This is a genomic window from Gracilibacillus sp. Marseille-QA3620, assembly GCF_054950035.1.
On the sequence record NZ_CM143102.1, the window covers coordinates 795,172 to 852,842 of the forward strand.

Annotated in this window: 57 protein-coding genes (2 of these 57 only partly in view); 47 read left to right on the top strand and 10 right to left on the bottom strand. The window is 39.8% G+C overall.

Annotation, left to right across the window (positions count from 1 at the left end; translation table 11 throughout):
- On the top strand, positions 1 to 163 hold the 3' portion of the coding sequence (locus tag ACY8DX_RS04020) for a GlsB/YeaQ/YmgE family stress response membrane protein (RefSeq protein ID WP_049672017.1). The gene continues 92 nt to the left of window position 1, outside the view; only the last 163 of its 255 coding nucleotides appear in the window; the start codon falls outside the window, past its left edge; it ends in the stop codon at positions 161 to 163.
- A gap of 81 nt (positions 164 to 244) precedes the next feature.
- Here ACY8DX_RS04020 and ACY8DX_RS04025 read toward each other — a convergent pair whose 3' ends face one another.
- Entirely contained in the window at positions 245 to 1,135 is an 891-nt protein-coding gene (locus tag ACY8DX_RS04025; protein ID WP_462406231.1) for an RluA family pseudouridine synthase, read from the bottom strand.
- Positions 1,136 to 1,243: 108 nt separating this feature from the next.
- On the opposite strand from ACY8DX_RS04025, the gene ACY8DX_RS04030 reads away from it, so the two are divergent.
- Positions 1,244 to 1,636 carry a DUF5365 family protein gene (locus ACY8DX_RS04030; RefSeq protein ID WP_462406232.1) on the top strand — a complete coding sequence of 131 codons (393 nt, stop codon included), beginning with the start codon at positions 1,244 to 1,246 and terminating at the stop codon, positions 1,634 to 1,636.
- Between the two features lie 368 nt (positions 1,637 to 2,004).
- On the top strand, positions 2,005 to 3,069 hold the full coding sequence (locus tag ACY8DX_RS04035; protein WP_462406233.1) for a sulfite oxidase: 1,065 nt from the start codon (positions 2,005 to 2,007) through the stop codon (positions 3,067 to 3,069).
- Between the two features lie 41 nt (positions 3,070 to 3,110).
- Here the strand turns inward: ACY8DX_RS04035 and ACY8DX_RS04040 are convergent, their stop codons facing one another.
- Both ACY8DX_RS04040 and ACY8DX_RS04045 read right to left on the bottom strand, forming a co-directional pair.
- On the bottom strand, positions 3,111 to 3,575 hold the full coding sequence (locus tag ACY8DX_RS04040) for a thioredoxin family protein (RefSeq protein WP_462406234.1): 465 nt from the start codon (positions 3,573 to 3,575) through the stop codon (positions 3,111 to 3,113).
- On the bottom strand, positions 3,572 to 4,006 hold the full coding sequence (locus tag ACY8DX_RS04045; RefSeq protein WP_049672012.1) for a disulfide oxidoreductase: 435 nt from the start codon (positions 4,004 to 4,006) through the stop codon (positions 3,572 to 3,574). Before ACY8DX_RS04045 ends, ACY8DX_RS04040 begins: the two co-directional genes overlap by 4 nt.
- A gap of 201 nt (positions 4,007 to 4,207) precedes the next feature.
- Between ACY8DX_RS04045 and ACY8DX_RS04050 the strand changes: the two genes are divergently transcribed.
- From ACY8DX_RS04050 to ACY8DX_RS04060, 3 genes are all read left to right on the top strand, one after another.
- Positions 4,208 to 5,893 carry a glycoside hydrolase family 13 protein gene (locus ACY8DX_RS04050; RefSeq protein WP_462406235.1) on the top strand — a complete coding sequence of 562 codons (1,686 nt, stop codon included), beginning with the start codon at positions 4,208 to 4,210 and terminating at the stop codon, positions 5,891 to 5,893.
- Between the two features lie 334 nt (positions 5,894 to 6,227).
- Positions 6,228 to 7,769 carry a carbon-nitrogen hydrolase family protein gene (locus tag ACY8DX_RS04055; RefSeq protein WP_049672010.1) on the top strand — a complete coding sequence of 514 codons (1,542 nt, stop codon included), beginning with the start codon at positions 6,228 to 6,230 and terminating at the stop codon, positions 7,767 to 7,769.
- 117 nt (positions 7,770 to 7,886) lie between these two features.
- Positions 7,887 to 9,614: a phospho-sugar mutase gene (locus tag ACY8DX_RS04060; RefSeq protein ID WP_439803450.1), complete on the top strand. Its 1,728-nt coding sequence runs from the start codon at positions 7,887 to 7,889 to the stop codon at positions 9,612 to 9,614.
- 111 nt (positions 9,615 to 9,725) lie between these two features.
- Here ACY8DX_RS04060 and ACY8DX_RS04065 read toward each other — a convergent pair whose 3' ends face one another.
- Entirely contained in the window at positions 9,726 to 9,971 is a 246-nt protein-coding gene (locus tag ACY8DX_RS04065; RefSeq protein WP_049672008.1) for a YhdB family protein, read from the bottom strand.
- Positions 9,972 to 10,061: 90 nt separating this feature from the next.
- Here ACY8DX_RS04065 and ACY8DX_RS04070 point away from each other — a divergent pair, with 90 nt between their 5' ends.
- Complete coding sequence (locus tag ACY8DX_RS04070) at positions 10,062 to 11,051, top strand: M14 family zinc carboxypeptidase (RefSeq protein WP_082197181.1); 990 nt, start codon at positions 10,062 to 10,064, stop codon at positions 11,049 to 11,051.
- 79 nt (positions 11,052 to 11,130) lie between these two features.
- On the top strand, positions 11,131 to 12,540 hold the full coding sequence (locus ACY8DX_RS04075; protein WP_049672007.1) for a SpoVR family protein: 1,410 nt from the start codon (positions 11,131 to 11,133) through the stop codon (positions 12,538 to 12,540).
- 282 nt (positions 12,541 to 12,822) lie between these two features.
- Here the strand turns inward: ACY8DX_RS04075 and ACY8DX_RS04080 are convergent, their stop codons facing one another.
- Positions 12,823 to 13,296, bottom strand: coding sequence for a YhfM domain-containing protein (locus tag ACY8DX_RS04080; protein WP_049672006.1), 474 nt, complete (start codon positions 13,294 to 13,296; stop codon positions 12,823 to 12,825).
- 254 nt (positions 13,297 to 13,550) lie between these two features.
- Here ACY8DX_RS04080 and ACY8DX_RS04085 point away from each other — a divergent pair, with 254 nt between their 5' ends.
- The 4 genes from ACY8DX_RS04085 to ACY8DX_RS04100 all read left to right on the top strand — a co-directional run bounded on the left by ACY8DX_RS04085 (position 13,551) and on the right by ACY8DX_RS04100 (position 18,229).
- On the top strand, positions 13,551 to 14,042 hold the full coding sequence (locus ACY8DX_RS04085; RefSeq protein ID WP_049672005.1) for a DUF5662 family protein: 492 nt from the start codon (positions 13,551 to 13,553) through the stop codon (positions 14,040 to 14,042).
- 198 nt (positions 14,043 to 14,240) lie between these two features.
- Positions 14,241 to 14,645, top strand: a complete 405-nt coding sequence (locus ACY8DX_RS04090) for a hypothetical protein (protein ID WP_049672004.1) — start codon at positions 14,241 to 14,243, stop codon at positions 14,643 to 14,645.
- 829 nt (positions 14,646 to 15,474) lie between these two features.
- Positions 15,475 to 17,238 (top strand): group II intron reverse transcriptase/maturase, encoded by a 1,764-nt coding sequence (gene ltrA / locus ACY8DX_RS04095; protein WP_225231404.1) that lies wholly within the window; start codon positions 15,475 to 15,477, stop codon positions 17,236 to 17,238.
- A gap of 229 nt (positions 17,239 to 17,467) precedes the next feature.
- Positions 17,468 to 18,229, top strand: a complete 762-nt coding sequence (locus tag ACY8DX_RS04100; protein ID WP_462406236.1) for a GNAT family N-acetyltransferase — start codon at positions 17,468 to 17,470, stop codon at positions 18,227 to 18,229.
- A 251-nt stretch (positions 18,230 to 18,480) separates the two neighbouring features.
- On the opposite strand, the gene ACY8DX_RS04105 is transcribed toward ACY8DX_RS04100, so the two are convergent.
- The 3 genes from ACY8DX_RS04105 to istA (ACY8DX_RS04115) all read right to left on the bottom strand — a co-directional run bounded on the left by ACY8DX_RS04105 (position 18,481) and on the right by istA (ACY8DX_RS04115) (position 22,368).
- Positions 18,481 to 19,932 (bottom strand): IS1182 family transposase, encoded by a 1,452-nt coding sequence (locus tag ACY8DX_RS04105; protein WP_049669787.1) that lies wholly within the window; start codon positions 19,930 to 19,932, stop codon positions 18,481 to 18,483.
- Between the two features lie 424 nt (positions 19,933 to 20,356).
- Positions 20,357 to 21,118 (bottom strand): IS21-like element helper ATPase IstB, encoded by a 762-nt coding sequence (istB, locus tag ACY8DX_RS04110; protein ID WP_049669381.1) that lies wholly within the window; start codon positions 21,116 to 21,118, stop codon positions 20,357 to 20,359.
- Positions 21,115 to 22,368 (bottom strand): IS21 family transposase, encoded by a 1,254-nt coding sequence (gene istA / locus ACY8DX_RS04115; RefSeq protein WP_049669382.1) that lies wholly within the window; start codon positions 22,366 to 22,368, stop codon positions 21,115 to 21,117. Before istA (ACY8DX_RS04115) ends, istB (ACY8DX_RS04110) begins: the two co-directional genes overlap by 4 nt.
- Before the next feature lie 424 nt (positions 22,369 to 22,792).
- Between istA (ACY8DX_RS04115) and ACY8DX_RS04120 the strand changes: the two genes are divergently transcribed.
- The 30 genes from ACY8DX_RS04120 to ACY8DX_RS04265 all read left to right on the top strand — a co-directional run bounded on the left by ACY8DX_RS04120 (position 22,793) and on the right by ACY8DX_RS04265 (position 51,999).
- The gene (locus ACY8DX_RS04120; protein WP_049672003.1) at positions 22,793 to 23,176 is read left to right on the top strand and encodes a hypothetical protein; all 384 of its coding nucleotides are present in this window, start codon (positions 22,793 to 22,795) and stop codon (positions 23,174 to 23,176) included.
- Positions 23,177 to 23,232: 56 nt separating this feature from the next.
- A complete protein-coding gene (locus ACY8DX_RS04125) occupies positions 23,233 to 23,928 on the top strand; it encodes an ABC transporter ATP-binding protein (RefSeq protein WP_462406237.1) in 696 nt (231 codons plus the stop codon).
- Positions 23,925 to 26,351, top strand: a complete 2,427-nt coding sequence (locus ACY8DX_RS04130; protein WP_104850994.1) for an ABC transporter permease — start codon at positions 23,925 to 23,927, stop codon at positions 26,349 to 26,351. Before ACY8DX_RS04125 ends, ACY8DX_RS04130 begins: the two co-directional genes overlap by 4 nt.
- Positions 26,352 to 27,404: 1,053 nt before the next feature.
- Positions 27,405 to 27,983 carry a kinase gene (locus ACY8DX_RS04135; RefSeq protein ID WP_462406889.1) on the top strand — a complete coding sequence of 193 codons (579 nt, stop codon included), beginning with the start codon at positions 27,405 to 27,407 and terminating at the stop codon, positions 27,981 to 27,983.
- Positions 27,984 to 28,381: 398 nt separating this feature from the next.
- The gene (locus ACY8DX_RS04140; RefSeq protein WP_462406890.1) at positions 28,382 to 29,584 is read left to right on the top strand and encodes an IS110 family RNA-guided transposase; all 1,203 of its coding nucleotides are present in this window, start codon (positions 28,382 to 28,384) and stop codon (positions 29,582 to 29,584) included.
- Between the two features lie 563 nt (positions 29,585 to 30,147).
- Positions 30,148 to 30,726: an ArsR/SmtB family transcription factor gene (locus ACY8DX_RS04145; protein ID WP_049671999.1), complete on the top strand. Its 579-nt coding sequence runs from the start codon at positions 30,148 to 30,150 to the stop codon at positions 30,724 to 30,726.
- The gene (locus ACY8DX_RS04150; protein ID WP_049671998.1) at positions 30,723 to 31,970 is read left to right on the top strand and encodes an MFS transporter; all 1,248 of its coding nucleotides are present in this window, start codon (positions 30,723 to 30,725) and stop codon (positions 31,968 to 31,970) included. The genes ACY8DX_RS04145 and ACY8DX_RS04150 overlap by 4 nt, the downstream gene beginning before the upstream one ends.
- A gap of 552 nt (positions 31,971 to 32,522) precedes the next feature.
- A complete protein-coding gene (locus tag ACY8DX_RS04155) occupies positions 32,523 to 33,317 on the top strand; it encodes a YwqG family protein (protein WP_462406238.1) in 795 nt (264 codons plus the stop codon).
- Between the two features lie 105 nt (positions 33,318 to 33,422).
- Positions 33,423 to 34,469, top strand: coding sequence for a DUF2332 domain-containing protein (locus tag ACY8DX_RS04160; protein ID WP_462406239.1), 1,047 nt, complete (start codon positions 33,423 to 33,425; stop codon positions 34,467 to 34,469).
- Positions 34,470 to 34,734: 265 nt separating this feature from the next.
- Positions 34,735 to 35,463, top strand: a complete 729-nt coding sequence (locus ACY8DX_RS04165) for a hypothetical protein (RefSeq protein WP_462406240.1) — start codon at positions 34,735 to 34,737, stop codon at positions 35,461 to 35,463.
- A 170-nt stretch (positions 35,464 to 35,633) separates the two neighbouring features.
- Positions 35,634 to 35,975, top strand: a complete 342-nt coding sequence (locus ACY8DX_RS04170; protein ID WP_462406241.1) for a hypothetical protein — start codon at positions 35,634 to 35,636, stop codon at positions 35,973 to 35,975.
- Positions 35,976 to 36,174: 199 nt separating this feature from the next.
- Entirely contained in the window at positions 36,175 to 36,540 is a 366-nt protein-coding gene (locus tag ACY8DX_RS04175) for a YybH family protein (RefSeq protein WP_462406242.1), read from the top strand.
- A 155-nt stretch (positions 36,541 to 36,695) separates the two neighbouring features.
- Positions 36,696 to 36,926 (top strand): hypothetical protein, encoded by a 231-nt coding sequence (locus tag ACY8DX_RS04180; protein WP_462405659.1) that lies wholly within the window; start codon positions 36,696 to 36,698, stop codon positions 36,924 to 36,926.
- A gap of 278 nt (positions 36,927 to 37,204) precedes the next feature.
- On the top strand, positions 37,205 to 38,713 hold the full coding sequence (gene istA / locus ACY8DX_RS04185; RefSeq protein ID WP_439803018.1) for an IS21 family transposase: 1,509 nt from the start codon (positions 37,205 to 37,207) through the stop codon (positions 38,711 to 38,713).
- Between the two features lie 17 nt (positions 38,714 to 38,730).
- Positions 38,731 to 39,453 carry an IS21-like element helper ATPase IstB gene (istB, locus tag ACY8DX_RS04190; RefSeq protein WP_462405992.1) on the top strand — a complete coding sequence of 241 codons (723 nt, stop codon included), beginning with the start codon at positions 38,731 to 38,733 and terminating at the stop codon, positions 39,451 to 39,453.
- Between the two features lie 47 nt (positions 39,454 to 39,500).
- Complete coding sequence (locus tag ACY8DX_RS04195) at positions 39,501 to 39,977, top strand: hypothetical protein (protein WP_462406243.1); 477 nt, start codon at positions 39,501 to 39,503, stop codon at positions 39,975 to 39,977.
- 236 nt (positions 39,978 to 40,213) lie between these two features.
- Entirely contained in the window at positions 40,214 to 40,435 is a 222-nt protein-coding gene (locus tag ACY8DX_RS04200; RefSeq protein ID WP_462406244.1) for a hypothetical protein, read from the top strand.
- Between the two features lie 735 nt (positions 40,436 to 41,170).
- On the top strand, positions 41,171 to 41,629 hold the full coding sequence (locus ACY8DX_RS04205) for a GNAT family N-acetyltransferase (protein ID WP_462406245.1): 459 nt from the start codon (positions 41,171 to 41,173) through the stop codon (positions 41,627 to 41,629).
- Positions 41,630 to 41,852: 223 nt separating this feature from the next.
- Positions 41,853 to 42,209 (top strand): DUF4181 domain-containing protein, encoded by a 357-nt coding sequence (locus ACY8DX_RS04210; protein WP_462406246.1) that lies wholly within the window; start codon positions 41,853 to 41,855, stop codon positions 42,207 to 42,209.
- A gap of 107 nt (positions 42,210 to 42,316) precedes the next feature.
- Positions 42,317 to 42,922, top strand: a complete 606-nt coding sequence (locus ACY8DX_RS04215) for a uridine kinase family protein (protein ID WP_462406247.1) — start codon at positions 42,317 to 42,319, stop codon at positions 42,920 to 42,922.
- A 253-nt stretch (positions 42,923 to 43,175) separates the two neighbouring features.
- A complete protein-coding gene (locus tag ACY8DX_RS04220) occupies positions 43,176 to 43,625 on the top strand; it encodes a MarR family winged helix-turn-helix transcriptional regulator (RefSeq protein ID WP_049671993.1) in 450 nt (149 codons plus the stop codon).
- Between the two features lie 149 nt (positions 43,626 to 43,774).
- Positions 43,775 to 45,097 (top strand): MATE family efflux transporter, encoded by a 1,323-nt coding sequence (locus tag ACY8DX_RS04225; protein ID WP_049671992.1) that lies wholly within the window; start codon positions 43,775 to 43,777, stop codon positions 45,095 to 45,097.
- A complete protein-coding gene (gene gshAB, locus ACY8DX_RS04230; protein WP_462406248.1) occupies positions 45,087 to 47,384 on the top strand; it encodes a bifunctional glutamate--cysteine ligase GshA/glutathione synthetase GshB in 2,298 nt (765 codons plus the stop codon). Before ACY8DX_RS04225 ends, gshAB begins: the two co-directional genes overlap by 11 nt.
- Positions 47,385 to 47,862: 478 nt before the next feature.
- Positions 47,863 to 48,063: a cold-shock protein gene (locus ACY8DX_RS04235; RefSeq protein WP_049671990.1), complete on the top strand. Its 201-nt coding sequence runs from the start codon at positions 47,863 to 47,865 to the stop codon at positions 48,061 to 48,063.
- Positions 48,064 to 48,579: 516 nt separating this feature from the next.
- Positions 48,580 to 48,780 (top strand): cold-shock protein, encoded by a 201-nt coding sequence (locus ACY8DX_RS04240; protein WP_049671990.1) that lies wholly within the window; start codon positions 48,580 to 48,582, stop codon positions 48,778 to 48,780.
- Between the two features lie 266 nt (positions 48,781 to 49,046).
- Positions 49,047 to 49,940, top strand: a complete 894-nt coding sequence (locus ACY8DX_RS04245; RefSeq protein WP_462406249.1) for an aminoglycoside 6-adenylyltransferase — start codon at positions 49,047 to 49,049, stop codon at positions 49,938 to 49,940.
- Between the two features lie 299 nt (positions 49,941 to 50,239).
- Entirely contained in the window at positions 50,240 to 51,157 is a 918-nt protein-coding gene (locus tag ACY8DX_RS04250; protein WP_462406250.1) for an alpha/beta fold hydrolase, read from the top strand.
- Positions 51,150 to 51,392: a hypothetical protein gene (locus ACY8DX_RS04255; protein WP_462406251.1), complete on the top strand. Its 243-nt coding sequence runs from the start codon at positions 51,150 to 51,152 to the stop codon at positions 51,390 to 51,392. Before ACY8DX_RS04250 ends, ACY8DX_RS04255 begins: the two co-directional genes overlap by 8 nt.
- A gap of 139 nt (positions 51,393 to 51,531) precedes the next feature.
- Complete coding sequence (locus ACY8DX_RS04260) at positions 51,532 to 51,675, top strand: hypothetical protein (protein WP_462406252.1); 144 nt, start codon at positions 51,532 to 51,534, stop codon at positions 51,673 to 51,675.
- A gap of 48 nt (positions 51,676 to 51,723) precedes the next feature.
- Positions 51,724 to 51,999: a hypothetical protein gene (locus ACY8DX_RS04265; protein ID WP_462406253.1), complete on the top strand. Its 276-nt coding sequence runs from the start codon at positions 51,724 to 51,726 to the stop codon at positions 51,997 to 51,999.
- A gap of 96 nt (positions 52,000 to 52,095) precedes the next feature.
- On the opposite strand, the gene ACY8DX_RS04270 is transcribed toward ACY8DX_RS04265, so the two are convergent.
- Entirely contained in the window at positions 52,096 to 53,271 is a 1,176-nt protein-coding gene (locus ACY8DX_RS04270) for a M28 family peptidase (RefSeq protein ID WP_462406254.1), read from the bottom strand.
- 363 nt (positions 53,272 to 53,634) lie between these two features.
- Here ACY8DX_RS04270 and ACY8DX_RS04275 point away from each other — a divergent pair, with 363 nt between their 5' ends.
- The 5 genes from ACY8DX_RS04275 (at position 53,635) to ACY8DX_RS04295 (ending at position 56,738) form a co-directional block, all read left to right on the top strand.
- Positions 53,635 to 53,937 (top strand): ArsR/SmtB family transcription factor, encoded by a 303-nt coding sequence (locus ACY8DX_RS04275; RefSeq protein ID WP_439803095.1) that lies wholly within the window; start codon positions 53,635 to 53,637, stop codon positions 53,935 to 53,937.
- A gap of 18 nt (positions 53,938 to 53,955) precedes the next feature.
- Positions 53,956 to 55,023: an ACR3 family arsenite efflux transporter gene (gene arsB, locus ACY8DX_RS04280; RefSeq protein ID WP_462406255.1), complete on the top strand. Its 1,068-nt coding sequence runs from the start codon at positions 53,956 to 53,958 to the stop codon at positions 55,021 to 55,023.
- Between the two features lie 13 nt (positions 55,024 to 55,036).
- A complete protein-coding gene (arsC, locus tag ACY8DX_RS04285) occupies positions 55,037 to 55,456 on the top strand; it encodes an arsenate reductase (thioredoxin) (RefSeq protein WP_462406256.1) in 420 nt (139 codons plus the stop codon).
- Between the two features lie 491 nt (positions 55,457 to 55,947).
- Positions 55,948 to 56,205, top strand: a complete 258-nt coding sequence (locus ACY8DX_RS04290) for a hypothetical protein (protein WP_462406257.1) — start codon at positions 55,948 to 55,950, stop codon at positions 56,203 to 56,205.
- An 11-nt stretch (positions 56,206 to 56,216) separates the two neighbouring features.
- Entirely contained in the window at positions 56,217 to 56,738 is a 522-nt protein-coding gene (locus tag ACY8DX_RS04295) for a cysteine hydrolase family protein (RefSeq protein ID WP_462406258.1), read from the top strand.
- 447 nt (positions 56,739 to 57,185) lie between these two features.
- Here the strand turns inward: ACY8DX_RS04295 and ACY8DX_RS04300 are convergent, their stop codons facing one another.
- Positions 57,186 to 57,671, bottom strand: partial view of a glucose 1-dehydrogenase gene (locus ACY8DX_RS04300; protein ID WP_049671981.1) — the 3' portion only. Its footprint extends 249 nt past the window's final position; only the last 486 of its 735 coding nucleotides appear in the window; its start codon lies beyond the right edge, outside the window — the gene reads right to left on this strand; the stop codon is at positions 57,186 to 57,188.

Genomic DNA, 57,671 nt, shown 5'->3' on the forward strand with positions numbered 1-57,671 from the left:
TAATATCATCGCGGGTGTCGTTGGTTCTTGGTTGGGTACAGCAATCTTTGGTGAAATGGGACCAACTCTTGCAGGCTATGCGATTATCCCAGCGTTAATCGGTGCGATTATCTTGATTTTCATCGTCAGCATGATTATGAAAGCTGTTAGCAAAACAGCTTAACAAATACATGAATAAAGGTTCTTATCGGAAATGCTTGAAGCGCTCGAGGGAGAAATTCCTTGAGCGCTTTTTATTGTATGGCTATGACCAAGGAAACGGACTTTCTACCTGAAGCTTCTGCCTTGTTAATGGCTGCAGGAAATTAAGCCTGTACGCATGAAGGGCCTGGCCGTTCATATGGGCGTATTTTCTTCCTCCATAGAGCACATCACCAGCAAGAGGATGTCCAATATGGCTCATATGAACACGTATTTGATGGGTGCGTCCAGTTTCCAAGCGGCAAGAAATGAGTGTCAGGTGTTCCTGCTTCATTCGTTTTATTACCTTATAATGGGTAACAGCTTGTTTGCCGGAAGGGGAGACGCGCATTTTCCCTGCATGATGGCGATCCCGGCCGATAGGTGCGTCCACTGTCCCAGCTTCTTTTTGGACGATTCCGCAAACGAGTGCCGCATATGTCCGCTTAATAAGGCCTTCTGCCAATGCTGCATCCAGAAGAGCGCCTGCATAGGCGTGCTTAGCAAAAAGAATAGCCCCTGATGTATCCTTATCCAAGCGATGAATATGCCGAGGCTTTGTTTGGATGCCTTTGACCAAGAAATAATGAGATACAGCATTTAGGAGTGTTTTTGTATCTTTCTCATTAACCGGGTGAGTATTAAGGCCTGCTGGCTTGTTGATGACGAGAATATCCTCATCCTCATAAAGGATGGAGAGGGGGAGGTCAAAAGGCGGGATAGGATTTTCCTCCTCTTCATAAATCGGGATGGAGAGAGTCTCTCCAGCTGTTGTTTTTACACTCCAAGGATGAGTTTCTTCCTTATAATATAGGCTCTTGTTCATACGCCATTGATGGAGCATTTTTTTCGGCACATGAAGCTCTTCCTTCAACAGATTTTCAATGGTTCTGCCGTTCCATTTATCGGGTATAGCAATATTAGCAAATTTGTCAGTTTTATTTATTTCGAGCATAAGTTTCCCTCATTTTCGCAAGCTTTATCATTATTAGTCTTCTGTTAATCTATGGTATCTTAAAGGTGAGGGGCTGGTTCGCCTGCACCATAGAAAGGTTGATGCATCATGAAAATTGTACAAGGTTCATTCCAATTGCAGGAAGAAGAAATGCGTCATGCCGTTAACAGATTGTATAAGGAAGTATTCCCTTGTTTTTTCTCTGATGCCGATATTGAAGTATTTAAGAAGAACAGCGTTTTAGCCTTGCCGGGTGCCAATTCCCATGCAGGCACATTAAAGGGTGCCTTTGAGATAATGGCTTGCCTGCAAACAATCCTGATTATTCTAGAGGGACATCAGACAACCGATAAAGCGGTTGAGTTATTCAACCGTAATTCACGGATACTGAACGAACTTGGGGTGTTTTTCCCATTCAATCATGAGCAGTTTTTTGGGAATGAACGAGATTTAGACTTACCCGATCACCCGACAAAGGCTGCCAATACGTATTTAATTTAATAGACCTTGCATTGAGTCCGCTTCTATCGTTTGGGAGGCGGATTTCTTTATTTGGCCGCTGGCAATACATTTATACTAACACTATTAAGGCATAAGGTGAAATGCCTTAATCCATGAATACTAAGGCTTAATTCCTTTTTATGCCCATTCTTCAAGTTTTATTTCGAACGATTCTTATCCTCAGTTTCGAAATACATTTCACAATTCTTTTTTCGTTCAATTATTGGAGAGGACAGACCACTGACTTTTAAATGAATAAACGAAGGCTGCCAACATGTATTTAATTAAATTCTTGGAGAGGCAGTCTATGTCTAAAAGAAGGGGATTGCACATATATCTATAGTAATCATGACAAGCTGGAGGAAGGTATGCCTGAGAGAAAATTTACCGTTAAGCCATCATTGACGACTAGAGGATTATTACCGGAGAATCAGGAGACACCCCTTGAATTCCTGCGGGGAGATACAATGAATAACTATCAGTTCTTCCGGCGAAACCACTTTACATACCCAGCATTGAATCAGGCTAATTACCGTCTTCTTGTCGGAGGTCTAGTCAAGCGACCATGGAGCATATCTTTACCTGATTTATATCGTTTTCCTGCCAAGACGTTAAAAGTCACCCTTGAGTGTGCAGGCAATAAAAGAGGGCTGTTTGAACCGAAAACCTATGGAGAGCAGTGGGGAAAGGGAGCCATTAGTCAAGGATATTGGAGGGGAGTGCCCTTAGTTTATATTCTTGAACAGGCAGGAATCAGCAGCCAGGCATCAGAAGTTGTGGTGAAAGGATATGACCACGGTTTCCGCAAGGATTCGGAGAAGGATTATCCATATGCTCGGAGCTTACCCTTGGCTAAGGCTATCCATCCAGATACGCTGATTGCTTATGAATACAATGGCCAGCCGCTTTCTTATAAGCATGGATATCCATTAAGGCTGATTGTGCCAGGGTGGTATGCGATGGCCTCAGTCAAATGGATTCGTCAAATCAGCGTAATAGAAACGGCATTCAAAGGCCCATTTCAAGCGAATGATTATATGTATTATCCCAGCAAGGACACAGATGAGGGCTCTTATCCTGTGACAGTACAGAATATCAATTCCACAATCCAAAGTCCGCTTGATATGGAGATACTGAGCAGTGGAAGGGTGACCATCAGGGGGATAGCCTGGACGGGAGAGGGAATGATTACGAGCGTTCAAATTAGTGTGAATGATGGGCAGAGCTGGAATGAAGCCCGAATTCATTCAACTGGTTTGCCATATGAATGGGTCTCCTGGCAATATGAATGGATTCCTCCAGGTAAGGGGGAATATTCGATTCTATCAAAGGCAGCAGATTCCAGAGGCAGAAGCCAAGAACGGAAGGCATTTTGGAATCGAAAGGGTTATGGGTATAATGCAATAGACCACGTGAAGGTGGAAGTACAGTAACGTGAAAAGAGGCAGGGATTCCCTGCCTCTTTGTTTTTAGATTATTTATTAGCCTGGAACCATTCCTCAAATTCTTCTTTTGAATGCTCACCGACGATTCGGCTTGTCTCCTTGCCGTTTTCAAATTTCACAAGTGTTGGTGTCGATTGGATGTTAAATTCATTCCAGCCATTCTGGTATTCAAGCAGATTATATTGGTCTACTTGCTCGTCCATTTCATCTGCTACAGGCATGAGGACTGGTGTCGTATTCATGCAATGGATACATTCGGGACTGAAGAAGTAAACAATGGCTGATCCCTCTTCTTCTAATTTCTGGTCTAACTCATCTGGAGTGATGATATTTTGATAGTTCTCATCATCGAGCAGGTCAACGGTGGATGATTTGAGATTGTCGGTGCCATACGGATTGCCAGCTGTTTTTTCTGCCTTCTGCTGGTTCGTTAGGATGGCAATGACAGCGAAAATTAAAATGACTACAGCAGAGAAGATGAATACTTTTTTCATTTAGACTCCCCTTTATTTGTTTTCAAAACATAGATACTGCAGATAAAGATAATGAGAAAGGCTGTGAGTGCGAGTACAGGGATGGTCACAAAACCAAACCAGTTAATATAGTCGCCTGTACAAGGAATCCGCCCGCATGATGCTGCTTTTTCGGTGAAATATGGAACCTTTTGAATTAATACATGGTAGGTGGATATACATGCGCCGATGAATGACAGTACACTCGTATAAAGCGCAATTTCATAATCCTTCTTGATGATGGCAATGGCGAGGATAATCGTGAACGGATACATTAAAATCCGTTGATACCAACACAGTGTGCATGGCTCATATCCTTTAATTTCTGAAAAATATAAGCTTCCCAACGTTGCGATTAATCCTGCAGCAAAGGCGAGGAATAACGCGTTTTCACGATTGATTAATTTTTTCATCTAATACCGCCTTCTAGTCTCTTTCTCAAATTATAGTATGATATCATAGTATTGTAAAAAGAAACACTCTTACATAAAATGCTGAACAACATGAGAGATTGGTATGAATCGTTTGTGAGATTCAAAGCAGAAGGTTTTTTTGTAAGCGCTTCATATGCTTGGGAGGCATAGGCTATCTTTTATATAGAAAGGAGCAGGCAATTGGAAAAGCAATGGTGGAAAGATGCAGTTGTTTATCAAATTTATCCGAGAAGTTTCATGGATTCAAATGGAGACGGCATTGGAGACATTCCTGGGATTACCGCAAAATTAGATTACTTAACAGCATTAGGGGTGGAGGTTGTATGGCTTTCACCGGTCTACCAGTCTCCTAATGATGATAATGGATATGATATTAGTGATTATCGTGCAATCATGGACGAGTTTGGGACGATGGAGGATTGGGAGCGGATGCTTGATGAAATGCATAAACGCGGCATCAGGCTCGTGATGGACCTTGTGGTTAACCATAGCTCTGATGAACATCCATGGTTTGTGGAGGCACGGAAATCAAAGGATAATCCGTACCGTGATTATTATGTATGGCGTGATGGAAAGAATGGGAGGGAGCCGAATAACTGGGAGTCCTTCTTCAGCGGCTCTGTATGGGAGTACAATGAACCTACTGGTGATTATTATCTGCACCTATTCTCCAAAAAGCAGCCCGATTTAAACTGGGAGAATGAAAAAGTCCGTTCTGAAGTTTATGAGTTAATGAAATTCTGGCTTGATAAAGGAGTAGACGGATTCCGGATGGATGTCATCAATATGATCTCCAAGGTTCCAGGTCTGCCGGATGGAAACGTGGAGCCAGGATCCGAATATGCCTCTGGTGCACAGTATTATATGAATGGTCCGAGAGTACATGAATTCCTTCAAGAGATGAATGAGCAGGTTCTCTCTCGCTATGACATCATGACAGTAGGAGAGACAGGCGGTGTAACTCCGGAGCATGGTGTTCTCTATACAAACCCTGAACGCAAGGAGCTTAATATGATATTCCAATTTGAACATATGGATGTCGATTCAGGTCCTCTTGGAAAATGGGATGTAGCGCCGCTTGATTTGGTACGCTTAAAGAAAATTCTTGCTAAATGGCAAACGGACCTCCATGGACGCGGATGGAATAGCCTGTATTGGGATAACCATGACCAGCCAAGGGTCGTTTCCCGTTTTGGAGATGATGGGAAGTACAGGGTTGAATCTGCGAAAATGCTTGCTACCTGCCTTCATTTCATGCAGGGTACACCATATATTTATCAGGGTGAAGAAATTGGGATGACAAACGTCCAATTCCCTTCTATAGAAGATTATCGAGATATTGAAACAATCAATATGTACAATGAACGGATAGCCAAAGGCTTTGACCAAGTCGAATTAATGAAGGGGATTCATGCGAAGAGCCGTGATAACGCCCGCACCCCTATGCAGTGGGATGAAACTGAAAATGCCGGATTTACCGATGGAACCCCATGGATTGGGGTAAACCCGAATTACCATGAGATTAATGCGAAGCAAGCGATGGAAGATAAGAATTCCATTTTCTATTATTACAAGGAATTGATTGCGATGCGCAAGCGCCTTCCTATCATGGTAGAGGGAAGCTTTGAATTGATCCACGAGGATAGTACATCTCTATTTGCCTATTTGAGGCATTATGAGAATGAAACCCTGCTAGTGCTAAATAACTTCACTGCAGATGAGCTGACTGTGGAATGGCCGGGAAGCTTAAGGGGACTTAAGGGTGAACGATTAATTGGCAACTATGAGGATATAGAGTCACGATCAGCCGATGGCGAGACAAACCTGCGCCCCTGGGAGTCGATTGTCTATCATTTTAGGAAATAAAGAAGGAAGCGAAGTAGACGCTAAAAATGCGTATGCTTCGCTTTTTTGATGGAGGAATGGATGCATTGGCTGCTTTTTTAGCTGGGGAGCAGCTTGACTAGAGAAAGACTCGGAGGAGCTCTGGATAGCCTGTAAAATCAAAATAGAGTATCTGAGGAGTCGTTATTTAAGGGCGATTTATTCCATCATACAAGGCAGGAGGAGGAAATCCTCTCAGCTAAATGGAATAAACCGAGCAATACTTATACCACCTGGTTTACAGAAAATCTGAAAAGGGAAAATGTATGGGAATAAAAAGAGGCATTGGTTAAGGTAGAAGAAGGAGTGAAGGTTCATGACTGAAGAGCTGGATTTAACGAAATTTGAGCATAGGCTAGAGATCAGGCAGACACAGCGGAAGGATATTGATGCAATCATTAAACTGCAAGCGATATGTTTTCCGGGGATGGAGCCTTGGAAGAGAGAGCATTTAGAAAGCCATTTGGAGATTTTCCCAGAGGGACAATTCTGTGCGGAGCTGAATGGTGAGATTATTGGCTCCTGTTCAAGCTTGATTATCAATTTCGATGAATATGATGACCGTCATACTTGGTCCGATATTACAGATGACGGATATATCACCAATCATAATCCGGATGGATACAATTTATATGGAATCGAAGTAATGGTTCACCCAAAATACCGCAAGATGAAGGTCGGCTATCGCTTATATGAGGAAAGGAAGGAGCTTGCCCGGAGACTGAACTTAAAGAGCATCATTATCGGCGGTCGCATTCCGAATTATCATAAATATTCAAGCGAAATGAGTCCAAGAGAATATGTGGAGCAAGTGCGTTTACATAAAATTTATGACCCCGTTTTATCATTTCAGCTGTTAAATGAATTTACTTTAATGCGTATTAATCCCAATTACTTAGAGGATGACCTGGCCTCCCAGAAGTATGCGACATTAATGGAATGGAACAATGTCGATTACCATCCTCAAACAAAAAGGTTCTATAAGACTGCCCTTCCGGTGCGTATCTGTGTCGTGCAATATATGATGAGGAAAATTACATCCTTTGAGGATTTTGCCAGTCAGGTGGAATACTTTGTGGATGTAGCAGCTGATGCGGAATCTGATTTTGCCGTCTTTCCAGAAATCATGACCACACAGCTGATGTCCTTTTTGGATGAGAAATCACCAAGCCAGGCAGTACGTAAGGTGACAGACTTTACAGAGCCGTATATCGAGCTGTTCACAACACTTGCAGTACGCTATAACATCAATATTATCGGCGGTTCTCACTTTGTGAAGGAAAAGGATGAAAATATCTATAATATCGCTTATCTATTCAGAAGAGATGGAACAATTGAGAAGCAGTACAAGCTTCATATTACACCAAATGAACGCAAGTGGTGGGGAATCAGCGCCGGTGATGAAGTGAATGTATTTGATACAGACTGCGGGAAGATCTCCATGCTCATATGCTATGACATAGAATTCCCAGAGCTTGCCCGGATTGCGACAGATAAGGGAGCAAATATCATCTTTACTCCGTTTTGTACCGAGGACCGGCAAGGGTTTTTACGCGTTAAATACTGTGCGCAGGCGAGAGCGGTAGAGAATCAAGTTTACACAGTCATTTCTGGTACGGTAGGCAATCTCCCGCAGACGGAGAATATGGATATTCAATATGCACAATCAGGCATATTTGCCCCGTCTGATTTTGAATTTGCCCGAGATGGTGTAGTCGGGGAGACGAATGCCAATATTGAAATGGTCTTAATTGGCGATGTCGATTTGGAAATCTTAAGAAGGCAGCGTCTTTCCGGGACAGTTCGTCAGCTGAAGGACAGACGGAAGGATTTGTATGAAGTCAAGTATAAAAGATGATGTAAAATTGCCATATTTTTAAATAATTGATATTTCTAAATAATATTCATTTTGTGCGTAATTTTTAGTAATATTAAGGTATATTACAAGTTGTCTTATTTGGGAGGAGTTACCAAAATGGATTGGAAAGCAACCTATAAAAAATGGAATGATTATCTGGATTTAGATAAAGAATTGCAAGAGAAATTGACGGCTCTTGCAGATGATGAGAAAGCTCTTGAGGATGCTTTCTATAAGAACCTGGAATTCGGCACAGGCGGTATGCGCGGAGAAATCGGCGTCGGTACAAACCGCATGAACATTTACACAATCCGTAAGGCGACTCAAGGCTTTGCCTCCTATATCGGAGAGCATGGTGAGGAAGCAAAGAAACGCGGTGTCGTTATCGCGTATGATTCTAGACACAAATCTCCTGAGTTCGCAATGGAAGCTGCAAAGACATTAGCGACGAATGGCATTCAAGCATTTGTATTTGACAGCCTTCGCCCGACTCCGGAGCTATCCTTTGCCGTTCGCCATCTAAAAGCAGCCGGCGGAATTGTCATTACAGCGAGTCATAATCCTCCTGAATACAATGGTTACAAAGTATACAATGAAGATGGCGGTCAGCTTCCACCGCTTGATGCTGACCATTTAATCGAGCTGGTTAATGCGATTGAAAATGAATTAGCCATTAAGGTAGAAGACGAGAAATCCCTGCAGGATAAAGGGTTGATTAAAATCATCGGACCAGAAGTGGATGATGCCTACAATGAGAAGGTATTAACCATTTCTGAACAGCCTAATTTGTCTAAGGAAGTTGATGTGCATGTGGTCTTCACCCCGCTTCATGGTACAGCGAATTTATCTGTACGCCGCGCCCTTGCTGACCTCGGCTATGAGAATGTAGCGGTTGTTAAGGAGCAGGAGCTTCCAGACCCTGAATTCTCTACTGTATCTTCTCCAAACCCTGAAGAACATGCAGCATTTAAGCTTGCCATTCAAAAAGGTAAGGAAACAAATGCGGATATTCTTGTGGGAACAGACCCGGATGCAGACCGTGTTGGTGTGGCGGTTAAAGATGAGAGCGGTGAATACACCGTATTGACTGGAAACCAGACAGGTGCATTATTCCTTGACTATATTCTTTCCCAAAAGAAAGAAAAAGGCGAGCTTCCATCTAATGGGATTGTCTTCAAAACCATCGTTACATCTGAATTTGGCCGTAAAATCGCCTCCAGCTATGGCATGAAGACGGAGGATGTTTTAACCGGCTTCAAATTTATCGGGGAGAAAATTAAGCAATACGAGGAATCCGGCGAATATGCCTTCCTCTTCGGATATGAGGAAAGCTACGGCTCCTTAATTAAAGATTTTGCACGCGATAAAGATGCTGTCCAAGCTGCCGTAATGGCCGTTGAGATTTGTGCACACTACAAACGCCAAGGCAAGACCGTTTATGAAGCCCTTCAAGATCTATATGAGAAACATGGTTACTATTTAGAAGGCATGCGTTCCTTAACACTGAAAGGAAAAGAAGGCGCTGAGAAGATTCAGCACATACTTTCCCAATTCCGAAGCACTCCGCTTGCATCACTGTCCGGTGTAAAAGTAACAGCTGTGGAGGATTACAAAGAGAGTGTAAGAACAGAAATCGCCACAGGCAATACATCTGAAATCCATCTTCCAAAGTCCAATGTCATCAAATATTTCTTTGAGGATGAATCATGGGTTTGCTTGCGTCCATCCGGTACAGAGCCTAAAATCAAGTTCTACTTTGCCGTAAAGGATGACAGCAAACAAGCAAGTGAACAAAAACTTCAACAATTCATGAATGAAATGATGGAAAAGGTTGAACAAATCTAATCCTATGTAATGCAAAGGAGAGTTGGCTACTGCCAACTCTCCTTTTTGCCTTGTTCGCATTGTTCGCATTTAGCCGTATAATTTTCCCACCACAGAAAAAAATAACGATAACTAGAATGTTTGATTTGCCCACTCTTCCTCATAAGGAAGGAAGGTGGCGTGGTCAATATATTGCAAAAGGTCAGTCAGCGTCTTTTCGATGGAGCGATAATCCTTCGAAAAGTGATAGGCATGCAAGAAATGTTCAATTTTCTTGGACAAAAAGTGGTCATGTGTCCGCACCATCAGAATGAGGAGATTATCCCATTCTGAGCGGTGTGTATAGTACAGTGCCCGGTCGTAATCAACCTTGTTCAATGTAATCACTCTCCTTCATGTCGAGGAGTTAACAATAGTTTGTTCAAAGGGTCTTTTTTATCACCCTGTAAAAGTTGGGCGGTTTGTTAAATGAGAAACTTGACGTACGGAAGGTATAGAAGCGCCATACTGCCAATGGTCTTGTTGCTTAGCTTGTTCATGTATTTTCTGCTTGGGGAATCGACAATCGCTTTGGCAGATTCTCCTTATACATATAATGATTTGGAGCATGACTTGGTGTTACTTCAGAGTCGATATCCGGATAAAATCTTTTTATGCTCGATTGGCAAATCTGTCTATGGCCGTGAGCTGTATGCCGTAAGAATCGGAACAGGCAAGAAGGTTATCCTGCTAAGCGGTGCCCATCATGCGAGGGAATGGATGACCTCAATGCTGTTGATGAAGATGGCAGCTCTTTATGCCGCTGATAGTAATGAGGCGCCGTTACTGGATGCAGGGACCATCTGGATTGTACCAATGGTCAATCCGGACGGGGTGGCAATCCAGCAAGGGGATTTCACAGACATTCCATGGAAGGAACGAATAGGTTTGTGGAAAATGAATCACCTTTCTTTTTCATTTACCAAGTGGAAGGCCAATGGAAGGGGAGTGGATTTAAACCGCCAATATCCGGCTGGGTGGATGGAAATCAATACGGGAATCCAGCGCCCCTCTTATCAATTCTATAAAGGGAAATCACCTTTAAGTGAGCCAGAAACAGAGGCACTTGCCGAATTTACGAAAATAATTCGGCCGGCCATCTCCGCAGCCTATCACAGTACAGGTCAGGAAATCTTCTGGCATTATCGAACGCACGGCTTGCAGAAGGACCGGGATTACCGAATTGCCAAGATTGTTGCGGAAAGAACGGGCTATCGACTCTCTAAGCCGGATAAACATGCTGTAGGGTCTGGATTTACGGATTGGCTAATTGAAGAATATAAAATCCCAGCGATGACAATTGAAATCGGGACTGAACGAGAAAATACGGAGGTCCCTTTGCGGGAGTTTGAAGCAGAGTGGAAGGCAAACCGTGATATCGGCTGGATTCTCCTTAAGGAAGCACTTCGTTTGCGGTAGAAATAACGAAGGCTTGCGTCATTTTCGGGCTACTTCCTCATACATTGATATAAGGACTTATAGTGGAGGTGTAACGAAAATGATAGCAGATGAACACAAGAATTTAGAGTATGCCATCAAAGAGATAACCGAGATTGCGCAAGGATTTGGACTCGACTTTTATCCGATGCGCTATGAAATTTGTCCACCTGAAATCATTTATACCTTTGGTGCCTACGGCATGCCGACTCGATATTCCCATTGGAGCTTTGGTAAACAATTTTTCAAGATGAAGCTGCATTATGATGTCGGTTTAAGCAAAATATATGAACTAGTCATTAACTCGAACCCGTGCTATGCCTTCCTGCTCGACAGCAATTCCTTGATTCAAAATAAACTGATTGTTGCCCACGTGTTGGCGCATTGCGATTTCTTTAAGAATAATATCCGTTTCACAAACACGAAACGGGATATGGTCGAAAGCATGGCCGCAACTGCAGAAAGGGTCAGGCAATATGAAATTGAATACGGCAAGCTTGAAGTGGAAAAATTCCTCGACTCCGTACTCTCTATTGAAGAGCATATAGATCCATCCTTATTACGGCCAAAGCTGAGCTGGACGATGGATGAAGAGGATACAGAGGATGAATCGCCTCATATTGTCACGCCCTATGATGATCTATGGAGCATGGATACGAACAAGAAGCCAGAGAAGAAGAAAAAGACAAAGAAATTCCCGCCAAGACCTGAAAAGGATATCCTTTTGTTCATTGAACAATACAGCCGCACACTCGAAAATTGGCAGCGTGATATCCTGACGATGATGCGTGAGGAAATGCTCTATTTCTGGCCGCAGCTGGAGACAAAGATTATGAACGAAGGCTGGGCAAGCTATTGGCATCAGCGCATCCTCCGCGAGCTTGATCTCACGAGCGGGGAATCCATCGAATTCGCAAAGCTTAATGCAGGAGTCGTGCAGCCGTCAAAGACAGGAATCAACCCGTATTACCTCGGCATCAAAATTTTTGAGGACATCGAGGAGCGGTACAATAACCCGACAGAAGAAATGAAGAAGCGCGGCGTCAAGCCAAACTCTGGCCGCGAGAAAATGTTTGAAGTCCGCGAAATTGAATCAGATATTTCCTTCCTCCGCAATTACCTCACGAAGGACCTGGTCATGCGCGAGGATATGTATCTCTTCCAGAAGAAAGGCCGCGATTACAAGATCGTCGATAAGGACTGGAAATCTGTGCGCGACCAGCTCGTCAGCATGCGTGTTAACGGCGGCTTCCCGTATATTACGGTTAATGACGGGGATTACCTCAAGAACGGCGAGCTGTACTTGAAGCATTGGTTTGAGGATATTGAGCTGGATGTGAAGTATTTGGAGAAGGTATTGCCGCATCTTCATTATTTATGGGGGCGGACGGTTCATATTGAGACGGTGTTGGAGGGCAAGGAGATTGTGTTCAGCTATGATGGGAAGAATGTGAATCGGAAGTATTTATGAGTGAAAAGTCATAAATACTGTTGATTAATTAGATTTAAATAAGGAAAATGCTTGAAGAGACCATCAAAACCCTACGGTTATTTGATGGTCTTTTCAATTGCCAGTGTATTGTTTTTGATACATAAGTTACTTTCTACTTGAAAAGAAATAGCATAAAACCTCACTCCGATCCAATGGATAAATGATGAAGATAGAAGATGCGGTAAGGGCTAAGAGAAAAATCTTCAAAGAGCAGTAATCCTTTTTCCTCGGTTTCAAGCCGTAATTCTTCGAGCGCGTCTTCTACAACCTCTGGATACTCCATAAAGGCCGATTGGAAGTCTCATATGTCGTATCGAAGAGGGAAACGAACAATTGGTGAAGGATGGCCGTATCCTCTTCACTGACTGTGTAGATGACGGAGGAGTTCCCTTTGACCGCCAAGGCGCTTTTTTCGCCTTCTTCTCCCACCCAAAGCATGATAGTTTGGTTTCGTCCACGGTTGTCTTCGATTTTTACTTCATATTCAGGATCGCCTAATTCAACCGTGCCTTCCATTTTCTCGGCTCGGTCGATGACCCCTTGAAAGGCCTCGAGCGTTGATAAATCGATCGGCTCAAACTCATTCGGATTACCAAACTCAGTAAAATCTCCTGGCTTTGAAACGATGATTCCCTCCAGTGTTCGTTCTTTCATCAGGTCCTTTTGGGCTAAGCACCCTTCTAAGCCCATCGAGAACAACGAGCCTAAAATGATGGCCAATAAACCAGTTTTCATCGTACATCGTCCTTTCTATGAAGAGGAGGTTAATGGTTTTATTAATTATATTGTTAAGTTTATTGAGAAATGAATGGCCTCTTTTTAAAAGGCTGTTTGTAAAGATTGTTGCTTTTGAATAAAAAGGGAAGCTGCTATCCGTTTTACTGTACAATTGGATTGGGAGTGTCTTCGTGAACAAGCGGGCAGTTTAGCTTTAGAAGGATTTTATGATTACTCCGATTGATATTACATTGGATTAAGGGGGAATTTAGATGTTGAGGGGATACTGGAAGAATATTTTATACATACTGAACCATAAAATTAATGTTCTTGTTGAATGCTGGAAAGAGGGTTTATACCTCCAAGGAATTACCCACGATTTATCAAAACTATCCCCAAAAGAATTTTCTCCGTATGCAAAGAAATTTTTCTCAAGTAAACAACTAAGTGAAGACGATGAATTAAGATGGAGATACGCATGGCTGAATCATCAACACAAAAACAAACATCATTGGGAATATTGGGTTGTTGATCCGAACAAGAAACTAGCTTTACCAATGCCAAAAAAGTATTTACTTGAAATGGTTTGTGACTGGCGTTCTTTTTCAAGAAATTGGGGCAGGAGGGTAAAACCAGCAACTTTAAACCTGACTGATAGGATAATACTGCATCCTGACACGAAGAAAGAGCTAGAATACATTTTGAATAACAGAAGGAAGGGTGACTCTAAGGAAACTTCCTTATTATCAAAGAAGGTAACATGATTTTGGAAAAATGTACTTAAACAGGTGGAGTGTGTATTAATTAATTGTTCGATTAAGAGTGCATAATTCCCAGGAAGAATTAACGCACTTTTATGTTGAGCTCGTTTTGGTACAAAAGGGGCAGGATGGCGGAAGAAGGAATAATTTGGGAGTTGTAGAGTGTAATAAACAAACATAATTGAAAGAGAGGTTTTTAAAGTGGCTGAAGTAAAAAAATTATTAAATGAATTTACTAAAGTTCACGATGAATTTATCGCTGATTGGAATGAAGCAATGATTTCAGGCGACACATCTTTATTAGATAGAATGACTGAAGATTATTATGTTGCATTTTTTAAAAGTATAAATGACAAACCAATTATGTTTGATAAAGAAGAAGCAGTCACTGGAATGAAGCAATCAGTTATGCATTTTTTAGAGGCTGAAAAGAAGTTTGAAAATAGAGTTATTCGTCTTAGAAATAATGAAAATGCAGTGGTATTTTATGAACAGATAATTGCGAAAAACGAGGTTATATTAGCAAGACTATTTACCATAGAAAATTGGGGATTTATTAAAAATAAATGGGTAATTGTAAGGGAAACGGAAGAATCTATTAATTAGTTGAGTCACGCTTCTTCAACTATAAGGGACATTGGTCCAAGAAGATTAATGCCCTTTTCTGTTGAACTCCTTATGGAAGAAAAGGGGCAGCGCGACAAGTTTTGTTATAAGCACTCCGGTGCGAAAGACGAGGAATTTCCACAGAAATTCTAACTTTATAACCGAGGATAGGAATGATAAAACCATGTATTTTGAAACTATCCCATTGATACTCCTGCATGCGTCATAATGGACAGATTATGGGGTATGAAGCTCAGGTGAAGTCGGCAGAACAAAGGCTAAAGCCATTCCTTTCAGGATAAAGGTATGCCAATGGATATGCCGGATGGCTGAAAAACTAAATAAGGTGAGAATTTTCTTACACAAAGAACGGACGAACTTCCGAATGTACAGGTCTAGAGTTTCGAACAATAGGAAACTATTGTACCACCCTTACGGTGGTGTGAGTGATGTGGAGTAAAAATTGCCCCTCTGAAACACGTTATATCGAACAATGGCGGTATCCAGCTCACAGGCTTACAGGAAGCACCTACGTTTAGATAGATAGCTAAGTTATAAGGGACTTGGAAAGTAAGGAACGTTGATTCGAGGGCTGTCACCCAAAACGGTTGCTATAAGTAATTGAACGAAATGCACTTGTCCTTATGAGGGTAGGGGTACGACTGATGAAGCTTCTGTAACGGAGGTAGAGGAACAGCCCCAAGTCTAGTGATTGGCAACGATTATTTTTCAATTGTGCATTGCACCGGTCGGGTAAGAACGTGGGAACATCACCTCACAAAGGAATGATGCCACAGTGCAAGCTCTACGATACTGGGATTACTATGATATGACCGACACTTTTACTGACTTGTACCACCGAGCTAAAAATAAAGAAACATTCCATCACTTATATGACGTCATCACGTCGAGGAATAACATTTTATTAGCTTATCGGACTATCAAGTCAAATAAGGGGTCTAAGACCCCCGGTACAGATGGAAAAACCATCATCGACATAGAGAGACTAACAGAAAATGATTTAGTAGAAAAGATACAAAAACAGCTCAAGAATTATCGCCCGAAGAAAGTCAGACGAAAATTAATTGAAAAAGATAATGGTAAAATGCGACCTCTAGGCATTCCATGTATCCTCGATAGAATCATTCAACAGTGTTTCAAGCAAGTATTGGAGCCAATTACGGAAGCGCACTTTTATAATCATAGTTACGGTTTTAGACCTTTACGGTCTACACATCATGCGATGGCAAGAGTTCAATTCCTTGTTAACCATTCTAAACTTCACTATGTTGTTGATGTTGATATCAAAGGCTTCTTTGACAATATCAATCATACATTGCTCATTAAACAGCTGTGGAATTTAGGTATTTATGATAGAAAAGTTTTAGCTTGCATTTCAAAAATGTTAAAAGCTGAAGTTGATGGTGAAGGCATTCCGGAAAAGGGTTCACCGCAAGGTGGACTACTATCCCCGTTATTATCTAATGTGGTTTTGAATGAATTAGATCAATGGATAGCGAATCAGTGGGAACTCTTCCCTCTTGATAAGCCATATACGACACGCGAAGGTGAACGCTATGCAAAGATTCACACAAAGTTAAAAGAAGGTTATATAGTTCGCTATGCCGACGACTTTAAAATCTTATGTCGGGACTGGAAGACAGCCGAAAAATGGTATCATGCCGTTAAGCTTTTTCTGAAAGAGCGTTTAAAACTTGACATTTCACCGGAAAAATCAAAAGTAATTAATCTGCGGAAACATGAATCAGCCTTTCTTGGATTTACGATACGTGCCATTCGCAAAGGTGAAAAACGTGTGGCCCATACTTTTGTGAAAGCCGAAAAGATACAGAAAATAAAAGATGAAGCGAGGAAACGAATTGAGGCACTTCGAGCCTCACCAACGACTCAAAATGCTTTGCGATTTAATAGCTTTGTCTTAGGGCTGCATAATTACTTTAATCGAGCTACACATGTCAACTTAGCCTTCTCACGTCTTGCTTATGATATAGGTGCATCTATGTACAATCGTCTTAAACCAGTCGGGAAATACGCCCATCCAGCGAATCCGCCGCCAACCTATAAGAAGTTATACAGTTTGAGGTTCAAGACATTTGAAATTGCTGGTATTCATCTCTTCCCTCTTGCGAATGTTCAGACAAAGAACACTATTTGTTTCACACAAAGTCTGACACTATTCACAGTTGAAGGCCGAGCGCTAATTCATAAGAATTTGCATAAGAATATCAAGCAAGAAATTGCCTTGCTAATGGAGTCAAATATCCCGACACGAAGTGTCGAATATATGGACAATCGAATCAGTCGATATAGTATGAAACAAGGAAAATGTGAAATTACAGGACAATTTCTACAAGCACGGGATGTACACTGTCATCACTACGTGCCAGTACATCTCGGCGGAAATGACAAGTTCAATAACTTACGCATTCTCTACAAAGAGGTACACAAACTAATCCATATGACAGATACAACTAAGATGAATATACTCATAAAAAGTTTGGATATCACGCCACCGATATTAGAGAAAATCAATAAATATCGGGAAAAGTGCGAGTTAGAACCTATCATATAATCCAAATCAATAAGAGTAACTTGAAACTTATAATCAAAACCATCGCCAGATGGAACGCGGAATGCTTGGAAACTGGCACGTTCCGTGTGGAGCAGGGGAAAAGCCGGAGATAACTTCAAACGCTTACCTATTGCTACGGATAGCTCTATAAGAAGTAACCAATAAAGGGAAAATAATACAACGAATAGAAGTAGTTATAGTAGTTATATATAAAGAGGAGGGAGGTTTTTTGACGGATATCCAAATTGTTGAACTAGATACCAAAATCCTTGAAGGAATAGGGAGTTATTGTCTCAGAAGTAAAAAAAACTCGCTTGGATACATTAACAAAAATAAGTGGCTAAACGAAAGATTTGAGGAAGGCTTAAAGTATATTCAATTATTTGATAACAATAAACAAGTAGGTTTTATTGAATTTACTGACGCAGAGTGTTCCTCAAGAGTAGTTCACGCTGATAATTATTTGGTAATCCATTGTCTTTGGGTAAGTGAAACTGGAAAAGGGTATGGAACTAAACTAATTAACAATTGTCTTGAAGATGCAAAAAGACGCTCTAAGCAAGGCGTAGTAGTGGTAACAAATTCTGAAACCTCTTGGACACCAAGCAAGGATATCTTTTTAAAGAAACACTTTAAATTGGTAGATACAGCACCTTATAATTTTGAGTTACTCGTTTATCAATTTGAAGATAGTACATCACTACCTTTTTTTCCTACTAATTGGGATGAAAGAGTTAAAAAATTTAGCGAACTTACTATACTACGTTCGTTTCAATGTCCTTATGTAGAAGTTGCGACAGAAAATATAATCGAGGGTGCAAATAAATTAGGTATTGATGTTAAGATAATTGATTTCAAAGGCAGAGAAGAATTAATGGAGCTATCTCCAACCCCTTATGGTATATTTTCAGTCATTTTTAGGGGTAGACTTATTTCATTTCACAGATTGACAGTTCATTCAGTAATTAAACGCTTAAAAGATCTTATGTAAAGATTAGTATGTGAAGGAATTTTCTTAAACTATCGGGGCAGTTTAGTCAAAGAAGAATGTTCTCTTTTATTGGTGATTGTATAATTTCGATGTGTGAAAAACATAAAAAAGCATCTGAATTCACTGAGGGCACTGAAAAACTTCGTTTTTTTCATAAGTTAAGTCGACAAACATAAAAAAGACGGCTCAAGTTCAGAATATGAATTTTTGAGCCGTCTTTTATTATTTTTAAGGGATATATTCCATCCCTTTTAGTTCAATAGGGTCAATATCCGTTTCACATTTACGGCGAAAATAGCCATAGCCCCTTGTAATTGCATACCAATCAGACCCGAGGAATTGGCTACATCATACCCGTGTCTGTGTTTTAATTCACTATTCTTTGCCTCAATTTTATACCGTTCTTTCGATTTCTCTTTAAAATACTCACTTTCTTGGAATTGTATCTGTTCCGTGTGTACATTTGATTTGATGCTTACGGAATAACTCTTGGTTTTGGCTCCTTCCTTATAGCACCCGTCTCTAAAAGGACAGACTTTACATTTTTCCACATCAAAATAATAGGTATCAACTTGATTTTTGCTGCCCCCTTTTTTTCCTTGCCGAGCCTTTCGTATGGCCATATGACCAGCTTTACAGACATACATTCCAGCGTCTTTATTAAAATCAAAAACATCTTCGCTTTTACGCGTCCCTTGCGTTACCGCTGGATTTAACTTAGCCACAAGCATCATTTCACTTTTATTCGCATACTCGATATTTCCCTTTTCAGAATAGGCGGCATCACCAATGACGGTTTGAATGTCCATGCCGGCTTTTTGACTCTTCTCAATAAGCGATTTCAATTGCTTTCCATCGTTCTTTTCGCCAGTTGTAATAACGGCGGCCGTAATAATACGTTCTTCGCTCATGGCAAGATGTGTTTTGTAACCGAAAAAGGAAGAGTCAGCTGATTTATGCCCAACTCGTGCGTCTGGATCCTTGGATAATTGGAGCTGGTCATTTATATCCTCAATGGTTTCCTTCAGTACATTTATTTTTTCCTTGACTTTAGGATACTCTTGTAGGACTTCATTCTTTTCAATCACCTCGATAAGCTTTTGGCTATAGCTCACCTCATCCTCTAAGACCTCTGTCTTGGACTTGGCTGGCAGTTGATTTTTTATCTGTTCATCCACTTGATAAACGGCTTTTCGAAGCAGCTTTGATTTCTCTGCCAACAGCTCTTTAGGCGTCTTTTGGTTATATCTAGCCTTGGAATGGGTGGAATCAACGATGATAGAATGGCTTTTAATGATTTCCTTTTCAATGGCGATTTCGACCGTTTTATTGATAAGCAAGTCCAAAAGATTAAGATCTTTTAAACGGAGCTTACGGAATTTCGTTAAAGAACTAGGATCTATGACATCATCCTCAGGAGACAGGTCTAAAAAATATTTGAACGACATATCGTACCGTGAGCGTTCCACGATGTCCACATCTGATAAGTCATAAATGGCTTTTAGCAATAGATACTTAAACATTCGGATGGGGTGAACGGCATTCCGTCCATTGTCATGACAATAATGGTCTTTCAGTTCATCATATACGAAGGAAAAATCAATAAGCTCATTGATTCTTCGAAGAATATTATCGTTAGGAACTATTAAATCGTAAAGAGCCGAATAAGGACTTAAGTTCATAGACAGTTGACGTTGAATCATCGTTACACCCACTTTTTTGTGATAAGGTAAGAATTCGACAAAAAAGCCCCTGTTCCTTCCATAGATTGAAGGAACAGGGGCTTTAGTAAGATTTAAGGACTTTTTCAGTGCCCTCGAATTCACTCAGGTGCTTCTTTTGTTAAACTTAATAAATGTTTATTGTTAGCCAGATGAAGAAAAGGACTCCGAAGCAGGTAAGTCCGAAAAACAACGAACGAAGTACAATGTTACAGTTATAAATAAATCCAACCTCTAATAAGCTATCGTCACTACCATAGGAGTATTATGTTTGTCTGTTTTTTTTGCGTTACTTTTGTCTCGTTTTCAACGATATCTCATATGTTGTAAACAATTTCTGGTTGTACTGTCAATACCGTTTTAGTTTTCCCCACTATCACCGGAATAAAATTCCCCACTGATGCCGTTACTTCGATAACGCTGCTGGATAAATCCCAGCCTTTTTCTTTTCCTTCAAACGATACGAATCTCCTTTGATATTGAAGGTAACCGCATGATGAAGGAGTCGATCTAAGATGGCAGTCGCTAAGACATCATCCCCAAACACTTTGCCCCATTCTATATATGATTTGTTCGAGGTCAAAATCATCGCTCCATGTTCATATCGCTTGGATACCACTTGAAAAAAGACATTTGCCGTCAACTCGTCAAAAGGAAAGTATCCCACCTCATCAATAATCAATAAATCTGGACGGCTCCATTTTTGTGCCAATTTAGGAATGCTTCCTTTTGTTTCTGCCTTACGGCATTCTGCCACCATTTGGTCAGCCGTCAAAAACAAGGCGGTATGTCCCTTTGCCAGAGCTTCTAAGGCAAAAGAGAGGGCGAGATGGGTTTTCCCTACACCAGGTGGCCCTAAAAGAAGACGATTCTCTCCATTGGCAATAAACCGGCAGGTAAGGGTTTCCTTTACACGTTGCTCATTGATGCTTGGCTGAAACGTAAAATCAAAGTCATGAATGGTTTTGGTATAAGGAAGTTTGGCGCGCTTGATTCGATTTTCTAATTTAGCTGATTCTCGACGTTCCCATTCCTGTAAAACAACCGTGTGCAGAAAATCAAAATATGATACATTATGGGTAGAAGCATTCTCTACCAGATCATCCAATTGACTGGCTGTGTCATGCCAGCCCAACTGGATGAGTCGTTCTTCAAGGCTGGATTTCATTCTGATTCATTCCCCTCGAGTGCGGCGTAGGTGGCTAGAGATCGAGCTTCCACCTGTGGAGTAGAAGGACAGAAATCCGGGGTCGGCAAACCAGGGGAGTTCTGTTGTTTCTGCTCTTTTTGTTGTTCTTCTGACTTCTCATAGTGCTCCAACTGAATATGCATATGTGCTTTTCCTGTCATAATGGGATGTTGGGCAATGCGGTCTTGTGCATCGTATATTTCCAACTGTTTGTCCAATGTCACTTTCAACTTAACTTTCTGACCGGCATACCGAAAAGGGACAGAGTATTTCTTTCCTAAGTAAGAGACAAAGCAATCTCTGCTTACCTCCCGCACTTCCCAATGGCTTGTTGGGAATAACGGCTTTATTCCCCAGGCTTGAAGCTGTGGCTGTTCCGTTTGCCAACGCTGAACCGGCGGTTCTTGTGTCGTTTCATTTTTCTTTTTATTAGCTGTTTTGTCCAACCATATCTGTATGTCATGATTCCATGCTTCCAGCGTAGGTTCATGTTTTCGTTGAAAGAAATTTTTCTTTAGGTAATCCACCGTTCTTTCTACTTTTCCTTTCGTCTGTGGGCGGTAGGGTTTACAAGCTTTCGGGACGACCCCATAGTAGGCTAAAAAATCTTCAAACGTACGATTAAAACGAATCTCTGTTGGACTGTGCTTTGTCACGACGGTTTTCATATTATCATAGAGAATCTGATTCGGAATGCCGTTAAAATAGGAGAAGGCATTCATGTGACATTTCATCAATGTTTCGAGCTTCATATCTGTCGTAAACTCAATATACTTCATCCTGGAATACCCCAGAATCATGAGAAAGGCATAAACCTTTTGTGGATGACCATCCATCACTACTTCACCGACTTCCGCCCAATCCATTTGAGCTTGCTTCCCAGGAGGTGTCTCAAATCGCCTAGTGGCCTGTTTCTTTGGTTGTGCCCGGAAGGGCTGCACAAAATCTCGTAAAATTGTACTCTTCCCCTCATACCCCATTGCTGTAATTTCTTCAAGCAAGACCACGCAATTTGTGGTTCCTTCCTGAATTCTTTGTAAGAGATACGCCTTATAGGGATCTAACTTGCTTTTCCGTTTCATTCTCGATTTTGAAGAAGGTGTTTCTTCAGAATGAATATATTTTCGAATGGTTTTTCGGTCGAATCCTGTTTCCTCTGAAATAGCTGATAATGTCCATCCTTTTTGATAAAGTTCTCGAATCATTATAAAATCCCCCATTTTCAACATCGACGATCCCTCTCTTTTGTAGTGATACGTCGATTATCCGTGATTAGTGAGGAATTTTAAATCGGTGTTATTGAGTATTTTAACTCCGGCAGTGACATGTACAATTGTTCGTTCATTTCCGATGTTCAAAAAGCATCTAAATACAGCAAACAGAGCGTATTTCTTTTCCCCACCGAACCGTTTTATGGCAATATCGATTGCTTCTTTCTCTATTTTCCTAGATTTTTTTAACGCATTCACAGTTTCCGAAAGATAACTTTTCGTGATTTTTATGGAATTATTATTACCTTTTGATAGATTTGACCTTATTTTTGATGTGACTTATATACTTATTTACAGAAAATTTGCAATTTTATATATACAAGGATAATTCATCTGTGTTACCTTCTAATTGTAATATAATAACAATTTTGGATGTTTGAGGATGATTAAGAAGTTGGCTTTGGGAGTTGTAGCAAGTAGCATGTTGTTAGGGTTCGGAGTGGGAGATCTTGGTGGGGCATCAAAGGCAGAAGCGGCAGTGCCAGTTGAGGCTAGCATTTCACCAAAAAATGTTTCACGAACTGGCAGTTCTACATCTGTCACTAAGACATTGAGTTGGGGTGGCGGTACTGGCTCCTCTTACCATGTATATTACAACGATGGAAAATATGCCGCTATTGATGACCGGTATTCAAGTTACCGAACTACCAATACTTCCAGTTATTCTATCTCATCAAGCACTACTTCAAAGACTTGGAACGATTTTTTGAGAGTAACGGGAAGTAAAGTCGCTACTGACTCAGGTACTATCAAATTATCTAGGTAATGGTCGAATCATGCACATAGACTGCTCTGGCGGTCTATGTGTGTTATAACAATGTAATGAATTGGGGTATCGAGATGTTATATGTACATAATCTTATGAAGAAGTATGGGAACAATGAAACACTGAATATATTAGACGGAGTGAACTTAGAGGTTAAAGAGGCTGTATGGTGCAGCATAGTCGGTCCATCTGGGACAGGTAAATCTACTTTATTGAAGTGTATCGCCGGGCTTCTGAAACCCGATGACGGTTCGGTACGCATGCTTAATCATGATATATATTCGATGACAGAAGATGCACGGAGTAATTTTCGAAGAACGAATATCGGATTTATCTTTCAGGATTTTAAGCTCTTATCCCATTATTCGGTTCTAGAAAATGTCATTATGCCGTTGCTCTATGACAAGGATCGCAAATGGCTTATGGAAAAGGCGAAAGATTTATTAAAGTTGGTCGGAATTCCTGAATCCCTGCACAATCGGCTGCCCGATAGTCTGTCAGGAGGAGAAAAGCAAAGGGTTGCTATTGCAAGGTCAATAATTGGCGATCCTGAGATTATATTATGTGATGAACCTACAGGGAATTTGGATACAAAGAATCGAGATCGAATCATCGAATTGCTATTAAACATACAAAAGCGTGGAACCACAATCATTTGTGTCACCCATGACCTTGAGGTCGCCGAAAAAGGGGATTGTGTATATCGTCTAAATGAGGGGCTGTTAACGAAAGAAGAGATGATTCATCTATGATTAGACTCATCATCAGCCGAATACTAAACAGGAAAATCATTTCGCTCATCATGGTTATTGCCTTTTTGAGCATATTCTTCCTCATTCCGCTTGGTTCCCAGTACACCCTTCAGTCACAAGTTTCAGTAAAAAATACACTAGAAAAGCACGGCAGAGGAAGCTATGACATTTTGCTGCGACCATCTGACTCACGAACCGAGATTGAAAAGACAATCGGGATTGTGGAAGAAAATTATGTTGGAGACGGCAAAGGTGGAATCTCCATATCCGAATGGGAGGAAATCAAGGATAATCCTGATATTGAAGTGGCCGCCCCTGTTGCCTCTCTTGGATACTTCACCGGAAGGCAAGCGTCCATTATATTGCCTCCTTTGGAACATCCAGCTCGATTCAAATGGCAATTCTACACATCGGATGGGCTAAATAAATACCCATTAGGAGAGAAACAAATCCTAACCTATTTCGATAATTCCAAGCCAGATAACCTCGAATATGTCTGGTATCCACAAGGACAGGATATGTTGGCGGGCAAAAGCATGTATGTTGTCCTGCCCCCTAGCTATCATTTATTGACAGCTATTGACCCAGAAAGCGAGAAACAATTAACCGGGATAGATTTTTCAGATTTATATGCTGACCTAGATGACCCTAAATTTTCTTTGTTCAGCCAAATGAGACAGAATTACAATAATCCACCTGTTATCAAGGTTTTACAGAGAAGTGAAATTGACAATCAAATTCATATGGAACTTTCGGTAGAGAAATTGGATGTTAGCCTTGCAGATTATAAGAAAAAACTAGGCTTAACGGATGAGCAGATACTATTGAATGCGTATGAAAAAAAAGATGAATTGGGGAAGGTCGTAGAAGAGTTAAATAAGGAGCCTGGTTCAGACAGAAAGGATTTTGACTTTGACCTTTCTATATTCCAAAGACCTTTTGAGAGTGTAGCCATGAAGATTAGAGATGATTTTAAGGTGGAGACGTCCAATGGGTCTATGTATAGCTTTAACACCTCTCAATACTATACAGCCCAGAAAATTGATTACAAGTTCAAAGGCGAACAAATTCAGGTTGAAAAGGTTCAAGAAGGGAATCCCCCTTCCTATAAAGAAGTGGTACAAAAAGGGGCTGGTCTAGAAGAATCTGATGAAGTTCCATTCATGATCTTGCAAACGGGTGAATTCACGGCAAGCGAGAAGAAAGGACAATTAGCTTCCAGTCCTTTGGGTATTTATTCAACTAGCACGACGACCACATCCAAGGGAGAGTCATTGACTCCGACATCAGTCCCAGGCAGCTTTGTTCCTGCACCTAGCAGCGGAGTCACAACATTGGATTCTGCTGAACTCGTTAAGGGAGATAAACCAATTGACGCCATTCGGATTCGTATTGATGAAATCACGAAATATGATGCCTCCGCACAAGCAAAAATAGAGAATGTAGCGAAAGATTTGTTGGAGGCAGGCTATGAAGTGGATATTGTCGCAGGTTCATCATTCAAGGAGCAACAATTGGAGGTTGAAGGTATCGGACAAGTGACAGAGCCGTGGACAACCCTGGGTGTAGCTCAAGCAATAGAAACCAGTTGGAATAAGACCATTAATGTCGCCTTATCACTATTCTTTCTATTTGGCCTATCTTGGCTGATGGCTCGTTTAGTCTTTGAAAAAAATATTTTAAAGGCAGAGAACCAAACATTGTTCCTCATAGGTTGGTCTCCAAAGAAAATACTCCAACGGAACTATTCAGAGCAAGTAATTTTGCAAAGTCTTGCTTTCTTAACAGCTTTTATATTGTTGTTCTTCGTTTTTGAAAAAAGCTATGCGTTTCTATACGCAATGGGACTCTTCCTGTTTTCGTTAGTCATCACATATGGAGTGTTGGCAAGAGAGGAGAAATCTCGAGTACGATTGGAAGCGTATAAAAACTTTTCAAGCATTAGGCATTATCTATCCATCATTGCACCGACCATGTTGACCTTATTTACTTCTACTTTCCTCTTAATTGTACAGATGGCTATCATCGGGGAAACAATATCTGAAATGGATAACACGACCATGGGCCAATTCATCAACAATCAAACATTGACCATACAAATGACTATCGTTGCTATGACCATTCTATTAACCGTTGTGAGTATGATAGAAGGTGTTCATTCATTGATTTTAAAAAGAAAAGATGAATTCAATATGTATCACACGATTGGGTGGACTAAATCCACTATTTTAAAACATTTCTTAAAGGAAGTATTACTGTGGGTCATGATAGCAATCTTTGCTGGTGTAATTGGCGGATATTCACTACTCGTTATACTAAAAGTACCGTTACTCTGGTGTATGATTGGGCTACTGTTTTCATTGATTAATATCATCATTCCAATCTTAACGGTGGTGCTAGCGAAAAAGTATGAAAATGACTGAAACCCATCGTCGATAATATTTAGGGGATTTATCCCTAATCTCCATGTTCGCATCGATTGCTCTGGTTGAGAAATATAGGATGTTCCCAACTCGAACCTTGCCATGGCTGGATTGTTCCAGGAGCTCATTGATTTCGTGCAGGTATTTCCTGTTGATTTGTGAATTGGTCATATTCAGTTACTCCTCTCCGTTACATTAGTCGGTTTTTCCTCAGTATAACCGCATAAGCGAAAAAAAGACCGACATCCCTTTTCGGGATGTCGGTCCGGTTATCCATATGTTATCGGTATGAGGCCGTTTTCGATTTCTTTTTCCAAGATGCCATGACAAGCATTTATCCGGGTTGGGTACCAATACGTCTTACTGTCATACACGACTACAATGAGGTTTAGCCTTCCCAATTCGCAAGCGACATGACTGCATTGTTGCTCCAAACGAATATAAGTTGGGATAGTAATGCGTAATCATCTAATGAGGCGTTGATCTAAGAAGGATTCATGTTCTTTTATGTTGAACTCCTTATGGAAGAAAAGGGCAGTTTAGCGGAAGAAGAACAGCAGGTGAAGACTGAAAGGTTAAGCAATATATACTATGTGAATTCCAGAATCGATTGGATAATTATGTTAAAATTGATGTAGGATTTTTAGGATTATCACAATCTTGGAGGTGAGAGATTATCGATGAAATAATTGTCATCTTAATTGGGCTATTTTTAATATTTACAGGGTATTTGGTACTCAAGAAAAAAGCTCTCTTCTTAGTGAATCTTGTTTTGTGGAATGGGGTTTCAGGTGACGAAAAATTACTATCTCGGATTTTCGGTACTATCATAATAGCGGCTGGAATTTTGGCTATCCTATTGCCATTTTTAATGTCTGATTAGTTATCCGAAGATCATAGTTAAGTGGAATTAACTATTCTTAAATTCTTAAAACATCAGGGTATTGATTTAAAGAGGATTAATGCCTTTTTGTGTTGAATTGCTTTATAGAAGTGAAGAGTAAGATTAGCTCAAAAAGAATGGTTAGGAGAAATGGTTTGGAAGATAAAATAATGAAATTGTTGAAAAGAATACCCAAAGTGGAACGAGGTCAAAAGATTATTCTTGCAATAGACGGATTAAGTCGTTCAGGTAAAACAACATTCGTTAGAAATATTGAGCAACATATGAGAGAAAAAAATAATTCAGTGTACATTTTTCATATAGACGATTACATTGTAGAAAGAAAAAGGCGGTACAACACTGGATATGAAGAGTGGTATGAGTATTACAATCTACAGTGGGATGTAGAAATGTTGAAAGATAGTTTATTTAAAAAACTTAAGGAGTCCAATGAGTTACGCTTACTAACGTATGACTGTTGTTCTGATACTCAAAGATTCCATACAGTAAAAATACCTGATACTTGTCTAATTATCATTGAAGGAGTATTTTTACAAAGAAAAGAGTGGAGAAACTTCTACGATTTTGTGGTTTATTTGGATTGTTCAAGAGAAAAGAGACTTAATCGTGAAAGTGACGAAACACAAAAAAACATAGAAAAATTTGAAAAGAGATATTGGAAAGCTGAAGATTATTACTTAAAATCTATTTCCCCAATGAGACAAGCCGATTTAGTAATTAGGAATTAAACGATATATCACCAAATTTATACTTCATCTTACGGAGCGATTCTTTATTACTAGGGAATCGCTTTTTATGCAACTAAGGTCAAATACCTATATTAAAAGAACTGTAAAAAAATGCTAGTTTGTGAATGAATGCACTTAAACAAACGGGGGCGTTCGTATTATAGAGTTCAGCCAGATCTTTCTGGTTGAACTTTTTTTATATGGATTTATTCTATCAGTAGCCAGGGTAGAACGTACGGGGGCGTGGGACATTGATCCCGTCGACTAAACTGTTCACCCCCTACTAGTAGAAATATGTTTGAGGCTGGTTGGGACTTAGATCTCGTATAACAAGCGAAGATATAATACTACTTGAGGTATTAGGGGTTACTGGTGAATACGCAATAGGAGGAGAAAGAATGAACCCGGTTGTGGGTATAGACGTAGCTAAAGAAGTAAGTGAAGTACAGGCTTTTTTAGATAAAGGAAAGCCTTATGGAAAGAGCTTTTCAATTAAGCATAATCGTGAAGAATTAGATGGTTTTATAGGTTTTTTAGAGGAAATTAAATCAATGACAGGTCACAGGCCGGTGGTTATATTGGAATCAACGGGGCATTATCATACTCCTGTTATTCAATGCTTAGAAGAGAATGATGTACTTTATATTCTGTTGAACCCTATCATTTCTCACCAAGCAAAGAAATCCAGTTTAAGAAAAGTAAAAACAGATGCATTTGATGCCTATCAGTTATGTGTCCTTTATTACAAAGAGGATTTTGAACCTTATAAATTGAGGGGAATTCAACTGATGAACCTGCGTAACCTTTCTAGGCAACAGGAGATCGTGACGAATATGTATGTGGAAGCAAAACTGCAATTTCACACGATTTTAGATCAGACTTTTCCTGAATACAGAAAGGTATTTGGAGATCTTTTTTCAAAAGTATCCTTATCAATATTAAGAGAATATCCAACTTCGGAGAAGATTCTAGAGGCGGATGAAGAGGACCTGGCGGAACGAATAAAAGGGTATTGTCCAACTCGTTCTATTCAGTGGGCAAGAGAGAAAGCAAGGAAATTGATCCATTCAGCTACTCAAAATCCTTTTCAAAAGGTGATGTATCAAAGCCATCTCATCAATCTTAATATGTATATAGACATCTTATTTCATTACCAAGGACATCTGTCGGAATTGGAGAACCAAATGATATCCCTGGCAAATGAAATAGAAGAATATAAGATTATCCAATCAATACCTGGGATTGGAGAAAAAATCGCTGCCACGATTATTTCTGAAATCGGTGAAATTGATCGGTTTAATCATCCTAAGAAACTAGTTGCCTACGCTGGAATTGATCCCAGTGTACATTCCTCTGGGAAGTTTACAGCTACGACGAATCATATAACGAAACGGGGTTCCAGCAGGCTAAGACACAGCTTATATCTAGCTGTATTATGTGGAATAAGGAGTTCCAGAAATAAAAAGCTCAAAGAGTTCTACGACAAGAAACGCTCAGAAGGAAAGCCTTTGAAAGTGGCAATTGTCGCTTGTATTAATAAACTTCTTCACTGGATTTATGCTTTATTAAAAGGCAAAGAACATTTCCTGGATATAGCTTAAAAAGGTTATCCAACCACATAAAGAAAAACCTTCCATTTGGTATGCCTAAAAACAGTATAGCATATAAAAAAATGAATTTTACAGAGAGATATTGACATCCTATTAGCTGGTTTAGTCAAATAACAAGTACAGCCACTTCCTATCTGGAGGTGGCTGTTTTGGCGTAAAAGAAACGTAACGTAGATACATTCATTTTGCAATTGGGAGTCGTCCTTAAAGATGAAATTTAACAAAAAAAGTAAATTTAAATTGAATTTACAGAAAATGGGGATTATAATTGAATTAGATAAATTATAATTTATCGATAAGAAAATATTAATTAATAAATTAATTTTTACCTGAAGTTCTCATTTTATATTCGTATAAGGAGGTCTGAGTATATAAAGCTTTAAGACGTAGTACATTCAAAGCTGAATGATATATGTTAGTTTGCAGTCCTGTAGATTTTACTGGTATTTAATTTGGCCATGTAAAGATGAGTATGGTTATATCACTACTCAGTTTGATGATTTAGTTCATCACCGGTTCACAACAATTAAAACAATAGGGAGAGCATAAATAGTATGAAATACGAAATGATTATCGAAACAGCAGAGCAGCTACATGCACTATCACATCCATTAAGGCAGCGCATTCTGAATGTTTTAACATCTAGAGAGCTAAGTAATAAACAAATTGCCGATGAGCTAGGTGAATCGGCACCAAAAGTACATTTTCATGTAAAAGAGCTTTTAAATGCCGGAATTATTCAACTTACAAAGGAAGAAGTTAAGGGTTCGATAATCGAGAAAAAATATATGGCAGCAGCACGTTCTTTTCGATTATCACCTGCTTTAGAATTATCTAAAGCAGATCAACATATGCTCTATGAATCTACTTTTCATGCAACGTATCAAGATCTCCTTGAAAGTATTGATTATTATGAGGGTGTCATTCCTTTTGCGCAAATCTTCCAGCAACAGGCTTGGTTGAATAAAGAAGAAATAGATTTAATCAATGAACATTTTGCTTCAATCAATGAAATTGTAGAGGCATCACGAACGAATGATGAAAAGGATGAGGCTACTTCGCTTTATTCACTTAGTTACTTTTTTCATCTAGCGTCTCAAAGGAAATCTACTTCTGATGGTCATGAAAAATGAACATTTTAAAGAATTCCTTGCTTTTAAACAAAAACTTTTCCTTGTTTTTCTTCGGGCAATCGTTATCAACAGTTGGTGATGGATTTAAACAGATGGCGATTATTTATCTGATATTTGAAATGGGCGGCGGGGGAATGGAAGTAGCCCTGTCTCAGTTTTGTTTAATGGTACCCCGGATTCTTGTTTTATTATGGGGTGGAGTAGTGGTTGATCGTTTAAACGCTAAAACCGTTATCTGGACGACAGATTTATTTCGGTTTATCATAACGGCAATATTAGTCGTATGTATGATGATCGATTCCTTAACTTTTCCATTTCTCTATTTCTTGCTTTCTTTATCAGGAGTGATAAGCGGATTTTTTTACCCGGCCTTCAGTTCAATTGTCCCTTCAATTGTGGAAGAGAAGGATTTGGAAAGAGCGAATGCTGGGGTGCAGTCAATCTCGCAGATAGCTATGTTTATAGGTCCACCTCTAGCCGGTCTGTTAATCGCGTATTCAGGTGTCACTATTGTCTTCATTGCCAATGCGCTATCCTATCTTATAGCTTCGTTGACAGGCATGTTTATAAAAATTAATAAACAAACACTTCCTAAAATGAAGAAGTCAACCATTCTTAAAGATGTTTCAGAAGGGTTTCAGCAGGTGTGGAGCGTTAAATGGCTTAGAACCTTATTATTAGTTGATTTAATAGGGGGGCTAGCAGTTGTCGGACCCTTGCAGGTTATATTACCCGTCTATTCAAAGGAGAGTTTAGGTCTAGGCAGCTCTCAGGTGGGAATCGTTATGGCGGCTTTCGGTATAGGATCCCTTATAGGAATGGTCATTGTTTCAAAAGTAAAAAGGAAATATAAGACCATTCGTTCCTATTATTTTCTTGAAATATTTCAAGGTGCTGTCTTATTTCTAATCGCTATTCCTTCTCTTTGGGTAGTGTTAACTATCTTATGTATCGTAGGTATATTAAATGGTATCTCAGGTGTCATCATGACTACACAAATACAAGCTCATGTTCCAATGAATAAGCTCGGCAGGACAATGAGTATAGTTGCGCTCGCATCTTTTGGGGCAGTGCCTATCTCTCAGTTGTTTTCAGGTTGGATTACCGAACATGCACCATTAGCAGTTGGGTTTATTCTAGCATCGATCTTATTATCCATAAGCGGCTTATTTGGAGTGGTTGTTACAAAGAAACAGGGAAAAGTAACATTTCAAACACCCGCCGGTACGAGTGATTCTAAATGAATAGTGAGAGATAAATTTCTTTCCCATGTCAGACAATGGTCTTTGTCTAAGTTATTCAGAGAATCTACATTCATCGCAGAAAATCTTCTCGTTATATCCTTCAACGACCAGGCCATTCATCAATAGCAGTCATGACAACTCTCTTCCTTTGGAGCCATCCTTAAAAAATTTCATAAAATTGCGTTCACATGACGGGTATTGATCCAATAAGGATTAATACCCGTTAGTATTCTTACGAGAGAAACGGATTCTATAGTTATGTACTAATTGCATATAATGAAAGGCTGATTACATAAATGTATAGTTTAGATAGCGGAAGAAGGATAAAACATCCTGAAAGTTGAAATAAAGATGTGTAGTGATACTTGTCACTATGGAGGGTAACCAATGGAATACGATAAATATCTGAGAACTATGCCGAGCCATCATCTGAATCTCGGCAGGTTCAGAATATTTTCGTTCCTCTCTTTCTCCTCCTTTTCGTTTGGTATAATATGGGTAAAAATAATCCTCTCCCTATCAAAGGAAAGAGAACCAATGGAGGAATGCCCTTTGACTCAGCTCATTCAACTCCCGCCTGCCCTAGAACCTTTTCGCGAGGCTATTGAACAATCCCGCACACCATTCATTCGCATCCAGACTCAAAGAGGAACACCCGCTTTATTTGAAAGCAAATTCGGGGGATACCCCTACATTCCAAAAGACTTCCCTCACCCTGTGGATGAAAAAGGGAATCCCCTTCGCTTTTTGGCACAATATCGATTGGATCATCTCCCGCCTCTTTCTGACTTATCGACAGAAGGGATGCTTCAGTTTTTCATCTCCACCCCTGATGACGGCAGTTTGGGTTCCAATTGGGATAACTTAAGCGATTCGCGGAATTTTCGTGTAATCTTTCATCCTACAGTCACCGAAGACGTGTCTCTTCTCTGTACCGATTTTAGCCATCTTTCGGTGGACGACGATGATGAGTATTTTCCTGTGGATAGAGAATATGCCCTTGCTTTTACCTTGTCTGAAGAAATTGTTGGGTTATCCGACTATCGGTTTGAGCGTCTGGATATTTCGTTCTCAGAGGACGAGGAAGAAACCGTTTGGGATAGTTGGCATGAACAGTTTTCAAACGGGCGACATAAAATCGGTGGATATGCCGCATTCGCGCAATTTGATCCACGTGATTCGGCTGAGCATGAAGACTATTCGGTTCTTTTGCTTCAAATTGACAGCGAGGAAGAAACTGATGACATCATGTGGGGAGATGTTGGGGTAGCCAATTTCTTTATCCGTCCAGAGGATTTGAAAAAGCGGGATTTCTCCCGTGTATTGTATACGTGGGATTGCGGCTGACGGCATTCGTGGGAACTGTTAGACAAACAAAAGGCTTTTTAAAAGGGTTTATTTTAGTAATTGCGGAATGAATTTATGAGATTGTTATGGAAGGGGGAAGTTTCTTTGGTTGATAACAAAGTTTTATCACAATCTTTTTTTGCTTTTGCCGAAAGGGAATGTAAAGGATCTAGCCCATTATACGAATGGCTATCCATATATATTTCTAAGGATTATGAACTTCTAGAAATTTGTAGTAATGCAGGAGAGGGGCAACCCATTCCAAACCTGTTATTCGGTGCAGTACATTATCTTTTACTAAAAGGTAAGGACCACCCATTGAAAGAATTTTACCCAAGTATAGTTAATAATCCAAAGTCATATAGAGAATCGTATAAATTCTTTAAGGATTTTTGCTTTAAACATCGGAGTGAAATTGAGTCAATTCTCAAGACTAGACTTGTCCAAACGAATGAAGTACGAAGATGTGCATATCTTTATCCTGTTTTTTGTACTATTTATGAGATAGTGAAGAAACCACTAACACTTATTGAAATTGGAACGAGTGCAGGATTACAGCTTCTTTGGGACCAATATTCATACTCATACGGGCAAAATGACATATATGGCAGGTTTGATTCCAGACTTAATATTACTGCACAAATAAAAGGAGAAAATACTCCGATTCTCCATTCGACGCCGCCGCCAGTATCGGCAAGGATTGGTATAGATTTAAATACAATTCATTTAAATGATGAAGATGAGAAATTGTGGCTTAAATCCTTAATATGGACAGAACATAAAGAGAGATTATGTATGTTTGAAGAAGCTACAAGTTATATTAAAGAAGTTCCAGTGAGTTTATATGATGGTGATGGGGTTAGTATGTTACCTAAATTTGTTGATAACACTTCAGAAGACAGCGTGATTTGTATTTTTCATACTCACGTTGCTAACCAGATACCCGTAGAAAAGAAAAAACAACTGTTGCAAATTGTTGAAGGTATTGGTAGGAATAGGGACGTATTTCATATATACAATAATATTCAAGATAGGTACTTGCATCTTGATTATTATTTGGATGGTGTTGAGAGTAAAAATACTATAGCTACAACAGATGGACACGGTAGATGGTTTGAATGGTTTTTGAAAAGCCAAATGCCAATTCAGTAAATGGTGAAGCTGCTACTCTATGGGTGGCTTTTTCACTGTCTGAATTTGTGGAAAAATGCACTTAAACTATAGGGAGCGTTGATCCAAGGAGGATAAATGCTCTTTTTTGTTGAATTCCTTATTGTTATATGGGACAGGTTAGCTCAATAATGCGAAGAATTGACACTTTCCTTATGTAGAATAATGAATGTTAAAAAAGGAATTAGAGGTATTTGGTATTGAAGAAATTCAAAGGTTTTCTAAATCACGTCATATGGAGGGTTTTATGAAGCGTTTAAAAAAGATGCTTGGTATCCTAGTCTTCACAATCTTGTTATCCTCTTGCAGCAATTCCTTTTTAGGCAGTTGTCCTGATGGTGAAATTGAATGGATGGATGTCTTGAAGATTGGCGGTATCAAATACCAACACCAGTTTCCAGACTCTGCGGATGAGTCGGGTCCCATTTCAATTGAAAAGGGCAGGAAGCTTGGGGAAGTTGCCTATAGAATGGCTGATAATGCTTGTAGCGATCACCAGATGGAAAATGGGGATGCCACGTTTTTGGAAGAGGGGACACCCATCTATGAGGTGAAAGGCTATCCGTCAGATTTGCTGGTGATGGCCAACGATAAAACTTATGTGGTGGATACCCATATCGAGGCCAAAACGGCTGCTGACCTAGTACCAATGAGAAAGTTCGTGAAAAATATTTACATTGAAAGTACAGAAGATGGAGAACGAATACACACATTCTCACAACCTTCAAAAACGAAATTCCTAGATGCTTGGGATCAATTGAAATTGGAGGATATTGAGACTTTGTATAAGGATGATAAAATGGACGGAAAACGATTATTTTTAGAAATTGAACTGAAGAATGGTGTAGCATTTAGGCTGATCTATGTAACAGATTCGAATATGTTTAATAATGGGGCAATCGGAAACGAAAAAATAAAAGACGTGATTGAATCTGAAATAACAGATATACAAGAAGAATCATTATTCGACCAATAGAGACTAACCAGTTACCAATAACCTGGGCGTTGGTCCAAAGGAGGGTTAATGCTCTTTTGTTGAATTCTTTATTGAGGGAGTTTAGTCGAATAAATAAAATTATAAAAAATCGAACCTTTAGTTTATTTTTCTTCATATAATTATTATGACACTTGAAAGGTGGGGTTTTTATGTACAAAGAGAACGGTATAGAAGCTTATGAAGCACATAATCGAACTGAGTTATTAGCAGGTTTAGAGGTAAAATCTGAATATATCCTTATTAAAGGAGACTATTATAAAGACATAAGAAAGATTATGGATACTCATCCTCCAGAAAACGAAAGTATAGGAGTCGCCTTAGGAAGTGCAGGTGTGCTATCAATTCTTATTTATGCAATAAATGCAGTAAGAATTTCCTTCAGTAAAGAAGATAAAACGGATAAAATAATTGACAGAAAGTTAAATTTATACAAAATTAAAAAGATTACAGATGACGGTTTATTATTGAGTTTAAAGCAGTTAGATTATTAGAAATGGCATATAGAGAACTATTTTGGATAGTTCTATGCGAATAAATACACTTAAACTCTCGGGGGCATTTATCTAAGAAGGATTAATGCCTTTTTGTGTGGAATTCCTTATTGGAGAAACGGGCAGGTTAGCGGAAGAAGAAACTTGAATAACTAATATAGAAATATATAACTCAAACAAGATGACAAGGGGAAAAACAATGAATTATGAGAATGTATTGCAACAATATATTAATGCTACAAACACTCATAACTTTGATAATGTTAAGCAATTATTGCATCCTAAAGCTGTTTACTGGTTTACAGATAGAACCTGTACTTCTATAAAAGAGATTCAAAGTTATTTTGAAAATTCCTGGAACACTATTAAAGATGAAGTTTATTCAATCTCAGATGTAAATTGGCTAGCTGTTGAGCAGAAGACTGCAACTTGTATTTATACATATCATTATGAGGGCGTATATAACGGTCGATTTGTATCTGGAAGTGGTAGGGCGACCAATGTTTTTATCAAAGAAAATGAAGAAGAATGGAAACTTATTCACGAACATCTAAGTAGTCTTTAATGTATATGTCCAGTCTCGCATAGAAAGTGTTTAGCTTGTGATTTTCACTAATATGCTTCTCAAAAGATGGCGAACATTTCTTGCTGCTAAAGGGCAGTTTAGCTCAATAAGTGTTACTGTTTTTATAAAGACATTTATTGAAGAAGGGGAATGCTTTGAATAGAAAAATCGGTGTTTTTTTATTGGTTTTCTTCTGTTATTTAATATGGCTATACTTCGCTATATATGAATCTTCAATTGATAACTGGTGGACAGTAAATGAGATTAAACAGACAACTGGTGATACTGATCAAATAGGTGTCTCATTAGGAGAAGTGTTTGCTGGTACGTTTATATTTACTCTTAGTGGTTTTGTTTTCTATTTATTGTTGAGAAAGAGAGATTAGTTCTTGTTGAACTACGGGGACTTTACTCTAATATCCAGAAATGTTATAGAAAAAAGCCAAGAAAACCACGCGAGGGACAGGTTAGTTGAACAAGGAAATATGATTTAGATAAAAGGGGTGTTAAATATTAATAAAGCAGAAAGAACTGCTGGTGTAAACGCTAAAATAAAAGTTGACCACTTTAGTACAATTCGCTAATCAAAAAGTTGACCACCCTTAACACCCAATCCCTTATCATTGAGTTTGTCGAGAACTTTATGATTTGGGAGGAAAAAAGGATGTTAAAGATGGCTAATATAGAGCTTATCAGAAAATTGCACTTTAAAGAAGGTCGATCTATTCGGCAATTATCAAAAGATCTCAATCTCTCCAGGCAAACGATACGAAAAGCCATACAACAGAATGAAATTCCAACCTATCAACGATCAAAGCCGGTTGCCAATCCGGTCATCGACTCCGTTAAATCTACCATTATCCGATGGCTAACGGAGGATGAAACAGCCCCAGTAAAACAGCGTCATAGTGCTGCTCAAATCCACAGACGCTTGGTAAAAGAATACGGCTTTAAAGGCGGAGAATCCACCGTACGCCGTTTTGTACGCCAATACAAGCAGCTCAAAGAAACCCCAAATTCCTCTATACCGTTGGAATTCGATCCTGGCGAACATGCCCAATTTGATTGGGGAGAAGTCATTGTGTGTTTGAATGGGATTGAAAGGAAAGTCATGCTTTTTTGTATGAGACTTTTGTATAGCCGCAAAATATTTGTAAAAGTGTTTCAGCATCAACGTCAAGAGGCATTATTCCAAGGCCACGCAGACGCCTTTGATTACTTTGGTGGTGTTCCGAAAACGATAGTCTATGACAATATGAAAACAGCTGTAAAGAAGGTGTTAGAAGGAACGAAGCGAGAAGAACAGGAAGCTTTTGTCCAGTTTCGCTCCCACTATCTCTTTGATGCCCAATTTTGTGCACCCGCCAAAGGAAATGAAAAGGGACAAGTGGAGAAGCTGGTACAAACAGCCAGAGCTCAATTCCTTGTGCCGGTTCCTCAGGTTAGTGAAATTCTGGAGCTGAATCACTATTTAATGGAACAATGTAATGCCTATGAAGAAACCTTCGTACCCAAAACAAACGAAAAGGTGGGTGAACGATTTCAGGAAGAGCGTGTGCAACTATTGCCGATCATCAGTAAACATCCTTGTGCCAGGAAGGTGAAAGCCAGTGTTAATAGCCTGTCCCTGGTAAACTTTGAAACCAATGCCTACTCCGTCCCAACAAGATATGCAGGACAAAAAGACGCTCACCTATATGCCTATGTCAATCATATTGAGATCTGGCTAGGCGGGCAATGTGTAGCGAAGCATGAACGTTCCTATGAAAGATTTCATGAAGTATTTGAAGTGGATCATTATTTGGATGAACTAGAGAGAAAACCAAGGGCCATTCCGCATGCACGCCCTGTCCGCAGAGCGAACCTTCCTGCCAGTTATCAAGAATTTTATCGTCGTACTCTTTCTAAATATGGGCATGGAAAAGAATTCATTAAACTACTAAAACTCCATCGGGAGTTCTCGATCGAAACGGTCAAACAGGCGGTTGAAAGTAGTGTAAAAGAGCAGCTATATACAGCTGATAGCGTCAAGCATTATCTGTATCTAATGACGAAGCCAGAAATCATGAAGCCATCCCCCATAAACTATAAAATGGACCAATCTGTCGCAGTCAAGGCGCCTACTTTCGATCCATATGATCAATTATTACAGAAAGGAAGGTATCTACACTGAGCACACATCGATATCAAATGGATGAATATCTAAAAAGATTACGATTACCAGCCATACGTGAGCAAGTGGACGCTTATTTGCGTGAAGCAAATGAGCAACAAATCACCTATGAAGACTTTCTTTTTCATTTATTAGCGATTGAAGTAGCTGAGCGAGAAATCAAAAAGAAAGCGACAGCCAGAAAAAAAGCGCAGTTTCCGGTACATAAAGACCTTCTCGCTTTTCAATTTGAAGAGGCCCCTCACGTACCTAAAAGGCGCATGTTGGACATCTTTCAAGGGGAATATATTCAACAGAAAAGGAATGTCATATTCATCGGGAACTCGGGAACAGGGAAAACACATTTATCCATCGCGCTAGGAGAAGAAGCGATTGAACAGGGCTATACTGTACGATACTATACGGCCGCCCGCCTATCCAATGAACTGATGGAAGCTCAGGACGAAAAAAGACTGCTTCAGTTAGAAAAGCAATGGTTGGCCGCAGATGTCACAATTGTCGATGAACTGGGCTATATCCCCTACCACCAGAAAGCAGCAGAATTACTCTTTCAATTTTTCTCGGCACGTTATGAAAGAGGCAGTATGGTTATCACGAGTAATCGGGAATTTAGTCGATGGGTAGAGGTCTTTCACGATGAACAGATGACCGCCGCCTTGTTGGATCGAGTAACCCATAAGGCACACATCATCCCCATGAATGGAGAAAGCTATCGTCTCAAAGAGACTTATTCGAAGTAACAAGAGGGTGGTCAACTTTTGCATGAGCGACATGGTCAACTTTTGGGTTGACGATTACAGCTGGTTTACAAACTTTACAGTTTTTATGTAAAGGAACAAGGCTAGAGGGACTTAATTTTTATGGATTAAGGTTACTTCTTTCGGAGAGTGAAAATAATTCAAATCGAATAGATGGTCAAATTTACATTAATATTGAGAGTCCAATTGGTTTATTTGAGTTGATGCCTAAGAAAATTCCATTATTAAACGAATTATCTGAACAGGATCCGATTGAATCTTTAAAGTTGTTATGTGAATTGAGATTAAAACAAATTGTAGATGTTTCTTTAGGTGTTGAAAGTCCACATTTATTCTTAACGTTTGACTCTGGTGAAGTTTTGTTTATATGGGGTCAGAATGAGCAGTACGAGAGTTGGCAAGTAGGGGTTATGGATTCTGAAGAAGGTGAGCATTGGGAAATAGTTGCTTGTCCTAATGATATTTTAGCAATATGGGGACCAGAAGATATTGTAGGTAATATATAATTTCTTTGTAGAACTAATGTGGAGAAGGATTAATACCTTTTTCTGTTGAATACCTTATGGAAGTAAAGGGCAGTTTAGTTGAATAGGCTTGGCATCCATTAAAAAATGGAATCTAGCTAATTTGTCAACTATCTAGATATCCCTTTCGACCCAATAAATTGATTAATTAAACTATTGTGATTATTAAAAAGGGGTATATTAAATATATCTAATATATATAGAAGGGGTGTATAGATGTGTCAGTAAATACCCAAAATCTACCTAATGTTATAAAAAATAAAGGAGGGATGGTTGACCTTAGTGAAGTGGGTAAAGCGTTGGGGGATGCCATTAGAAAACACCCTGAAAAGGCATTAGTTATAGCAGGGGTTTTAGGTAGTTTTTATGTCCTAAAAGATAAAAAAATTAAATTTCATCTTAAAAAACCAGATTTGGAGATTGAATTTGAAACAGAATAAATTTTATTAAGATATGATTTACTTAAGTATATAGCTTTATTTTAGAGTCTCATCTACTAATTTAGTATATACTTGAGAAACTCTACACTTAAATTGTCAGGGGCATTAACCCAAGAAGGATTAATGCCTTTTTAGGTTGAATTTCTTATTGAAGTAAAGAGGCAGCATTCCTGTAATGAATGAAGAATGCGAAGTAAGTTTGTGAAGAAACATACTTAAACAAACAGGGGCGTTGATCCAGGAAGGATTAATGCCTTCTTGTGTTGAACTACTTATAGAAGTAAAGGGCAGTTTAGCGGAAGAAGGAATTTGTATTAACCCTCTCGAATTAGTTCTTTAACCATAGATAGGATGGTGATTTATAATGAGAAATTTGATCATTGGTATTATAGCTTTACTTGCACTTTTTGTATTACTGCCATTTTTCCATATCAATACATCATATTTGATATCATATTCGATTCCTAAAGCAATTGAATGGGCTACAATGTTTATTTTGCCTTGGATATTCTTGTACTGGTTCATTAGATGGGTTAAAAGTTTTGATAATAGATGATGATGTCGTTTATTGTGCTAATGGGCAGTTTAGTGGAAGAAGAATATGTATCAATGTGTTGAATTCTGAAAATTGTGATATCGTTAATTAAACTTAAATTTGAAAGGGGATAGTTCTATGTTTTGTAAGTCACGTCAATTAATATTGGAGTGATTTTTCAAAGAGAAGGAGACATAAAAGTGGAACTTGAAACCGATAGATTAAAAATTATGCCTTGCACAGTAGAAACAGTGCAAATTACTATAGAACAAAATTATGATAATGGACCAGAAGTTTCAAATTACTTGGAGCAGTTAATAAGAGATCCCTCTTTATTATATTGGGGAAGCTGGATTGTTGTCCGTAAATCCGATGATATGGTAATTGGAGATATTGGTTTTAAAGCGAAACCAGACGAAAACAAAGCAGTTGAAATTGGATATGGTTTTCTTGAAGATTATTGGAATAATGGTTATGCTACGGAAGCAGTGGGAGCATTAATAGAATGGGCTTTTAATACATCTAAGGTAGAAAAGGTGATAGCTGAAACGTTACAAGAGAATTATGGTTCTATTCGTGTGTTGGAAAAACTGCATATGCAAAAAGTTGATTTTACAGAAACGATGATTCATTGGGAAATAGCGAAACAAATTTGCTAATAGCAATAATATCAAGGAAAGTTTTCTTGTTATTTCTTTTAATATGGCAAATGCAAAAGATTAAGAAGTATTGCATATAAACTATCGGGGTGTTGATCTAAGAGGGATTAACGCCCTTTTTTGTTGAACTTCTTATGGAAGAAAAGGGCAGTTTAGTGCAAGAAGGATTTATTATCATACATACCGAATTATAGGATTATTGTCTTAGATGGGAGGGTTAATTATGAAGCTGTTGACGATTGTCATTATTATATTTTTAGTGGTTTTTTTAGTGGAAAAAATAATAGAAAAATACTTAGGTGTAAAGAGAAAAGCTATTTCGAAAACACCTGGCAAAAGTATTGATCAATGGGGACGAACGATAATAGTCATTATCTTTTTGTTTTCTTTTATAGTTGCTCTTGCATACGAGGTAGATGCGTTCCTGAAGTGGTATTTTGTTCTATTGCTTACTGTGCTAATGGGCTTTCAAACTATATTGGAGTGGAAGTACATAAAAGAATCAAAACAATATATTTCAACACTTATCAGTTCGATGATCATTATTAGTATCTTGTCGCTCCTTGTTATCCGCTTTTAAAGCTATCGGGGCAGTTTAGCGGAAGAAGCATTTAACCATAAATTAATAGAAAATATAATGTACAGGTAAGATAACAAGAAGGTTACCATATTTAAAGTGGTGATAATATGAATAATAAAACGTTTAAAGGCAGTAATGATTTCGAACACTTGATTAAGCTAATCAACTCAGTTCCCCAAAAACAATCAACTTTGTTAATTGGGATAGACGGCTGTGGAGGTTCAGGGAAAAGCACACTCGCTAGTAAGTTAAAGAGTAAATTATTAAATACAACTGTTGTGCATATGGATGATTTCTATTTGCCTTCTTCACAACTTCTAAAAACGCTTCCGAAGAATAAGCCCGTTGGTGCTGATTATGATTGGAGGCGTGTTTTAAATCAGGTTCTTGAACCCGTAGCTCAAAATAAAGAAGGGCATTACCAGCGATATGATTGGGTAAGGGATATTTTAGCAGAGTGGCATACTGTTCCAGTTGGAGGAATTGTCATAATAGAAGGTGTATACACAATGCGTCAGGAATTTTTCGAAAAATACGATTTTACAATATGGGTTGAATGTCCAAGAGACACAAGGCTTTCACGAGGTATTGAAAGAGACGGAGAAACAGCTCGTGATATGTGGGAGAATAATTGGATGTTATCGGAGGACGTTTATGTTGAAACATATAGACCTTTTGAAAGAGCCGACTTAATAGTAAGTGGTATTGAATAAATATTCTATAGAGCTAAAGGGGCGGGTCACTATTCCATTTCCGTTCGTATCAATACTTGAAATATCACCATTATTGTTTGAGTTAGAATTTGAGATTGAGAGTCAACCGAGGGATTGGCTTTTTTCTCGTTTTCTTTCAGTGCCAGTGTTTTTACTTAAAATAACTTGTAATTTGCAATTAATATAGCTATTCTATTCAAGGAGGATTACTTGCATATTGCAAGTAAATAAAGCAGGCAAGAGGTGATTTTTTTTGCACGATATTCGGAACCTTTTTCAAATCTTTACACGTCGATTTGGGTTTTTAAACAAGAATTGCTGTCAAGCGGAAGGGCATGATATCTCGCTCGTTCAGAGTCATATTTTATATGAAATTGAACATCAGTCATTGCCTTCGATGCAACAAGTGGCTGACACTCTCGGAACGGATATTACAACGTTTAGCCGCCAGGTTCAATCCTTAGTAAAAAGAGGATTAGTGAAGAAAACACCTGATGCAGAGGACCGGCGGATCTATCTACTTTCTTTGACAGAGGAAGGGCAGCGTGTGGCAGCCAATATCAATGAGCAAATGAATGACTATCTTAATCAAGTCTTTGCCGGGATGAGTGAAACGGAAAAAGAAATGGTAATTCAATCCATTCAGCTTTTGAATGAAAATATGAAAAAAACAACAAGATGCTGTTCTGCTCCATTGGGGTAAGATAGCATTTCGTTAAATACTTGCAAAATACAAATAATAGAGTTGATTTTGCGAGACAGATTTACTTGTAAATGCACCTGAGGGTCATAATAGGAGGAAAGCATTTGCTTCATCAATGCTTCTAACACACTTTTAGTAGGGGATAAGAAATGAAAAAAATTGACTTAACTTCTGGGAATGAACTTTCGGTTATCTCTCTTTTGTCTCTTCCGCTAATAGGAAGTTCCTTGCTCCAGTTTCTATATAACTTTATTGACATGATCTTCGTTGGAGGTCTTGGTCCTGATGCGATTGCTGCCGTTGGATCAGCAAGCTTTTTTATAAATTTGGGATATGCGGTTCAAGCAATGATTGTCGTTGGCGGAGGAATAAAAATCGCTCATTCAGTAGGGAGGAAGAATGACGCAGAGAGTGCTTCCTATATTGGAAGCTCTTTGTTATTGAATCTTTTTATTGGCATTATAACCGTATTTGGATTGCTGTTATTTGGAAATCGTCTGTTGGATTTATTGAATTTAAATAATGATGCCGTACAAATAGATGCTTATAAATACCTGGCGGTGTCTGCCTTTATGCTCTTTTTCTCCTATTTCAACACGTTCTTCATTCGAATGTTCAGCAGCTTTGGAAACAATAAACAAAGCTTCTATATCAGTGCCTTTGGTCTTATCTTAAATATCATTCTTGATCCGATTTTTATCTATACATTTAAATGGGGCGTCATTGGTGCTGCCATTGCGACATTGATTTCTCACATTCTTATGTTCATTTTATTTATCTATCTAGCGAGAAGTATTCTGTTCAAGAAGAACATTTTCCAAATACGTTTTCAACAGTTCAAGGAAATCATAGGACTTGGTATTCCGATGTCAATACAACGAATTCTGTTTACCGTCATCAATATCATACTAGCTATCATGATTGCTTCTTATGGAACGGATGCGGTTGCCGCACAAAAAATCGGTCTTCAAATTGAATCGATTACATTCATTGTCATGGGCAGTTTAAATGGAGCGGTTGGCAGCTTCATTGGTCAGAATTTTGGAGCAAAAAAATATAAACGAATCTTAAAAGGGTACCGGGTTAGTCTATTGCTCGGCATATCCTATGCCCTTATAACGAGCATCATCTTTATCTTCTTCTCGGAAGAATTAGCTGGGATATTTACGCGCGATCCTGAAACAATCGCGATTACTTCAGCCTATCTGACAATAATCGGTCTCTCTCAAATATTTATGGCAATTGAAATCATTTGCATGGGTGCTTACACAGGGATTGGTATGCCGAAAATCCCTTCAACGATTTCTGTTATCTTTACGCTAATGCGAATACCTCTAGCCATCTTGCTTATTCCTTCATTAGGGTTGGCTGGGATTTGGTGGAGTATTGCGATTTCGTCATTTGTAAAAGGAATAGTATCCGTGCTCATTTTCAACACAATTTATAGGAGGAAATATCAGCATGCCATTTAATCTCTTCTCTACTCTTTCAAATAAACAGATCTTGGATGTGAATATTGGACTTGAACGGGAGGGGTTACGTGTTACAAGTGAAGGAGCTCTTTCTTTTACAGCGCATCCTGCTGTTTTTGGTGATAAAAAAGAGCATCCTTATATCACGACAGATTTTTCAGAATCTCAAATAGAATTGATTACACCCGTCTTTCATACAACAAACGATGCGGTTGATTTTTTAGACTCCTTATACAATATAGCGGCATTGGAGCTGGGCAATGAATTTATATGGCCCCAATCCATGCCTGCCATCACACCGGAAGTAGAAGATATTCCGATAGCGATCTTCCCTAACCAGGAAAAAGATGAGCAATATCGAGAGTATTTGAGAAACAAATATGGAGGAAAAAAACAACTTATTTCTGGAATTCACATTAACTTCTCCTTAGGAGATGCATTGATACAGACACTCTATACGAAAACCAATCAACAAAAATCCTATCAAGCGTTTAAGCAGGATCTTTATTTAAAGCTTACTCGCAACTACTTACGTTACCAGTGGTTCCTGGTCTATACCCTTGGTGCTTCCAATACGATTCATACAACCTATGAGAAGAAATGCGTAGATACGATGGAAGAAATCTCTCCTGAAACGTATTCGAACAACAAGGCCATATCTTATCGAAATAGCCTTTGTGGGTATCAAAACAAAGAATTCATCGAATTGGATTATTCCTCTCTCGAAAATTATGTGGATTCCATTACAGCTTATATCAACCACGGGGTGCTTAAAGATATAAGGGAGCTCTATACCCAGGTGCGGTTGAAGGGCAAAGGTCCTGTATATTCCACAGAGGATTTACTGCAAGACGGTATTGAGTACGTAGAGCTTCGCACGATTGATATCAACCCATTTGTAAAGAGTGGACTTTCCGTTGCTGATTTGAATTTTATTCATTTATTTTTATTATATTGCATAGAAAAGGACGAGCCGCCATACGAAAAATGGCAGCTAGAAAGTGAGCGGAATATCCAAAAAGCAGCTGTTGAAGGTCAAAATGGGCAGCTTATGCTCCGACAAAATGGCGCAGAGGTTTCCATAAGAAGCTGGGGAAACGAAATCATACAGGACCTGTTAAAAATGAACGAGCAATATGAGCTGCCATTTAAGGAAGTTCTGAAAGCAAAGGAAGACATCATTCACAATTCAGAAAAGACCTATGCCTATAAACTGGGCCAGTTATGTAAAGAAAAAGGGTATATAGAGGCGCATATGGAATTGGCTAAAAAACATAGAGACGCAGCTTTCCGTGAACGCTTCTTATTTAAACCTTATACCGATATGGAGCTTTCAACACAAATACTGCTGAAGGAAAGCGTTAAGAGAGGCATCTCTTTCGGAATCATGGATCGAAAAGAGAATTTTATCGAACTAATAAAAGGGAGCAATGTGCAATATGTCAAACAGGCGACAAAAACGAGCAAGGATCAGTATGTCGCTGTTTTGATCATGGAAAACAAAAGCGTGACCAAGCAGATTCTTAAAAGGAACGGTTTGCATACTCCGGAAGGGGAAGAGTTTTTTGATCTGGCATCTGCTAAAGATTCAATTCACCATTGGGTTAATCGGCCATTAGTTATAAAGCCAAAATCAACAAACTTTGGATTGGGGATTTCAATATTCCCGAAAGGAGCCGGTAAAGAAAGCTTGATTCAAGCATTAAATATCGCTTTCAGAGAGGATTCGGCCGTTCTTATAGAGCCTTTCATAAAAGGGAAAGAATATCGCTTTTTGGTCATTGGAGATGAGACGGTGGCAGTCTTGCATAGAGTGCCAGCCAATGTTACAGGTGATGGAATATCAACCATTCAACAATTAATAGACCAAAAAAATGAAAATCCATTAAGAGGAAGGGGGTATAAAACGCCTCTAGAGAAAATCCAGATTGATGAAAACATGAAGCTTTTTCTAGAACAGCAAAACCTAACAATTGACTCTGTTATACCCAAAGGAGAAGAGCAATATTTACGTGAAAACTCTAATATATCCACCGGCGGGGACAGCGTCGATGTTACGGACATGGTGCCAATCAGCTTCAAAAAAATAGCGGTAGAGGCCTCCAAATCAGTTGGAGCCAATATTTGTGGAGTGGATATGATAGTGGAGGATCTAACTGATGACCACTCCCCATATTCCATCATTGAATTGAATTTCAACCCTGCCATCCACATTCATTCGTATCCATATGAGGGGAAGGAACGAAATATAGCCTATAACATTCTCCAGCTCTTAGAATTAGATTAAGTTTCAGAGATGAAGCCAGTGGGAAACCACTGGCATTTTTTGTGTGCTTTGTTCATAACCATGCCACAGGTGGTTAGCGGTTAAAAAGGATTTATGGGGATTGTGGAGAATATTGAATCATAAGGCATTCTTACAGGGTGGTTACGTGAAAAAAACAATGGCCATCTATCTGCTTCCATTATGTCTCTTCATTTTAGTTGGTTGTACGGGGTATGGCGAGCTTTTAAGCTGCGCTTCTATTCAAGAAAGTGCTGGATACGGCTGTTAACAGCCATGTTTTACAATCAATGATAATCTTAACGATTAAAGAAACAATATGGAGGGGGTGTTATTATTTGCTATTTCTAAACATACCTGTTATTCTTAAGAAGAATTATTTTTGTTCGGTTTCAGATTGAGAAGCGATTTTGATTTTCGTCTAAGGTTTTGAGCAAGGATAGTAATACATTGTGTGGAAACACACTAGGAGGCAACAACTATGGAACAAGGTAAAGTAAAATGGTTTAACGCAGAAAAAGGCTTTGGATTTATCGAACGTGAAGGCGGAGAAGACGTATTCGTACATTTCTCAGCAATCCAAGGCGAAGGTTTCAAATCTTTAGACGAAGGTCAAAGTGTAACTTTTGACGTAGAACAAGGCCAACGCGGCCCACAAGCTACAAACGTTCAAAAAGCTTAATAACAGCTAAGAAAAGACCCTGCCGGTGCAGGGTCTTTTTTATACTCATCTCTACAATTAAAAAAGCCCTATTCAATTATTGAATAGGACTTGTGCAACAAACGTATGAAACTTGTAATAGCAAATGGTAGGCTAAGTATAGCACAGTGATTGAATAATCCCTAATTTAAACGGTTTATTGTCAAAGAGGTGGATTGTCTATTGTTTTTCAATTACTTACGACATAGCTCTGGATCTTTTGTTTTTATATCTGTCATACATAGAGAATGTTTAACAGTTTGAAAACACCCTTTTTATTGATTGAATGTTTGAGGGCAGAACCCGGATAGACACATGGATAGACATCTATTATGAAAGGGAGGTGTCTTATTGTTTGATATTTTCAAATATATCTGTTATTCTTAGTAAGAATTATTTTTGTTCGGTTTCAGATTGAGAAGTGATTTTGATTTTCGTCTAAGGTTTTGAGCAAGGATAGTAATACATTGTGTGGAAACACACTAGGAGGCAACAACTATGGAACAAGGTAAAGTAAAATGGTTTAACGCAGAAAAAGGCTTTGGATTTATCGAACGTGAAGGCGGAGAAGACGTATTCGTACATTTCTCAGCAATCCAAGGCGAAGGTTTCAAATCTTTAGACGAAGGTCAAAGTGTAACTTTTGACGTAGAACAAGGCCAACGCGGCCCACAAGCTACAAACGTTCAAAAAGCTTAATAACAGCTAAGAAAAGACCCTGCCGGTGCAGGGTCTTTTTTTTATACTCATCTCTACAATTAAAAAAGTCCTATTCAATTATTGAATAGGACTTGTGCAACAAACGTATGAAACTTGTAATAGCAAATGGTAAGTTAAGTATAGCACAACGCTTGTATTATCCCTAATTTGGAACCTGTTTAGAAACAAATTTCTCCTATTATAGACAGCTTGTTGAATCTTTCGGTAATGGGAAGAGAATAGTGAAGGAATAAAGGAGGGTGCCTATGAGAACTGAACAAGAGATGATGGACCTAATTTTAGCAACCGCTAAGCAGGATGAACGCATTCGAGCTGTCTATATGAATGGCTCACGGACAAATCCGAATGCGCCCAAGGATTTGTTTCAAGATTATGATGTGGTGTATGTGGTGGAGGAGATAAAGCCTTTCATTCAGAGGCGGGAATGGCTTACTGCATTCGGGGGTCTTTTGATGATGCAGGAGCCTGATAAGAAAGACGGGGTGACTGCGCATGAGGGAGAGAGTTTGGAATCCTATATGTTCTTGATGCTCTTTAACGATGGGAATCGAATCGATCTTCGACTTCAAACGAAAGAGTGCATGCAGAGAGAATACGGTCTAGATAAGCTTACATGCCCTTTATTGGATAAGGATGGTCTGCTCCCCGCTATTCCTGCGCCAACGGATTGTGACTACCATGTCGTAAAGCCGTCGGAGGAGGAATATAATCGGTATACGAATGATTTTTGGTGGTGCTCGCAAAACGTGGCCAAAGGGATATGGCGTGATGAGCTTCCATATGCCAAGCACATGTTTGAACAGACGATGAGGGTACCGCTAGAATTAATTTTTTCCTGGTGGATAGGCATTCAGCATGATTTTCACATTTCTACTGGAAAGCTGGGCAAGTATGTTAAGAATCATCTTCCTAAAGCTTATTGGGAGATGTATGAAGGGACGTATTCTGATTCGGATTATTCAAATATGTGGGAGGCTGTCTTTACCACATGTGAATTGTTTAGAATATTAGCACGGGATGTCGCTGACCATTTTGATTTTACCTATCCATTGGAAGATGATCAGAATATGATGCACTACCTCCAGCGTGTTCGGAACCTGCCTGCTGATGCGGTAGAACTTTTCCCCCATAATAGGTAGTAAGGCTTCCGCCTAAGGGAAGGAAGTGAATAGGGAAGATTGTTAGGAAATTAACTGCCCGATAAACCATGATATGGTTCAACTAATCATCTGTGTGGGTGAGGCTCAACTGATTGAAGTATCACTTTACGGAAGGTATTCTTCTAAACCATAGCGAATAAAGATATGAAATGATGATTTCGAAAGGCGGCAGAGTATGAAATATGATATGGAACCCTTTCATTAACTAATTTCATTATCGGCTCGGCCTCCTCCGTCTATTTAAGGTGTACTTATCCTAAAAATGAGGAGGAGACAATATGGAAGAAGGAAGATTTATCGAAATTCGCGGTAAACAGTTGTACGTTGAGATCAGTGGCGAGAGGCAGAAGAATGTCATCTTGTATTTGCATGGCGGACCGGGTGAGGGGTGCTTTGATTTCACCTATCATCAACTAGAGAGATTCGGGAGTGATTTCTGTGTCGTTGCTTTTGACCAAAGGGGGACATTGAGGTCAGAGGAGATAGACGTACATGAACCATTCGGGCTTGATGATTTAATCGAAGATTGTGAGGGCCTCCGTTGTTATTTTGGAATAGATAAATGGTCCGTCATCGGGCATTCATTTGGAGGCTACCTTGCCTTGCTGTATGCCTCACGGTATCCCGACTCGATAGAGAAGGTAGTCTTCGAGGGGCCGACCTTTGATTTTCGGCTTACGGCGAAGTCGCTGCTGAAGAAAACAGCTGGACTTTGTGCAGAATATGAGTTATTTGATGTTCAGGAGCGTTGCTTGTCTTTGATACGAAATTCATCTATCCGAACGAGAGAGCTTGTAGAAGGATATATGGAGGAGCGGGAGTATCTTGGTGATAATCGAATGCGTGTGTATACATATAATTTTGATGATCTGGCAGATACGAGCGTGTATACAGATACTGAATGGGACTTATTCTATGAACGGTCTGAGGTTCATTATAACCGATTAAGGGATGAGGGAAGGATATTTAAAAACGTGCTGCCATTATTAAAAGAATTAAGCATGCCTTGTTTATTGATTATGGGAGAGCATGATGCTGTGCCTTGTCCGATTCAAATGGATGCTTTCCAAATCGATGTGAGGCTTGGTGAGACGTATATTGTAAGAGAATGCGGGCATACGCCTCATTATGAAGCGGCAGATGAATTTTACAAGGTGGTCTGTGTTTTTTTGAAGGGGGAGAGGAAGGATGAATAAGTTTGCGAAGCTATCCTTGCTAATGGGCGGCTTTAATGCGGTTTTAGCCTTTTTTCTACGCCCAAAAAATGCGGGTCCCTTTTTATTGGGGTTCACCGTCCTTTCATTGATGGGGATTATTTTTGCCTGCCTTTCGAAGAAGTGGTACACCATTCTGGGAGGGATTTTGCTGAATGGTGCTGCGTGGGTGCTCTTTGGTCTTTTGGTGCTAGGAATGGGTATGGGGGAACGGTAATTAAGGATGAAGAAGCTGCCTTGCTGGCGGCTTTTTTTTATTTTTGATACTTATTTCGAATATATAGCTGCCATTTTCATCTTCCCATTGAATAAATTTCTTTCATTCTTCAAAGGTTAGACAATGGAGGTGAAGAATCTTGAACGATAATCAAGGCCAATTGAAGAATAAATATCGGGTACGTAATCAGGAAACGACTTCAAAGAATGGTGATTCTCCTTTGAAGCATATCCCAACAGTAAGCAGCCGTCATGGTTCCAATGTTAAAACGAATGAAGAATAGAAAACAGTTGGATGTAAATAATCTTTGCCCTAATGAAGGAGAAGCAAAATGACAGGATATAGCAGGAATCAGATCCAAGCAAAAATGGAGCAAATTTTTTCTCAAACGTGCGGTGCATTTGAGAATTGTAAGGAAGCCAATATTGAACGTTTCTTATCCAAGTGTTATGAGGAAAGTATCGATCCGCAATATTGCTTAAGCTGGGTATCTGAGCATAACGCAAGAATCCCTGATTGGGATCATTTGTCCAGTATTTCTCAGGAATGGGTTAATGGGCATACCTCATCTGGCTCGGCATTCACAGCATTCAATGATATGGATTAGTGTGACTGTTCATAAAAAGCTGTCCTTTGGGCAGCTTTTTCCCTATTAGCAAAGGGTTAAAATAGTTCATTCTGAATACAGCAGTCGATGAAAAAATCACCGGCTGCTGTTTTGGATGACCTGTTTGAGGAAGCTGACGAGGCACTCAAGCTTGTCTAAATCAATTCGTTCATCCGTATCGTTTTCTGTGTGGAGAACAGACCCCATTAGACTGAAAATCTTAGAGGAGGTGATGGCGATTGCCGGGACTCCTGCTAAAGAGAATAGGGTATGGTCGCCTTGCGGCCAAGGGTCAATTTGTTCTAATTTATACGCGACCGCCGCTTGCGCCACCATTTTCTCTAAATCTTCGGGGCACTCATAAAATGAGTAGGAGATTAAACTGTCCTGCAGACCAGCCCCGTCCACATTAATCGCATATTTGTATGAAGCGGGGGCAGCTAGATAGGACCCGCGATAGACCATTTCACCAATGTTTGAGTAATGATCCTCCCCGTTAAAAAGGACAAATTCGATTTGGTAAGGCAATTCACTTCCTTCTAGTGCGGCTGCAAGTCCTAATAAAACGGCCACACCTGATGCGTTATCGAGCGCTCCAGGAGTTTGGGGCGCTGTATCGATATGGGCGGAGAGGGCGATTTTTTCTGGTCCTTCTCCATAAGTGGCGATGACATTGGCAGCCTTGGTGTTCATGCGAGCTGTGCGCAGAATCAGGTTCGCTGTTTTACCCGTGAGCAGGGCAGGAAGGCAGGACCTTGGTAGAATGGCGCATGGAATGTTAAAATCCCCGTCTTCAATCATTGGGACAAGCTCGCTTGCATCAAGGCTGATGGTCAGAACGGCACATGGGTTCCCGTTTTCCAGCAAGGCGATTATTTCCTGATGCTTTTCAGGATTCCAAAACATAAAACTTTTAGGCATGAGCGGTTCTATGCAGATCTCTCCATATAGGACGACAATTTTGCCTTTGAGATCAGCCTGGCGTAATTGATCGATTGACTGGATGCAGACCAGCTCAGCCTCCGTCTCACAAGGAAGCGTGTATGGAGCAGGAGTGATAGGGATGCTCTCTCCGTCAACATACAGTCTGCCTCCATCATTATGCCAATCGATACAGTCGAATTCTTGGCGCTCCACTGACAGTCCACATGCCTTTAATTCTGAACACGCATATTTCACTGCGGCCTCATTGGGTGCCGATCCTGTCGGGCGAGGGCCGATATCCTTACAAAGCTTGTTTAGGTGCCGTTTAATCTTCTCCCTCTGACTCATCTTGTTTCCCTCCTGACTTATTTATTCAAGGAGCCATCTGTGTGTATGATAGGCTCTTGCATAACTCCACAAAATTCTTTTCCCTAAATAACTCGTTGATAAATACGAATCTTCATCTATTGAGAATTGTTCCATGTTTATTGGATTTTTCATTTGAAAAGTCTATCTTCAACTTGCTCATTCTTCATGATGTGGTCACATTCCTTTCTTTATTTTTGGGGTATACGTGAGTGCTGCTAAATATGTCTGTATTAGGCGGGGGACTCCAATGGCCAAAAATCTTGAAAAGAAAATCATATTCTGTATAATATAAGCATTGTATTATATAAGTGATTGATTATATATAAGGGAGGGGGGAAGGGGATGAATCAATCTGAAGAAATGGCACAGCTGCTAAAAGCCGTAAGTGATTCAAACCGGTTGAAGCTATTGGCCTGTCTAAAGCATGGAGAAGTATGTGTCTGTGATTTCGTTGACATCTTGAATATTTCTCAGCCTGCTGTCAGTCAGCAGTTGAAGAAACTGAAGGATGCCGGAATCATCCTCGAACGGAAGAAGGGCACATGGAAGCATTTTCGCTTGAATGAGGAACAGAAGCCATACATACAGGCAATCATTGATGAGCTTAAGCCAATTGATGTGAATAGCTGCCAGAGTGAATGCTAAGGAAGTGAGGAGATAAAAGTGAAAGAAAAAAGTGTAACCAAAAGGCTGAGCTTCTTGGATCGGTACTTAACCTTGTGGATATTTGCGGCAATGGCACTTGGAGTGTTAATAGCGGTCTGGTTACCAGATTTTAAAGATATATTAGATACGTTTTCAGTTGGAACGACCTCGATTCCAATCGCTATCGGGCTGATTTTGATGATGTACGCCCCATTGGCAAAGGTCCGTTATGAAGAGATGTGGCGAGTGTTTAAGGATTGGAAGGTCCTGCTGCTTTCCTTGTTCCAAAACTGGCTCCTCGGTCCTGTTCTGATGTTTTTCCTGGCTATTCTATTTTTACATGATTATCCGGAGTATATGGCAGGATTAATCATGATTGGACTTGCCCGCTGTATCGCGATGGTTATCGTGTGGAATGATTTAGCGCGCGGTGATCGGGAATATGTGGCAGGGCTTGTAGCCTTTAACTCGGTGTTCCAAATCGTATTTTATTCCGTATTTGCCTATTTCTTCTTAAACGTCCTGCCAGGTGTGTTTGGCATGGAGAACCTAACAGTGGTGATTTCCATTTGGGAAATCGCCAAGAGTGTTCTCATCTATTTAGGAATACCATTTGCGGCAGGGATGCTGACGAGTTACTTAGGGTTAAAGCTAAAGGGAGAGAAATGGTATCAGGAAGCATTCCTGCCGAAGATTTCTCCGCTTACCCTGGTTGCGCTGCTCTTTACGATTATCATGATGTTCTCCTTAAAGGGGGATAAGATCGTTGAGCTGCCTATGGATGCGCTTCGAATTGCCGTTCCATTATTGATTTATTTCTTGATTATGTTTGCGGTGTCTTTCTTTGCATCGAAAAAGGCTGGAGCCAGCTATCCGGTTACGGCTTCATTGTCCTTTACAGCAGCAAGTAATAATTTTGAGCTGGCGATTGCGGTGGCTGTTGCCGTGTTTGGTATTAATAGCGGGGTGGCCTTTGCGGCGGTCATCGGTCCGCTCGTTGAAGTACCGGTATTAATTGCCCTGGTGAATGTTGCCTTGCGCTGGCAGAAGAAATACTTTCGAGATGAAGCATCATTAGATAACTAGGAGGAAGTAATAGATGAAAAAGAAAAAAACGATTTATTTTTTATGTACCGGCAATTCATGCCGCAGTCAAATGGCAGATGGCTGGGCGAAGAAGCTCTTGCCTGAGTGGGAAGTGAAAAGCGCAGGACTTGAAGCGCATGGACTGAATCCGAATGCTGTCAAGGCAATGAAGGAAGTGGGGATTGATATTTCCACAAATACTTCTGATGTCATTGATCCGGAAATCTTAAATCATGCTGAGCTCGTTGTAACATTATGCGGGCACGCAGATGAGCACTGCCCAGTAACACCGCCCAATGTGAAGCGGGTTCATTGGGGATTTGATGACCCGGCGAAGGCAGAAGGTACAGAAGAGGAAAAATGGGCCTTCTTCCAGCATGTGCGTGATGAGATTGGAGCAAGAATCAGTGAGTTCGCTAAAACAGGTGAATGATTGGAGACTAGGCGGCCAGGGAGATTTCTCTCTTGCCGCCTCTTTATTTAAATTGGATTTATGGATACTCGAACTCTGTTGCAACTTTTCTTTAATGGAGGAAGGCCGGCCAAGCGCCCTGATGCCTGAATAAAATACCAATCGTTATCTGAACACCGACTAATAAAGGATAAGACTACCCAAAGAACTAGCAATCCAAGCTTTCGATTTACTTCATATATAAGAATCATTCGTTATAGCTTAAAAGAAATATGGTTTTTTGAAGGGAAAGAACGGAATCAAGGAGAAAGAGTAATAGAAGGAGGAATGGAGTGGTGAACCAATCTTTCATCATAATAGCCATTATCTTGTTTATACTCGCATATCTCATAGGGGTGAAAAAGCAAACTTGGCTCTTATCAGGCTTTACCTTTATTCAGCAAAAGTCTTCAACTTAGATAAGCGCGAGATGAATGCAAACACCCTCTGAATAAAGGTGAAGCCTCCGGCGGATGGCAGAAAAGTTGAAAGGAAGGTTTTCGGACGGGGCCCGAACAACTTTTCGCCGCAATAACTCCGAGGTGTTATTGATTGAAAAGCTCGCAGGATTGGTTGGCTCTTACAATCTCATCATGGGCATGGTCATGATTGGAGGGGCCCTCATTAATCACCCGGATGCACAAGCATTGATTCCTGTTTTGATTATTGGATATGTTGTTCTGATTGCTTATGTAAATACAAGAATGATTGATTTACAAATATGTATGTAGAAGGTGAAGGGATGAAGAAGGCGCTTCTTGTTATTGATGTGCAAAATGGAATGTTCCAGGAAGGAGAGGCTGTATACAGAGGAGATGAACTATTAGTGAGGTTAAAAGAAATCATCAATCAAGCCCGAGTGAATCAAATACCGGTTCTCTATATCCAGCATAATGAACCTGATGGCTGGCCATTGGCGGCCGGTACTAAGGAATGGGAGGTACACCCTGCTATCACTCCTGAAAGGGGGGATCCTGTCATTCAAAAGGCAACGCCGGATTCATTTTACAATACAAAATTGGAAGCGGAATTGAAAAAGAAAGGAATTGAGCATGTCATCATCACAGGCATTCAAACGGATGTATGTGTGGATACGACCTGCAGAAGAGCGTATAGCATGGGCTATAAGGTGACGCTGCTATCTGACGCACACAGCACATGGGCCTCTGAGGAACTGACAGCTCAAGAAATCATCAACCATCACAATCGAGTGCTTCGCTGGTTTGCGGATGTCTGCACTAGCAATGAAATTGAATATGCATAAGGAGCAGGAAGAAAAATCACATTGGTTTTTCCTCCTGCTTTTTATCATGTTCGTTCCAAGCTGAAATCAGCTGATTGCATCAATAAATCTGATTTTCAACCAAAATCATTCCTAGTTAGTCTTTTATTGTTTGTCATAGAATCGAGAGCGACATTTTTTGAAAGATATCCTATCCTTTTATTCATTTATGGGCGAACGGATGATTTGAAGGTCGAAAAATGACAGGTACGAGAGCAGTCTAAGAAGTGTGGGCGAGAAAAATCCTGTAAGGGCGCTTTCCTGGAGTTATGGGCGGAAAAATTAGCACCCTGATATGCAAGAACCAAGTTCAGCATAAATAAATGGCTCAATTGCAAAAAGCTGATTCAATGGCCCTCCTAAGCGGGCATTGAATCAGCTTTTCTTCGTTTATACATGAAGACGGGGAATTCCCATCCTTTCACTTCATTACATTGCAGTCAAACCGCCATCTATGACGAACTCAGATCCTGTAGAGTAAGAGGATTCATCAGATGCTAAGTATACAACTAAGTTAGAAACCTCTTCTGGTTTAGCGACGCGTTTGAGCGGGATATGTTTAGAGAAGGCTTCTACAGCTGCTTTTGTATCCTCCTGTACTACCATTGGGGTCGCGATGACACCAGGGTGGACAGAGTTCACACGTATGCCGTAATTGGCGCATTCTACAGCTGCTGCTTTCGTCATACCGCGCACAGCGAATTTCGTATCTGTGTAGCCAATTGCTCCTGCCACTAGGCCATTCATAGATGAGATATTGACGATAGAGCCGCCTCCTGCTTTTTGCATGGCAGGAATAACTGTTTTCATGCCTAGGAAGACAGAAAGCTGGTTAATATCGACGATGCGGCGGTATTCTTCCTCTGTTGTTTGCAGGATGGATTTCGCCATCGTGATACCTGCATTGTTGACTAA

Excerpts from the sequence above, each read along its gene's own strand:
- ACY8DX_RS04025 (WP_462406231.1), bottom strand. The coding sequence starts at position 1,135 with ATGCTCGAAATAAATAAAACTGACAAATTTGCTAATATTGCTATACCC.
- ACY8DX_RS04030 (WP_462406232.1), top strand. The coding sequence starts at position 1,244 with ATGAAAATTGTACAAGGTTCATTCCAATTGCAGGAAGAAGAAATGCGT.
- ACY8DX_RS04035 (WP_462406233.1), top strand. The coding sequence starts at position 2,005 with ATGCCTGAGAGAAAATTTACCGTTAAGCCATCATTGACGACTAGAGGA.
- ACY8DX_RS04040 (WP_462406234.1), bottom strand. The coding sequence starts at position 3,575 with ATGAAAAAAGTATTCATCTTCTCTGCTGTAGTCATTTTAATTTTCGCT.
- ACY8DX_RS04045 (WP_049672012.1), bottom strand. The coding sequence starts at position 4,006 with ATGAAAAAATTAATCAATCGTGAAAACGCGTTATTCCTCGCCTTTGCT.
- ACY8DX_RS04055 (WP_049672010.1), top strand. The coding sequence starts at position 6,228 with ATGACTGAAGAGCTGGATTTAACGAAATTTGAGCATAGGCTAGAGATC.
- ACY8DX_RS04060 (WP_439803450.1), top strand. The coding sequence starts at position 7,887 with ATGGATTGGAAAGCAACCTATAAAAAATGGAATGATTATCTGGATTTA.
- ACY8DX_RS04070 (WP_082197181.1), top strand. The coding sequence starts at position 10,062 with ATGAGAAACTTGACGTACGGAAGGTATAGAAGCGCCATACTGCCAATG.
- ACY8DX_RS04075 (WP_049672007.1), top strand. The coding sequence starts at position 11,131 with ATGATAGCAGATGAACACAAGAATTTAGAGTATGCCATCAAAGAGATA.
- ACY8DX_RS04080 (WP_049672006.1), bottom strand. The coding sequence starts at position 13,296 with ATGAAAACTGGTTTATTGGCCATCATTTTAGGCTCGTTGTTCTCGATG.
- ACY8DX_RS04085 (WP_049672005.1), top strand. The coding sequence starts at position 13,551 with ATGTTGAGGGGATACTGGAAGAATATTTTATACATACTGAACCATAAA.
- ltrA (WP_225231404.1), top strand. The coding sequence starts at position 15,475 with ATGACCGACACTTTTACTGACTTGTACCACCGAGCTAAAAATAAAGAA.
- ACY8DX_RS04105 (WP_049669787.1), bottom strand. The coding sequence starts at position 19,932 with ATGATTCAACGTCAACTGTCTATGAACTTAAGTCCTTATTCGGCTCTT.
- istB (WP_049669381.1), bottom strand. The coding sequence starts at position 21,118 with ATGAAATCCAGCCTTGAAGAACGACTCATCCAGTTGGGCTGGCATGAC.
- istA (WP_049669382.1), bottom strand. The coding sequence starts at position 22,368 with ATGTTGAAAATGGGGGATTTTATAATGATTCGAGAACTTTATCAAAAA.
- ACY8DX_RS04120 (WP_049672003.1), top strand. The coding sequence starts at position 22,793 with ATGATTAAGAAGTTGGCTTTGGGAGTTGTAGCAAGTAGCATGTTGTTA.
- ACY8DX_RS04125 (WP_462406237.1), top strand. The coding sequence starts at position 23,233 with ATGAATTGGGGTATCGAGATGTTATATGTACATAATCTTATGAAGAAG.
- ACY8DX_RS04130 (WP_104850994.1), top strand. The coding sequence starts at position 23,925 with ATGATTAGACTCATCATCAGCCGAATACTAAACAGGAAAATCATTTCG.
- ACY8DX_RS04135 (WP_462406889.1), top strand. The coding sequence starts at position 27,405 with ATGAAATTGTTGAAAAGAATACCCAAAGTGGAACGAGGTCAAAAGATT.
- ACY8DX_RS04140 (WP_462406890.1), top strand. The coding sequence starts at position 28,382 with ATGAACCCGGTTGTGGGTATAGACGTAGCTAAAGAAGTAAGTGAAGTA.
- ACY8DX_RS04145 (WP_049671999.1), top strand. The coding sequence starts at position 30,148 with ATGAAATACGAAATGATTATCGAAACAGCAGAGCAGCTACATGCACTA.
- ACY8DX_RS04150 (WP_049671998.1), top strand. The coding sequence starts at position 30,723 with ATGAACATTTTAAAGAATTCCTTGCTTTTAAACAAAAACTTTTCCTTG.
- ACY8DX_RS04165 (WP_462406240.1), top strand. The coding sequence starts at position 34,735 with ATGAAGCGTTTAAAAAAGATGCTTGGTATCCTAGTCTTCACAATCTTG.
- ACY8DX_RS04170 (WP_462406241.1), top strand. The coding sequence starts at position 35,634 with ATGTACAAAGAGAACGGTATAGAAGCTTATGAAGCACATAATCGAACT.
- ACY8DX_RS04175 (WP_462406242.1), top strand. The coding sequence starts at position 36,175 with ATGAATTATGAGAATGTATTGCAACAATATATTAATGCTACAAACACT.
- istA (WP_439803018.1), top strand. The coding sequence starts at position 37,205 with ATGTTAAAGATGGCTAATATAGAGCTTATCAGAAAATTGCACTTTAAA.
- istB (WP_462405992.1), top strand. The coding sequence starts at position 38,731 with ATGGATGAATATCTAAAAAGATTACGATTACCAGCCATACGTGAGCAA.
- ACY8DX_RS04210 (WP_462406246.1), top strand. The coding sequence starts at position 41,853 with ATGAAGCTGTTGACGATTGTCATTATTATATTTTTAGTGGTTTTTTTA.
- ACY8DX_RS04215 (WP_462406247.1), top strand. The coding sequence starts at position 42,317 with ATGAATAATAAAACGTTTAAAGGCAGTAATGATTTCGAACACTTGATT.
- ACY8DX_RS04225 (WP_049671992.1), top strand. The coding sequence starts at position 43,775 with ATGAAAAAAATTGACTTAACTTCTGGGAATGAACTTTCGGTTATCTCT.
- gshAB (WP_462406248.1), top strand. The coding sequence starts at position 45,087 with ATGCCATTTAATCTCTTCTCTACTCTTTCAAATAAACAGATCTTGGAT.
- ACY8DX_RS04235 (WP_049671990.1), top strand. The coding sequence starts at position 47,863 with ATGGAACAAGGTAAAGTAAAATGGTTTAACGCAGAAAAAGGCTTTGGA.
- ACY8DX_RS04240 (WP_049671990.1), top strand. The coding sequence starts at position 48,580 with ATGGAACAAGGTAAAGTAAAATGGTTTAACGCAGAAAAAGGCTTTGGA.
- ACY8DX_RS04245 (WP_462406249.1), top strand. The coding sequence starts at position 49,047 with ATGAGAACTGAACAAGAGATGATGGACCTAATTTTAGCAACCGCTAAG.
- ACY8DX_RS04250 (WP_462406250.1), top strand. The coding sequence starts at position 50,240 with ATGGAAGAAGGAAGATTTATCGAAATTCGCGGTAAACAGTTGTACGTT.
- ACY8DX_RS04255 (WP_462406251.1), top strand. The coding sequence starts at position 51,150 with ATGAATAAGTTTGCGAAGCTATCCTTGCTAATGGGCGGCTTTAATGCG.
- ACY8DX_RS04265 (WP_462406253.1), top strand. The coding sequence starts at position 51,724 with ATGACAGGATATAGCAGGAATCAGATCCAAGCAAAAATGGAGCAAATT.
- ACY8DX_RS04270 (WP_462406254.1), bottom strand. The coding sequence starts at position 53,271 with ATGAGTCAGAGGGAGAAGATTAAACGGCACCTAAACAAGCTTTGTAAG.
- ACY8DX_RS04275 (WP_439803095.1), top strand. The coding sequence starts at position 53,635 with ATGAATCAATCTGAAGAAATGGCACAGCTGCTAAAAGCCGTAAGTGAT.
- arsC (WP_462406256.1), top strand. The coding sequence starts at position 55,037 with ATGAAAAAGAAAAAAACGATTTATTTTTTATGTACCGGCAATTCATGC.
- ACY8DX_RS04290 (WP_462406257.1), top strand. The coding sequence starts at position 55,948 with ATGGCAGAAAAGTTGAAAGGAAGGTTTTCGGACGGGGCCCGAACAACT.
- ACY8DX_RS04295 (WP_462406258.1), top strand. The coding sequence starts at position 56,217 with ATGAAGAAGGCGCTTCTTGTTATTGATGTGCAAAATGGAATGTTCCAG.